General features: G+C 55.9%; 45 protein-coding genes, 1 tRNA gene and 1 pseudogene (1 of these 47 running past the window's edge). 20 read left to right on the forward strand and 27 right to left on the reverse strand.

The window, feature by feature from the left end:
- Positions 1-402: the 5' portion of an adenosylhomocysteinase gene (locus tag RTE01_RS06455; protein WP_134526963.1), read on the reverse strand. Its footprint begins 708 nt before the window's first position; 402 of the gene's 1,110 nt are visible here — the first part of the coding sequence; its start codon is at positions 400-402; its stop codon lies off the left edge, out of view.
- Positions 403-610: 208 nt separating this feature from the next.
- Between RTE01_RS06455 and RTE01_RS06460 the strand changes: the two genes are divergently transcribed.
- Positions 611-1,342 carry an HPP family protein gene (locus RTE01_RS06460; protein ID WP_041146347.1) on the forward strand — a complete coding sequence of 244 codons (732 nt, stop codon included), beginning with the start codon at positions 611-613 and terminating at the stop codon, positions 1,340-1,342.
- A gap of 32 nt (positions 1,343-1,374) precedes the next feature.
- On the opposite strand, the gene RTE01_RS06465 is transcribed toward RTE01_RS06460, so the two are convergent.
- Entirely contained in the window at positions 1,375-1,764 is a 390-nt protein-coding gene (locus tag RTE01_RS06465) for a tautomerase family protein (protein ID WP_041146346.1), read from the reverse strand.
- A gap of 118 nt (positions 1,765-1,882) precedes the next feature.
- On the opposite strand from RTE01_RS06465, the gene RTE01_RS06470 reads away from it, so the two are divergent.
- Positions 1,883-2,806 (forward strand): LysR family transcriptional regulator, encoded by a 924-nt coding sequence (locus RTE01_RS06470; RefSeq protein WP_134526960.1) that lies wholly within the window; start codon positions 1,883-1,885, stop codon positions 2,804-2,806.
- Here RTE01_RS06470 and RTE01_RS06475 read toward each other — a convergent pair.
- Both RTE01_RS06475 and shiA read right to left on the reverse strand, forming a co-directional pair.
- Positions 2,799-3,539 carry a lipoyl protein ligase domain-containing protein gene (locus RTE01_RS06475; RefSeq protein WP_134526956.1) on the reverse strand — a complete coding sequence of 247 codons (741 nt, stop codon included), beginning with the start codon at positions 3,537-3,539 and terminating at the stop codon, positions 2,799-2,801. The genes RTE01_RS06470 and RTE01_RS06475 overlap by 8 nt on opposite strands.
- Before the next feature lie 44 nt (positions 3,540-3,583).
- Positions 3,584-4,906 carry a shikimate transporter gene (gene shiA, locus RTE01_RS06480; RefSeq protein WP_123551655.1) on the reverse strand — a complete coding sequence of 441 codons (1,323 nt, stop codon included), beginning with the start codon at positions 4,904-4,906 and terminating at the stop codon, positions 3,584-3,586.
- A gap of 301 nt (positions 4,907-5,207) precedes the next feature.
- Between shiA and RTE01_RS06485 the strand changes: the two genes are divergently transcribed.
- The 5 genes from RTE01_RS06485 (at position 5,208) to RTE01_RS06505 (ending at position 9,784) form a co-directional block, all read left to right on the forward strand.
- Positions 5,208-5,705: a putative pterin-binding protein gene (locus RTE01_RS06485; RefSeq protein ID WP_041146342.1), complete on the forward strand. Its 498-nt coding sequence runs from the start codon at positions 5,208-5,210 to the stop codon at positions 5,703-5,705.
- A 156-nt stretch (positions 5,706-5,861) separates the two neighbouring features.
- Positions 5,862-7,787, forward strand: coding sequence for a putative bifunctional diguanylate cyclase/phosphodiesterase (locus tag RTE01_RS06490; RefSeq protein ID WP_115192294.1), 1,926 nt, complete (start codon positions 5,862-5,864; stop codon positions 7,785-7,787).
- Between the two features lie 206 nt (positions 7,788-7,993).
- Positions 7,994-8,326 carry a DUF1971 domain-containing protein gene (locus RTE01_RS06495; protein ID WP_041146340.1) on the forward strand — a complete coding sequence of 111 codons (333 nt, stop codon included), beginning with the start codon at positions 7,994-7,996 and terminating at the stop codon, positions 8,324-8,326.
- A 10-nt stretch (positions 8,327-8,336) separates the two neighbouring features.
- A complete protein-coding gene (locus RTE01_RS06500; protein ID WP_115192295.1) occupies positions 8,337-8,675 on the forward strand; it encodes a DUF1869 domain-containing protein in 339 nt (112 codons plus the stop codon).
- 275 nt (positions 8,676-8,950) lie between these two features.
- Entirely contained in the window at positions 8,951-9,784 is an 834-nt protein-coding gene (locus RTE01_RS06505) for a sugar phosphate isomerase/epimerase family protein (RefSeq protein WP_134526953.1), read from the forward strand.
- 48 nt (positions 9,785-9,832) lie between these two features.
- Here the strand turns inward: RTE01_RS06505 and RTE01_RS06510 are convergent, their stop codons facing one another.
- On the reverse strand, positions 9,833-10,996 hold the full coding sequence (locus RTE01_RS06510; RefSeq protein WP_134526950.1) for a dihydrodipicolinate synthase family protein: 1,164 nt from the start codon (positions 10,994-10,996) through the stop codon (positions 9,833-9,835).
- A gap of 278 nt (positions 10,997-11,274) precedes the next feature.
- On the opposite strand from RTE01_RS06510, the gene RTE01_RS06515 reads away from it, so the two are divergent.
- Positions 11,275-12,408, forward strand: a complete 1,134-nt coding sequence (locus RTE01_RS06515) for an acyl-CoA dehydrogenase family protein (protein WP_141334825.1) — start codon at positions 11,275-11,277, stop codon at positions 12,406-12,408.
- Positions 12,409-12,665: 257 nt separating this feature from the next.
- Here RTE01_RS06515 and RTE01_RS06520 read toward each other — a convergent pair whose 3' ends face one another.
- From RTE01_RS06520 to RTE01_RS06540, 5 genes are all read right to left on the reverse strand, one after another.
- A complete protein-coding gene (locus tag RTE01_RS06520; RefSeq protein WP_218029259.1) occupies positions 12,666-14,318 on the reverse strand; it encodes an electron transfer flavoprotein-ubiquinone oxidoreductase in 1,653 nt (550 codons plus the stop codon).
- Positions 14,319-14,351: 33 nt separating this feature from the next.
- Positions 14,352-15,281 carry an electron transfer flavoprotein subunit alpha/FixB family protein gene (locus RTE01_RS06525; RefSeq protein WP_141334827.1) on the reverse strand — a complete coding sequence of 310 codons (930 nt, stop codon included), beginning with the start codon at positions 15,279-15,281 and terminating at the stop codon, positions 14,352-14,354.
- Position 15,282: 1 nt separating this feature from the next.
- Positions 15,283-16,032, reverse strand: a complete 750-nt coding sequence (locus RTE01_RS06530) for an electron transfer flavoprotein subunit beta/FixA family protein (protein WP_134526947.1) — start codon at positions 16,030-16,032, stop codon at positions 15,283-15,285.
- A gap of 109 nt (positions 16,033-16,141) precedes the next feature.
- Positions 16,142-17,728: a GMC family oxidoreductase gene (locus tag RTE01_RS06535; RefSeq protein ID WP_141334829.1), complete on the reverse strand. Its 1,587-nt coding sequence runs from the start codon at positions 17,726-17,728 to the stop codon at positions 16,142-16,144.
- 20 nt (positions 17,729-17,748) lie between these two features.
- Entirely contained in the window at positions 17,749-19,266 is a 1,518-nt protein-coding gene (locus tag RTE01_RS06540; RefSeq protein ID WP_141334831.1) for an aldehyde dehydrogenase family protein, read from the reverse strand.
- Positions 19,267-19,595: 329 nt separating this feature from the next.
- Between RTE01_RS06540 and RTE01_RS06545 the strand changes: the two genes are divergently transcribed.
- Positions 19,596-20,240: a TetR/AcrR family transcriptional regulator gene (locus tag RTE01_RS06545; protein WP_076945629.1), complete on the forward strand. Its 645-nt coding sequence runs from the start codon at positions 19,596-19,598 to the stop codon at positions 20,238-20,240.
- Between the two features lie 20 nt (positions 20,241-20,260).
- Here RTE01_RS06545 and RTE01_RS06550 read toward each other — a convergent pair whose 3' ends face one another.
- Positions 20,261-21,769: an acyl CoA:acetate/3-ketoacid CoA transferase gene (locus RTE01_RS06550; RefSeq protein ID WP_141334833.1), complete on the reverse strand. Its 1,509-nt coding sequence runs from the start codon at positions 21,767-21,769 to the stop codon at positions 20,261-20,263.
- A 182-nt stretch (positions 21,770-21,951) separates the two neighbouring features.
- On the opposite strand from RTE01_RS06550, the gene RTE01_RS06555 reads away from it, so the two are divergent.
- Entirely contained in the window at positions 21,952-22,980 is a 1,029-nt protein-coding gene (locus RTE01_RS06555) for an aldo/keto reductase (RefSeq protein ID WP_141334835.1), read from the forward strand.
- Positions 22,981-23,059: 79 nt separating this feature from the next.
- Here RTE01_RS06555 and RTE01_RS06560 read toward each other — a convergent pair whose 3' ends face one another.
- The 5 genes from RTE01_RS06560 to RTE01_RS06580 all read right to left on the reverse strand — a co-directional run bounded on the left by RTE01_RS06560 (position 23,060) and on the right by RTE01_RS06580 (position 28,813).
- Positions 23,060-24,103 carry a zinc-dependent alcohol dehydrogenase gene (locus tag RTE01_RS06560; RefSeq protein WP_134526944.1) on the reverse strand — a complete coding sequence of 348 codons (1,044 nt, stop codon included), beginning with the start codon at positions 24,101-24,103 and terminating at the stop codon, positions 23,060-23,062.
- A 12-nt stretch (positions 24,104-24,115) separates the two neighbouring features.
- Positions 24,116-25,132 carry an ABC transporter permease gene (locus tag RTE01_RS06565; RefSeq protein WP_134526941.1) on the reverse strand — a complete coding sequence of 339 codons (1,017 nt, stop codon included), beginning with the start codon at positions 25,130-25,132 and terminating at the stop codon, positions 24,116-24,118.
- Positions 25,133-25,151: 19 nt separating this feature from the next.
- The gene (locus RTE01_RS06570) at positions 25,152-26,657 is read right to left on the reverse strand and encodes a sugar ABC transporter ATP-binding protein (RefSeq protein WP_141334837.1); all 1,506 of its coding nucleotides are present in this window, start codon (positions 26,655-26,657) and stop codon (positions 25,152-25,154) included.
- Positions 26,658-26,662: 5 nt separating this feature from the next.
- On the reverse strand, positions 26,663-27,628 hold the full coding sequence (locus RTE01_RS06575) for an ABC transporter permease (protein ID WP_134526938.1): 966 nt from the start codon (positions 27,626-27,628) through the stop codon (positions 26,663-26,665).
- A gap of 69 nt (positions 27,629-27,697) precedes the next feature.
- On the reverse strand, positions 27,698-28,813 hold the full coding sequence (locus tag RTE01_RS06580) for a sugar ABC transporter substrate-binding protein (RefSeq protein ID WP_132512121.1): 1,116 nt from the start codon (positions 28,811-28,813) through the stop codon (positions 27,698-27,700).
- A 483-nt stretch (positions 28,814-29,296) separates the two neighbouring features.
- Here RTE01_RS06580 and RTE01_RS06585 point away from each other — a divergent pair, with 483 nt between their 5' ends.
- Genes RTE01_RS06585 through RTE01_RS06595 form a run of 3 tightly spaced genes read left to right on the forward strand, consistent with a single transcriptional unit; the run spans position 29,297 to position 32,057 of the window.
- Complete coding sequence (locus RTE01_RS06585; RefSeq protein ID WP_134526935.1) at positions 29,297-30,076, forward strand: 3-ketoacyl-ACP reductase; 780 nt, start codon at positions 29,297-29,299, stop codon at positions 30,074-30,076.
- A 20-nt stretch (positions 30,077-30,096) separates the two neighbouring features.
- Positions 30,097-31,248: a glycerate kinase gene (locus RTE01_RS06590; RefSeq protein WP_134526932.1), complete on the forward strand. Its 1,152-nt coding sequence runs from the start codon at positions 30,097-30,099 to the stop codon at positions 31,246-31,248.
- Positions 31,249-31,271: 23 nt separating this feature from the next.
- Positions 31,272-32,057, forward strand: coding sequence for an aldo/keto reductase (locus RTE01_RS06595; RefSeq protein WP_134526929.1), 786 nt, complete (start codon positions 31,272-31,274; stop codon positions 32,055-32,057).
- Between the two features lie 133 nt (positions 32,058-32,190).
- Here RTE01_RS06595 and RTE01_RS06600 read toward each other — a convergent pair whose 3' ends face one another.
- Positions 32,191-32,805 (reverse strand): hypothetical protein, encoded by a 615-nt coding sequence (locus RTE01_RS06600; protein WP_134526926.1) that lies wholly within the window; start codon positions 32,803-32,805, stop codon positions 32,191-32,193.
- A 1,020-nt stretch (positions 32,806-33,825) separates the two neighbouring features.
- Between RTE01_RS06600 and RTE01_RS26355 the strand changes: the two are divergent.
- A pseudogene (locus RTE01_RS26355) lies at positions 33,826-34,041 on the forward strand (hypothetical protein); the annotation flags it as partial.
- A 7-nt stretch (positions 34,042-34,048) separates the two neighbouring features.
- Here RTE01_RS26355 and RTE01_RS06610 read toward each other — a convergent pair.
- The 9 genes from RTE01_RS06610 to RTE01_RS06650 all read right to left on the reverse strand — a co-directional run bounded on the left by RTE01_RS06610 (position 34,049) and on the right by RTE01_RS06650 (position 43,169).
- The gene (locus RTE01_RS06610; RefSeq protein WP_134526923.1) at positions 34,049-35,326 is read right to left on the reverse strand and encodes an OprD family porin; all 1,278 of its coding nucleotides are present in this window, start codon (positions 35,324-35,326) and stop codon (positions 34,049-34,051) included.
- A gap of 132 nt (positions 35,327-35,458) precedes the next feature.
- Positions 35,459-36,862 carry an FAD-binding oxidoreductase gene (locus RTE01_RS06615; protein ID WP_134526921.1) on the reverse strand — a complete coding sequence of 468 codons (1,404 nt, stop codon included), beginning with the start codon at positions 36,860-36,862 and terminating at the stop codon, positions 35,459-35,461.
- A gap of 27 nt (positions 36,863-36,889) precedes the next feature.
- A complete protein-coding gene (locus tag RTE01_RS06620) occupies positions 36,890-37,705 on the reverse strand; it encodes an ABC transporter permease (protein WP_041146335.1) in 816 nt (271 codons plus the stop codon).
- 4 nt (positions 37,706-37,709) lie between these two features.
- Entirely contained in the window at positions 37,710-38,537 is an 828-nt protein-coding gene (locus tag RTE01_RS06625) for an ABC transporter ATP-binding protein (protein WP_041146334.1), read from the reverse strand.
- A complete protein-coding gene (locus RTE01_RS06630; RefSeq protein WP_134526918.1) occupies positions 38,534-39,517 on the reverse strand; it encodes an ABC transporter substrate-binding protein in 984 nt (327 codons plus the stop codon). The genes RTE01_RS06625 and RTE01_RS06630 overlap by 4 nt, the downstream gene beginning before the upstream one ends.
- 13 nt (positions 39,518-39,530) lie before the next feature.
- Positions 39,531-40,412, reverse strand: coding sequence for a creatininase family protein (locus RTE01_RS06635; RefSeq protein ID WP_041146332.1), 882 nt, complete (start codon positions 40,410-40,412; stop codon positions 39,531-39,533).
- A gap of 21 nt (positions 40,413-40,433) precedes the next feature.
- Positions 40,434-40,904 carry a RidA family protein gene (locus tag RTE01_RS06640; RefSeq protein WP_115192300.1) on the reverse strand — a complete coding sequence of 157 codons (471 nt, stop codon included), beginning with the start codon at positions 40,902-40,904 and terminating at the stop codon, positions 40,434-40,436.
- Positions 40,905-40,908: 4 nt separating this feature from the next.
- Positions 40,909-42,174, reverse strand: a complete 1,266-nt coding sequence (locus RTE01_RS06645) for an amidohydrolase family protein (RefSeq protein WP_134526915.1) — start codon at positions 42,172-42,174, stop codon at positions 40,909-40,911.
- 20 nt (positions 42,175-42,194) lie between these two features.
- Complete coding sequence (locus RTE01_RS06650) at positions 42,195-43,169, reverse strand: PDR/VanB family oxidoreductase (protein ID WP_134526910.1); 975 nt, start codon at positions 43,167-43,169, stop codon at positions 42,195-42,197.
- A gap of 216 nt (positions 43,170-43,385) precedes the next feature.
- Between RTE01_RS06650 and RTE01_RS06655 the strand changes: the two genes are divergently transcribed.
- The 4 genes from RTE01_RS06655 (at position 43,386) to RTE01_RS06670 (ending at position 48,016) form a co-directional block, all read left to right on the forward strand.
- On the forward strand, positions 43,386-44,309 hold the full coding sequence (locus tag RTE01_RS06655) for a LysR family transcriptional regulator (protein WP_041146328.1): 924 nt from the start codon (positions 43,386-43,388) through the stop codon (positions 44,307-44,309).
- Between the two features lie 261 nt (positions 44,310-44,570).
- Positions 44,571-45,560: an ABC transporter substrate-binding protein gene (locus tag RTE01_RS06660; RefSeq protein ID WP_041146327.1), complete on the forward strand. Its 990-nt coding sequence runs from the start codon at positions 44,571-44,573 to the stop codon at positions 45,558-45,560.
- 11 nt (positions 45,561-45,571) lie between these two features.
- Positions 45,572-46,999, forward strand: a complete 1,428-nt coding sequence (locus RTE01_RS06665; RefSeq protein WP_041146326.1) for an amidohydrolase family protein — start codon at positions 45,572-45,574, stop codon at positions 46,997-46,999.
- A gap of 87 nt (positions 47,000-47,086) precedes the next feature.
- Complete coding sequence (locus tag RTE01_RS06670; protein ID WP_409372327.1) at positions 47,087-48,016, forward strand: isopenicillin N synthase family dioxygenase; 930 nt, start codon at positions 47,087-47,089, stop codon at positions 48,014-48,016.
- Positions 48,017-48,095: 79 nt separating this feature from the next.
- On the opposite strand, the gene RTE01_RS06675 is transcribed toward RTE01_RS06670, so the two are convergent.
- Positions 48,096-48,171: transfer RNA gene (locus RTE01_RS06675), tRNA-Asn, on the reverse strand.
- Between the two features lie 5 nt (positions 48,172-48,176).
- Between RTE01_RS06675 and RTE01_RS26580 the strand changes: the two genes are divergently transcribed.
- Both RTE01_RS26580 and RTE01_RS06680 read left to right on the forward strand, forming a co-directional pair.
- Positions 48,177-48,269, forward strand: coding sequence for a DUF5951 family protein (locus RTE01_RS26580; RefSeq protein WP_221180788.1), 93 nt, complete (start codon positions 48,177-48,179; stop codon positions 48,267-48,269).
- Between the two features lie 95 nt (positions 48,270-48,364).
- Positions 48,365-49,801 (forward strand): EmmdR/YeeO family multidrug/toxin efflux MATE transporter, encoded by a 1,437-nt coding sequence (locus RTE01_RS06680; RefSeq protein ID WP_134526904.1) that lies wholly within the window; start codon positions 48,365-48,367, stop codon positions 49,799-49,801.
- The last annotated feature ends 116 nt before the right edge of the window (positions 49,802-49,917 follow it).

Genomic DNA, 49,917 nt, shown 5'->3' on the forward strand with positions numbered 1-49,917 from the left:
CCCGGCCACGATATTGCCAAATTCGCCGCGCTGGTGGAGCAGGGTGGTGATATCGGCCCCCATTTCACACAGATGCGTCGGCCCCCAGGCGATGGCCTTTTCCCACGACTGCTGCCAGTCGGCATCGCTCATATCGCGCCAGGCGCTGGCTTCTGCGCCGCGCGCTACCAGCCAGCTAACGACGTCGTCCTGTACGGTGGTTGGGTTGCAGGTTGTTAAAAAGACCTGCGCGCCCTTTTCCAGGATGCCCTGCACCAGCGGGATCATTTTCATATCCAGATGCATACAGCAGGCCAGTCGTACCTGGCTCAGGTCGGGAAGCGCGGCTACCTGGCGCAGGGTGCGCGGCATGTTCTGGCTGGCCCATGCCACTTCTTTCTCTAAATTAATATTATTATTCAACGTATTATGCCTTCAATCCGTAGAGTGGGAGAAATTCCGAACGGGGATGATTCTAGCGCAGTAGGCTGAAATCACATAGCCGGGGTCAATGGCTGGCAGGCGGACAGGGCGAGGGGGGAATAGGCATGATAAATGCGTGGTTGTTAAAATATGGTTAAAAAAAGAAAATAAAATATAAGTAATTTATATGACGTGAGTGAGCAGTGAAATGTTAAGCGTTTTACCTTCCGCGCTGTTTTCGCGGATCCGCATTTTTATCGGTCGCCTGAAGCCGCACGCGCTGCCGGTTGCCAGAAAGCATATTCTCCTCGGCTCCCTCGGCGCAGGGACGGGGCTGGCGGTCACCAGTATGTTCAGCCACTGGCTGCTGGGTGAAGTCAACCTGTGGTTTATCGCCCCTATGGGCGCTTCGGCGGTGCTGCTGTTTGGCGTGCCCAGCAGTCCGCTGGCGCAGCCGTGGTCGATTGTCGGCGGTAACGTGCTGTCGGCGCTGATTGGCGTAACCGTGGGCGTGCTGGTGCCCAACCTTGCGCTGGCCTGCGGGCTGGCGGCCGGGCTGGCGATTGCGGGCATGTATTTCCTGCGCTGCCTGCATCCGCCGGGCGGCGCCGTGGCCCTGACGGCCATCCTCGGCGGCGCTGGCGTACACAGCGAAGGCTATCACTTCGTGCTGACGCCGGTACTGCTGAACTCCGCCATGCTGGCCCTGCTGGCGATCGTATTTAATAACCTCGTTGGGCGCCGCTATCCGCACCCGCTGGCGGCAGAAGAGGTGAAAAGCAAAGTCGTTCCGCTGGGGCTTGCGGTGACCCGCGAGGACATTCACGCCGCGCTGCTCGATGGCCAGTTCCTCGATATTGATGAAGATGACGTCCAGGAGCTGCTGGAAAATATCGAACAAAAGGCGCGCAGGCGCATGGCCGCTGCGCCGAGGGCGTAGCGCCGCCGTCGGCGAGGGCCGGCGGTGAGCGGCTAAAGCTCGCCGGTCAGATACTGCGCCACGCCGCGGCCAAAACTCCAGTCGCCTTTTTGGTTGCTTATCACCGAAACCATTAAATCATCGGGGCTTAGCCCGCAGTGTTCCTGCAGCTCGGCGAGCAGCGTCGCGTAGAACAGCTGTTTTTGTTCTTCGCTGCGTGGGCTGGTGAACACCCTCACTACCACCAGCCGGTGGCTTCGCGTCAGGCCTAAACCGGTATCCTCAATCACCATATGGTGAGGCTTGTTTTCATGAACAATCTGGTAGCGATCGCGTTCCGGTACCTTGAAGGCATGCAGTACGGCGCGGTGGGCGGCGTCGAGCAGCGTTTTTATTTCATCTTCACTGCGACCTTCGATCACGTCAAATGTCAGGAGCGGCATAGCAGGTCATCCTTATTGTCTTATGTACGATGAGTGGACAAAACCGATGCTATCCAATGTGACGACAGGCAAAAACCGCTATATTTGAATTCATTGTTTTTACAGGTGAACAATCAAGATGAGCGATCCGCGCCCCGACGTTTTCTGGACCCATTTGTACTGGCTCACGGTGCTGGAAGAGCAGAAGAGCTACACCCGCGCGGCGGAAAAGCTGGCGGTCAGTAAATCGGCAGTCAGCCAGAAAATCAGCGAGCTGGAGCGGGTAACCGGCAAGACGCTGGTCCACCGCACCACCCGCAGCGTGACGCTCAGTGAAGACGGAATCAGGCTGGTGGCTGAGCTGAACGCCCCCTTCGGCCAGCTGCGCGATATCTTTAACGGCACCCGTGATGAAGAGGGGCCGCTGCGCGGTACGCTGCGGGTGACGGCCCCGGTTGCCTTTTCGCGCCAGCAGCTGGTCCCGGCGATGACGCCGTTTCTGCATCAGCATCCGCAGCTTGAGCTGCAGCTGGAGGTCACCGACCGGCTGGTATCCCTTGCCAGCGAGGGATTTGACCTCGCGATCCGTCACTGCCGACGCGAGGCGTTGCCGGATACCCACGTCGCGTGGACGCTGTGCCAAACCACCACGCTGATTGTTGCCTCCCCGGCGTATATCCGCCGCTTTGGCGCTCCGGAATCCCCCGATGCGCTACGCCATCACCAGTGTCTGACCTATCCGCGCGGTTCGCAAAGCCCGCAGTGGACGTTTGAATCTGACGACGATCGCGCCGAGCGCGTGAGCGTGCCGGTGCGCGGCCCCTTCGCCACGAATAACAGCGAATCGCTTCGCGATGCGGTGCTGTCGGGGCTTGGGATTGCGCTATTGCCCGATTTTAGCGCCCGGGAGGCGATAGCGCGCGCAGAGGTGCAGATGCTGCTGCCCGGCTGGCGGCCGGTGGACGTGTTTGCCGGGAGTCTGTACGTCATCCGCCCCTACGCGCCGCGCGTATCGCGGGCGGTAGAGACTTTCAGCCGCTATCTGAAAAGTACCTTCAGCTAAGATTTTGCAGCTCGATCGCCAGCGCCTGGCGGAAGCGGGAAAGCAGATCTTTTTCACCGGCCAGATGCTGGGCGAGGGTGATGGTTTTATCCGCGTGGTAAATCCGACCGCTGCCCAGCTGTGACTCAAAATCATTGGCCGCCTGATGCGCGGCGATCGGATCGGCATCGATCAGGATCACCGCATGCGCGAGCACCACATGACCGCGGCCCTCCGCCATCGGCCGCCAGTACTGCGCGGTTCCGGCAATTTTACGCGCCTGATCCCCCTGACCGCAGGCGAGGTTATAGCGTCCGTCGCAAAACGAGCCGGTTACCGCCTGGAAGTGGGCATCGACGCCAAAGGTCGCCAGCGCGCGCTGCAGCAGACCGCAGAGCATCAGATAGATAGGTTCAGCGGCCTCGCCCAGCGGCTGATAGACCGGCCAGGCAAGGCTGAGATTGACGATCCCCGGCCCCTGCGGCACGAGGCCGCCGCCGGAGCGGCGCAGCCAAACCGGCCAGCCGCGCGCGGCAAAACGTTCGCTAACGGCGGAGAGCTGGCTAAATTTCCGGTAGCTGCCGGGAACCACGAATCCCTGCGGGGCCTGCCACAGCTGGGCCAGCGCCTCGCCGCCGCGGGCCCGCTCGAACAGCGGCAGCTCGGCAAGCGTCGGGTCAGCGTGGAACTGCAGCGGCAGCTGTTGATGAATGAAGCGCTGCGGCCAGCAGGCCGCTCTGTTGTGCTGGTTCATGGGGTCTCCTAAGGGACGACGCTCTTCCGCCGTCCCTGGCGCCGTCAGGCGTGCTGAGGCTTTTTCATCAGCATGGCGGTGATGGCCGAGAGCAGGCAGCCGGCGGTCAGATAGATGGCGACGCTGTGCCAGGAGCCACCGGAGAAGGTGACCAGCGCGGCGGCGATGAAGGGGGTAAAGCCGCCTCCAACGACGCTGGCGACCTGGTAACCCACCCCGGCGCCGCTGTAGCGGTAGCTGGCGCCGAACATTTCGGTGAACATCGGCTGCTGCACGCAAACCACCATATCATGGGCGATATTGGCCAGCATCAGCGCGAAGAACAGGATCCAAAAATAGGAGTGGCTTTCAAGGGCCATAAAGAACGGGAAGCCGCTCAGGGTGCCGATCAGCGCGCCGGTAATATAGATGCGCCGACGGCCAAAGCGATCCGCCAGCCAGGCGAAGCACGGAATGGTCAGGCAGCTGATCCCGCCGACAAGCAGGCCGATGTTGAGGAACAGCTCCCGCGGCAGGCCGAGGTTTTGCGTGGAGTAATTGAGGGCGAAGGCGGTAACGATATACATCGTCAGCAGTTCGCACAGGCGCAGCGCGATAATCAGCAAAAAGGCGCCGGGATGGCGGAATAACGCTTCGACGACCGGCAGGCGCTTTTTCGCCGCGGCGGGCATCTTTTTCTGCTGCTGATGCTCAAACTCAGCCGATTCACTCATGCCGTTGCGGATCCACAGCGCTGCCAGCACCAGCACTACACTGAAGAGGAAAGGGAGGCGCCAGCCCCAGCTCAAAAACTGTTCGTCGCTGGTATTGGCGCTGATGAGCGACACCAGGCCGGTTGCGAGCAGCAGGCCGACGCCATAGCCAATCTGAACCCCGCTGCTGTAGAAGGCCTTTTTATTCTTCGGCGCGCTCTCGACGGCGAGCAGCGCCGCGCCGCCCCATTCGCCGCCCACGGCAAAGCCCTGGATCGCGCGCAGAAGCACCAGCAGCACCGGCGCCCACCAGCCGATTTGATTGAACGAGGGCAGCAGGCCAATGCAGGCGGTGGCGATCCCCATCATCCAGACGGTCATCATCAGCATCCGCTTGCGCCCGAGGCGGTCGCCAAAATGGCCGAAGATAATGCCGCCCAGCGGGCGGAATAGAAAACCGACGCCAAAAGTGGCAAAGGCCGCCAGCGTGCCCATGGCCGGGCCTATCTGCGGGAAAAACTCCTTGTTAAACACCAGGGCGGCGGTGATGCCGTAAAGCAAAAAGTCGTACCAGTCGACCACGGCGCCGGCGAAGCTGCCCCACGCCGCTCTTCGCGCGCGATGAAGTGAGCGGGCTTCCCCAGCGGGGCGGGGGGATGTAAGCGTTGAGTCCATACCTGTCCTGTCAATCTGTGCTGTTGCTACGTTATCGTTATTGGAATGAGACGCACTCTTAACGGCGTCATCAAAGAGACTACCGCGCCGCCGGGCGAGAGAAAAGATTTTTACCCGTCGTCATGCATTAACGGCAAAAAATGTGCATTCTACGGCCTGTCATCAGCGGGCGATCGGAAGGTTCTGAAATTATGGATTCTTTTTTAATTGAACAGCTCACAACCTTCCGATGACATCTTTTAAGAATTGCTGTAAATGGTTTACAATTAACAGATCTCCAATCCTGGAAATGGTGAGTTAAATGCGTTTACTTTTCGCAGTTTTATTTTGTTTCATAGTTTTACCAAATGCATTTGCAGAAAAACTGCCCGCGCCTCAGGGCAAGCCCGTTTTAACCATTTCCGGCCTTATTGGAAATACAAATGTAGGCGATACCGCGGTGTTTGATCGCGCGGCATTAGAGAAGCTGGGCATGCAGACCGTCGAAACCACCACCCCGTGGTTCTCCGGGAAAATCCGTTTTGACGGAATTTCCCTTAGCAAGCTCATGGACTTAGTCGCAGCAAAGGGTAAGTCGGCGCGGGTTATCGCCCTCAATGACTATACGACGATCGTGCCGATTGATGATTTCCATAAATTCCCCGTTATTTTGGCTTTAAAAATGAACGGTGAATATATGCGCGTTCGCGATAAGGGCCCGCTGTTTATTGTTTATCCTTACGACAGCAGTCCTGATTTACAAAATCAAATCTATTATTCCCGATCGGCGTGGCAGGTTGCGAAAATTATTATCGAGTAATAGCCTGTCCCGCCAGGCGTAATTGTGCATAGGGTTTGGACACCGGCAGGGCTCAGGAATCAAGGCGTATACGGCGTACGCAGAAATTTTGAGCTCTGCCCAGGAGCAAACTGATAAATAAAACAGCCTAATGGGATAGGCTCTAAGGGTTTGATCTTGAATCGAATACTCACTGCCATTATTTTGTCGCTTTTCGTTATCACCGGATACATTACCTATCTGGTGCATGAGCGACAGAGCGAGCTGCAAAAGTTGACCCGCTATACCGATTCGTGGTCAATCGCGCAGATAGTCTCTGAGTATATGCGGCTGGAAGCGCATCTGGGCTCCTATGCCCTGGGCGTTGAAGGGGTCGATCGGGATGATGTCCGGCTGCGTCTGGAGATCATGATGGGCCAGATCAAACCGCTAGAGCAGGGGGAGCCGAGCGAGTTTATTCGTAAGGATGCGGGGCGCCGGGCGACGATTGAGAACCTGATCGCGATTCTGTATCAGCTTGATAAGCAGCTGGATACCATCACCCCGCAGCAGGTAAAGCCGATTTTGCAGCGCATGGGCGCGCTCGATGGCCCTATGACCGGGCTGGCGTCAATGTCGCTGGCGCAGGATATTAATATTGTTAACCGGACCCACGATAAAATACAGAATCTCTATTTTATCTATTCGATTATTTCTATTCTGCTGATCACCATGTGTATTTCTTTAGGCCTGTTAATGCTGCGGCAAAATAACAACCTGCGCCGCGCGCACGTCCGCATGAAGCTGCTGGCGAACGATCTGCAGGCGTCTAAAGAGAAGCTCCAGGTGCAAAACCGGCGTTTGCAATACGACGCGTATCATGACTCCTTGACCGGGATGCCGAACCGCCTCTCCTTCTGGCAAAAGCTGCAGGAGATCGTCAATCAGGTTCGGCCATATAACGGCTCGGCGGTGGTGATGCTGTTCGATCTGGACAATTTTAAGGACGTTAACGATACGCTGGGCCACGATTCCGGGGATAAGCTGCTGCAGGATCTTGCCAGCCGGCTCTCCTTTTTCCGCAGAACCTCCGAAACCCTGTACCGGCTCGGGGGAGATGAGTTTGCGCTGGTCTCCTGTGATTTAAGCGAAGAGCAGGCTCTGGCGCGGGCGACGGTGATCCGCGAAAAGATTAGCCAGCCGTATCAGGTTTATGATTCGCTGATCAATATTGATGCCTGCATCGGGATTGTTATCTCTGACCGGGAAACTCGTACCGATTATTTATATAAATGCGCCGATCTTGCGCTTTATGAGGCGAAAAAAGAGGGCTCGGGCACCGTCCAGATCTTCCGCCCGGGGATGCTCCAGCGCCTGCAGGAGAATAAATCCTTTGAGGACGACCTGCTGCAGGCGCTCGATAACGGGGAATTCCGCGTTTACTACCAGCCGATTGCCGATACGATGAGCGGCGAGATTTATGGCTATGAGGCGCTGGTACGCTGGTTCCATCCGGTGCGCGGCATGGTGCCGCCGACAATATTTATTCCCGTCGCCGAAAAGATTGGCATGATTAACCCGCTCGGGGAGTGGGTGCTTAAAACCGCCTGTGAGGAAGCGGCGAGCTGGTCATCGCCGCTCAAAGTGTCGGTCAACGTATCGCCCGTTCAGCTGATCAACAGCTCGTTGACCGATACCGTTATCTCGGTGCTAAAGCACACGGGGCTGGATCCGCACCGCCTTGACCTGGAAATTACGGAATCAGATGTGTTTAATGAAAACACGCGCTCTTTGGAAATCCTCAGCCAGCTGCGCGAGCTGGGGATCCAGATTTCTATTGATGATTTCGGTACCGGATACTCCTCATTATCACGACTCAGCTATTTCCCGTTTGATAAGATTAAAATCGATCGCTCATTTGTGATTAATATTCCCGCGCAGAAAGATGACCTCGATATTGTCCGGCTGATTATCAGCATGGGTAAAAGCTTGCATATGCGGATCGTAGCGGAAGGCGTTGAAACGGATGAGCAGTTAAAATCTCTTCAGCAATTAGGCTGCGACCTGGTGCAGGGCTACCTGATTGGCAAGCCGGGGCCGCTGAATACCGCAAGTAATAAATAGCTGAGGGTTAATTCTTTACTGCGGATCGGCTAATGCCGAGCCGTCTTACCTTATATTTAATAAAGATAATCCTTGTTGGGTATAAATAGGGGTAGAGTGAAATTTCTTAAAAAATAATACCCTCAGTGATTAAAAGGGGTATATCATATGCAATATATTTCCCCGTTCCCGACCGTGCTCAATGGTGCGGAAAGAGAGGCCGAATCATGCAGCGTATCGTTATTCCTACCCACTACGTGCATACCCGCACAACCCCGCTATGGACCAAAGAAACGGCACCAGCGTCAATCTGGCAGCGACATCTTGATGCCGGCACGCGGCAGGGCGTCTACCCTCGTCTGGCGGTCATGCAGGGCGCTATACGCTATTATGGCTATACGGATGAAACCGCCCCTGAACCTGTCGAAACGATGACGATAGAGGCCGGCCAGTTCGGCGTCTTTCCGGCGGAAAAATGGCACCGTATTGAAGCGTTGACGGAAGATACCGTTTTTAACGTGGATTTCTATGTCGATCCTAAAATTCTGATAGAGGGATAAAGCTGAACTTATGAACAGTGAAAATAAAGGCTATTCATTAGCGGTTGTTAACGGCAACAACGATGAAAAACAAGCAAAAGTCTATCTGAAACCGATGGCACTTTATGTTCCCGATATTGCGGTGCAGGCGGTAGCAGAACTTATTGGTTCACTGTCGGTGGATAATGAGCAGGGCAAAGGCTTTGTTCTGTCGGTGACCAATAATAATAACGGCATATCGGTAGATAAAGAATTTGCTACCCTCGTCGAATTACAGGATCCGCTCATTGCCGCCGATGCGGTGAAGGATCTGGTTAATATCGTCCGCGGCTATGAATCGGACGAAGAGACCAACGTCTGCGGCTGGTAGCCCAGCCCCGATAAGTCAGGCAGACCTCCCCGGCGTCTGCCTTTTCTCCCCGGACAGTATCCCACCTTGGGTCATCATCTCCAGAAGTTCTCTCATCCGCCAGGCTCCCTTTCTTTGTCTTCCTGTCTTGATGTTTATAACTAACTAGTTGGTTATGTGATGGCGATCGTATTTACCCAACACGTTCATTTCTATAATCCTTTGTTGAGAAAATTGATGCTCAATTTAGGTGGGTTTTACGTTTTTCAGGCTAAGCAAACAACGAGGTCGCCGAGATGAATCAACCCGACAGTCGTAAACTGTCTCTTAATACCGCCACGGTGCGGCAGAAATGGCAGCTTAATCAGATCATCGAAGGCTGCGCCCGGCATGAGATCCGCGGCATTGCGCCGTGGCGCGACCAGGTCCAGGCGCTGGGGCTAAAAGAGTCAGCGCGTCTTATCCGGCATTACGAGCTGGCGCTAAGCGGCTATTGCCGCGGGGGGATGTTTCCCGGCAGCACCGCGCAGGAGCGCCGCGACAAGGCGCTGGACAACCGACGGGCAGTTGACGAAGCGCTGGAACTCGGCGCTCCGTGCCTGGTGCTGGTGGTTGGGGGGCTGCCCGCGGGGTCGAAGGATTTGTCCGCCGCCAGGCAGCAGGTGTGCGATGGCTTAAGCGAACTGCTGGAATACGCGCGCCCGCTCGGCATGCCGCTGGCCATTGAACCCCTGCATCCGATGTATGCCGCCGAGCGCGCCTGTGTAAACACCCTCGCGCAGGCAAACGATCTGTGCGACCAGTTAGGTGATGAGGGGCTGGGTATCGCAGTCGATTTATACCACACCTGGTGGGATCCGCAGTTTCAGCAGCAGATTGAGCGCGCGGGCGCGGGCCGGCTGCTGGCTTTCCATATTTGCGACTGGCTGGTACCGACTGCGGATATGCTGCTGGATCGGGGCATGATGGGAGACGGGGTGATTGATATCCGCAGCCGTCGTCAGGCGCTGGAGGCGTTAGGCTATACGGGTTTTCACGAAGTGGAGATCTTTTCGCAGCATAACTGGTGGCAGCGGGAGCCGGATGAGGTGCTGGCGATGTGTAAACAACGCCACCGCGAATTTGGCTAGAGGCGTGATTTACCCAGAGCCGTCGGCTCTGGGTCGTCGCCTCTGTGCTCAGAGACCGTAAACCGTGAGCAGATTCTGCATTCGCCGGGTGGCCAGCGGCGGATTTTGCAGCAGGCCGGCCCGGTCGGCGAGGCGGAAAATTTCAGCATAATGGCCGATCTCCCGCGCCGACTGCATTCCACCGGCCATCGCGAAGTGGTTCTGATGGCCGTTGAGCCAGGCAAGGAACACAATGCCTGCTTTGTAATATTGCGTCGGTGCCTTGAAGATTTCCCGTGACAGGGCAACGGTAGGATTCATCAGGCGGTAGTATTCGTTGCTATTGCCCAGCGCCAGTTCGTTAAGCGCGGCGGCGGCAACCGGAGCGATGGCATCAAAAATGCCCAACAGCGCATGTGAATAATAGCCATCTTCCCCTTCAATCAGCTCGGGATAGTTGAAATCATCACCGGTATACATTTTAACCTGGGGCGGCAGGCGCTTGCGGAAGGCGACCTCTTTTTCCTTACTCAGGAGTGAAATCTTAATGCCCTCCACTTTATCAATGTTGTTACCGATGACCTCAAGCACGGTATCAGCGGCGGCGTTGAAATCTGCCGATCCCCAGTATCCGCCCAGCGCAGGGTCAAACATCTCACCCAGCCAGTGAAGAATAATTTTGCCTTTGCTTTGTTCGAGCAGGCGGTTATATACGGCAAGGTAGTCCTGCGGTGATTTTGCCACTGCGGCCAGGGCCCGACTGGCCATCAGGATAATTTTACCGTCATGCTTCTCGACCAGCTCCATCTGCTCTTCATAGGCGGCGATGACCTGCGCCAGGGTGGTCGTGGCAGCAGCCTCCAACTGATCGGTACCGACCCCGGCGGCAAGATCGGCTCCCGGTACGGTTTTCGCCTCCTTCAGAGAGCGCACAATCAGCTCTTGCGCGATATTCCAGCTGACCCCCATGCCGCGCTGAGCGGTGTCCATCGCCTCGGCAATATTAAATCCCAGTCGCCACAGATGGTGGCGGTAGGCCAGCGTCGAGTCCCAGTCAATGCGCGGATTGTTCAGCCAGTCCGCGCATTGATGCCGGGGATCGATAACCACGTGCGCTGCGGCATAGGCAATCCGATTAAACGCGGGGACGATGGTGCAGGCTCGTTCGTCCGTCGTCACAAGGCGGTAATCAGCGATGGTGCCTTGCGGCGTTGGCAGGTCGATTTTCAGCATATTTATCCCTTCTTTAAGTATCTAATTGGTTACTTGTAAGGTGTACTTTTTGCTCAGGTAAAAGTCAAGGCATTCGCGGCGAAAGTGATAACCTGACCGGCCTCCTGTGAGCGGGAAGCGGTCTTTACCGGCAATATTTGTCGCTGAGTTAACAACAATTATTTAACCGTATTGACAACAATATTTATTCAATGTAGTAACTATCTGGTTATTTAATTAATGCGTTCGGATGTCGCAAAAAACAGGCGGCATGAATAATAGCCGGCAGGAGAATGACCATGTATTTGACCGAAACCCATCAACAGATCCGCGAAATGACCCGTAAGTTTGCCGACGAAGTGATTCGGCCTCAGGCAGAAGAGCTGGACAGAGAGGAGCGCTTTGCGGCCGAGATCTATCAACAGATGGGTGAGCTGGGCTTGTTTGGTATCACCGTTCCGGAAGAGTATGGCGGCGTTGGGCTGGACGCCGTTGCCTACGCCGTGGTGATGGAGGAGCTGTCGCGTGGCTACGCTTCGATTGCCGATCAGTGCGGCCTGGTGGAGCTGCTGGGTACGCTGTTGTCCAAATACGGTAACGATCCTCAGCGCGCCCAATGGCTGCCTGGGCTACTGAACGCGTCGCTGAAAGGGGCCTATTGCATCACTGAGGCCGGCGCCGGCTCTGACGTTTCGGGAATAAAAACCACCGCCACGCGCAGCGAAGAGGGCTGGGTGCTGAACGGCAGCAAGCTGTGGATCCATAATGCACCGGTCGCCGATGTGGCCTTCGTTCTGGCGCGCACCGATAAAGAAGCCGGCCACCGCGGGATGAGCATTTTTATTGTCGATTGCTCCCGCGACGGCGTCACGCGCGGCGCTAAAGAGCACAAGATGGGCCAGCGCTCGTCGCAGGTCGGCGAACTGCACTTCAGCCAGGTCAAGCTGCCGGCGGACGCGCTGCTGGGGCCGGAAAACCGCGGCTTCCATATTATGATGAGCGTGCTGAATAAAGGTCGGGTGGGGATTGGCGCGCTGGCGGTAGGCATCGCGCGCGCCGGTCTCGAGGCGGCGATTGAATATGCGAAGCAGCGCGAACAGTTTGGCAAGCCGATTGCTGATTTCCAGGGCGTGCAGTTTATGCTGGCAGATATTGCCAAAGACACCGAAGCCGCTCGTCTGCTGGTGCACAGCGCGGCGTATAAAATTGATACAGACGCTCCGGACACCTCGATTGCCTGTTCAATGGCGAAGTGCTTTGCTGGCGACGCGGCGGTACAGCACAGCGGCAACGCGGTGCAGATTTTTGGCGGCGGGGGCTATATTCGCGGCGTGGAGGTGGAACGTTTGTACCGCGATGCCAAGATAACCCAAATCTATGAAGGAACTAACCAGATTCAGCGCATGATTATCGGGCGTAATTTGCTGGCATAGCGCCCGTTGCCTGATACCGCAATCGGGACAAGGCTGGTCGCCTCAGGCGATCGGCCTTTTTTATGGTTTGTAATGGTGGTTTGGGAAAACGCGAACGTTCTTCGCTCGCGCTGTGAAAGAGCGGGGTGAAATATTGTGCTGGAACGGTTCGTTCACGGTGATTCCGGTTTTCTCACGCCCGCTGCGGGTGAACGGCATGGGGCGACTGAGCTGAGGCAAAGAAAACCCCGGCGCTGCCGGGGCGGGAACGGGTGAGATCACATATTCGGGTAGTTGGGGCCGCTGCCTCCTTCGGGGACCGTCCAGACGATATTCTGCAACGGATCTTTGATATCGCAGGTTTTACAGTGCACGCAGTTCTGCGCGTTAATCTGTAATCTGGGCTTGCCTTCCGGCGCGATAATTTCATACACCCCTGCCGGGCAATAACGCTGCGCTGGCTCAGCAAAACGAGGCAGCGTTTCCCGCAGCGAAAGTTCGGCGTCTTTCAGCCGAAGGTGACAGGGCTGATCTTCATCGTGAGACGTATTCGCCAGGTAAACGGAAGAGGGTTTATCAAAACTCAGCTGGTTATCCGGCTTCGGATAGCTGATGGGCGCGCTGCGTTCGGCCGTATCCAGCTGGAGATGATCCGCCCTGCGGTCGTGCAGCGTAAACGGCAGCCTGCCTTTAAACCAGTTCTGATCGATATAGTTGAGTGCGCCGCCTGCCACCGTTCCAAAACGATGCAGCAGCGGACCAAAGTTACGCGACTGCCACAGCTCTTCCCCCAGCCATGACTCGCTAAACGCCCGGGCAAAATCATCGAGGTTCCTTTTTTTATCAGGGGTTTGTACCAGCGCCCGATAGACCGATTCGGCGGCCAGCATGCCGCTTTTCATCGCCGTGTGGCTGCCCTTAATCTTGGCGAAGTTGAGCGTTCCCGCATCGCAGCCAATCAGCAGCCCGCCGGGAAAGTGCATTTTTGGCAGCGCATTGATCCCCCCTTTGGTGATAGCGCGCGCACCGTAGGAGAGGCGCTTCCCGCCGCTGAGGGTTTCGCTAAAGGCCGGATGATGCTTCATGCGCTGAAACTCATCGAACGGGCTTAGCCAGGGGTTGCGGTAGTTAAGATCGACAATCAGCCCAACGACAGCCTGATTATTCCCCGTATGGTAGAGAAAACTCCCTCCCGACGCCCCGTCGCTCAGCGGCCAGCCGGAGGCGTGTACCACCTTTCCGGGACGGCTTTTTTGCGGAGCGATATCCCACAGCTCTTTTATCCCCAACGCGTAGTGCTGCGCATCGCGGCCGGCATCCAGCTGATAGCGGGTGATTAGCTGTTTACCGAGGTGGCCGCGGCAGCCTTCGGCAAAAAGGGTATATTTCGCCAGTAGATTCATGCCTGGCGTAAAGCCGGGTTTTTCTTGCCCTGCGGCATTAACGCCCATATCGCCGGTGGTGACGCCGGCGACGGTGCCCGCATCGTCGTACAGGATGCCGGCAGCGGCAAAGCCGGGGAAAATATCGACTCCCAGTGACTCCGCCTGGCGGGCCAGCCAGCGGCAAAAATCCCCCAGGCTAATGACGAAATTACCGGCGTTATGCATCGGGGCAGGGGTAAGGGCCGTTGGGACCTTCCACGCTTTTTCGCCATCGCGCAGCAGCAGCAGCTCATCTTGCGTAACCGGCGTCGCGAGCGGTGCGCCGAGCGACTGCCAGTCGGGGAAAAGCTCATTGAGCGCCCGGGGTTCGAAAAGCGCGCCGGAAAGAATATGCGCCCCAATCTCGGCGCCTTTTTCAATGACGCAAACGCTCAGCGGGCGCTGATCCTGCTGCGCCATCTGCATCAGCCGGCAGGCTGCCGACAGCCCGGCTGGGCCGCCACCGACGATGAGGACGTCAAATTCCATCGTTTCACGTTCCACCATAACCTCCACCTTTCGTTGCCTGCCCTTTGCGGATCAGAGTTTCGCCACCAGCTGCGGCACAATTTCGAACAGATCGCCCACCAGGCTGTAGTCGGCGATTTTGAAAATAGGCGCCTCTTCATCGCTGTTGATGGCCACGATGACTCTGGCATTACTCATCCCCGCCAGGTGCTGAATCGCGCCGGAAATCCCCACCGCAATATAGAGCTCCGGCGCGACGATTTTTCCGGTCTGACCGACCTGCAGATCGTTGGCGACCATACCCGCATCCACCGCCGCGCGGGATGCGCCCACGGCGCCGTGCAGCTTGTCGGCAAGCTGTGCGATAAGTGCAAAGTTTTCGCGGCTGCCCAGCGCACGGCCGCCGGAGACCACCACGCGGGCGGTAGAAAGCTGAGGACGATCCGATGGCACCAGCTCTTCGTGAATGAAGCGGGAAAGCGGCGGATTATCGATGCGGCTAATGTGCTCAATCGGTGCGGAGAATTCGCTTTTTTGCGCCGCCGGGAAGCTGGAGACGCGTAGGGTCAGTACCACCAGCGGGTCGAGACTCTCGACGGTCGCGATGGCGCTACCCGCATAGATGGGGCGCCTGAACACGCTGGCGCTGACCACCGCAGTCACGTCGGAGATTTGTGCGACGTCGGCGAGGGCCGCCACGCGTGGCAGGATGTTTTTGCCGTTTGAAGTGGCGGCGGCAAGGATATGGCTGTAGCCCTCGCGCAGGGAGAAGATCAGCGCGGCGACGTTTTCGGCCAGCTGGTTTTGAAAAACGCTATCGTCGGCGAGCAGCACCTTCGTTACGCCCGCGATGCGTGCCGCCTGCTCTGCGACCGTACGGCAATTTTTGCCCGACACCAGCAGCGTAATCTCGCCGCCCAGCTCGCGGGCGGCGCTCACCGCGTTAAAGGTCACCGCGTTGAGCTGGTTATTATCATGTTCAACAAGGAGTAAAGTCGCCATATCAAATCACCTTCGCTTCGTTTTTGAGCTTGTTCAGCAGTTCATCGACGCTGTCGACACGCACGCCGGCCTCGCGCGCCGGCGGGGCTTCGACCCGTAGCAGCGCCGTATGCGGGCGTAATTCAAGGCCAAACTCCTCTACAGGGAGGATGCTGAGCGGTTTCTTCTTGGCCTTCATCATGTTGGGCAGGGAGGTATAGCGTGGCTGGTTAAGGCGCAGGTCGGTGGTGATAATGGCCGGCAGCGTCAGCGAAAGAATCTGCAGGCCGCCGTCAATTTCACGGGTGACGATAGCCTGACCATTTTCAACGCGTAGCTCAGCGGCAAAGGTTCCCTGCGGGTAACCGCACAGGGCTGCGAGCATCTGCCCGGTCTGGTTGTTGTCGCCATCGATGGATTGTTTCCCCATCAGGATCAGCGACGGCTGTTCCTGGGCGACGACTTTCGCCAGCACTTTTGCCAGATTGAGCGGCTCGAGGGGCTGGGCGGTGGTGATGAGCAGCCCGCGATCGGCTCCCATTGCCAGCGCGCTGCGCAGCTGTTCCTGGGCCGCGTCATCACCGATGGTCACCACCACAATCTCGCTGGCGATACCGAGCTCCTTCAGGCGAATGGCTTCTTCAACCGCAATCTCGCAGAACGGGTTGAGCGCCATTTTGGCGTTGGTGAGATCAACCTGGCTACCATCGCTTTTGACGCGGATTTTAACGTTGTGGTCGACAACGCGCTTAATGGGGATGAGAACTTTCATCGTTACCTCTCGGAATGTTTTATGTTTCTCTCGATTTAAGTAAATAACTATTTAGTTATTTATTCAACCGATTTTTGCCCATGGTGCGAGCATGGGCGGCAATTTGCGATCAGTGTGACGCGATAATCAGATCGCTGGCTTTCTCGGCAATCATGATGGTAGGGGCGTTGGTGTTGGAGCTGACCAGGCTTGGCATTACCGACGAGTCCACCACGCGTAGCCCCTCAATGCCGCGAACGCGCAGCTGGGTATCGACGACCGACAGCGCATCGACGCCCATTTTGCAGGTGCCAACCGGGTGATAGCAGGTGCGCGCAAAGCGGCGAATGTAGTCTTCAAGCTCTTTATCACTTTGCGCTTCGTGTCCCGGCATATGCTCGCGGCGGATATACGGCGAGAAGGCGCTTTGCTGCATGATATCGCGCATCAGCTTGCAGCCTTCAATGGTCATTTTCATGTCGTAAGGATCGCTGAGATAGTTCGGGTCGATGAGCGGGGCGTCGCTGGCGTTAGCCGTGCGCAAAGTGACCCGGCCACGGCTGCGCGGACGCAGGAAATAGCTGTTAATCGTCACGCCGGAGCCGGAAGGCACCGGTTCGATACCGGCTTCCACGCCGGCTCCGGCCAGGAAGTGAATTTGGGTATCCGGGTTCACCGACTGCTTATCGGCGTACCAGAAGGCGCCGCCTTCGACGATATTCGAACAGACCGGCCCTTTACGGAACAGCAGATACTCCAGCCCGGCCCACATCATCCAGTGCGTCTTTTTGTATTTGTCATAGCTCAGGGCGTTGCCGAGCTCAAATATCAGATCGATGCCCACGTGGTCCTGCAGATTCTCACCTACGCCCGGAAGATCGGCCGCGACCGTAATCCCTTTTTTAGCGAGCTCATCCGCCGCGCCAATCCCTGAAAGCTGCAGCAGTTTAGGGGAGCCGATCGCCCCGGCGCTGACGATAACTTCACAGCTGGCATGCAGCCGCTGCTGCTTGCCATCCTGGTAAATCTCCACGCCGACGGCGCGCTGGTTATCGATAATCAGCCGGGAAATATGGCAGCCGGTTTTAATGGTGAGATTACTGCGCCGGCTCGCGTCCTTCAGATATCCCACCGCCGTGGAGCAGCGGCGGGCATGGCGGGTGGTGGTCTGATAGAGACCGCAGCCGGCCTGGGTAGCGCCGTTGAAATCAGGATTGTAGGGCAACCCCGCCTGCTGGCAGGCTTTGCTGAAGGTTTTACTCATCAGGTTCGCGCCGACCGGGCTGGAGACGCCGAGCGGACCGCCGACGCCGTGCCAGGCGTTTGAAAAGGTATCGTTATCCTCGGACTTAATAAAATAGCGCTGGATATCGGCAAAAGACCAGCCGTCGCAGCCCTCATCTGCCGCCCAGCGGTCGTAGTCCGCCGGGGTGCCGCGGGTGAACACCTCCGCGTTGATAGAGCTACCGCCGCCCAATACCCGCCCCTGGGCAAACAGCAGTTCGCGATTGCCCAGCTGGGGCTGGGGCACCGTTTTATAGCCCCAGGTCAGCGGCCCGGAGGTGAGTTTGCTAAAACCGACCGGTAAATGGATGTAGGGGTTGCTGTCCTTTGGACCCGCCTCAACCAGCAGCACTTTACAGTGGCTATTTTCACTTAGGCGCGAGGCAAGGACGCTACCCGCCGAACCGCCGCCAATAATAATGTAGTCGTACATGTCGGATCCTCTACCAAAAATCATTCAGCGAGCCATTTGGCGCGCTTGCCCAACTGAATATGCACGGATTTAATTTCGGTATATTCATCCAGTCCATAGCTGCCGCTTTCGCGTCCGATGCCGGATTGTTTAAATCCGCCTGAAGGCAGTTCAGGACCGCCGGCGATAGTGGTGTTCACCCACAGCCTGCCCGCTTTAAGATCGCGGAATCCCTGTACCGCATGATCCAGGTTTGAGGTCCAGATGCTGGCAGCCAGTCCGTAGCAGGTATCATTGGCAATTCTGATTGCTTCTTCATAACTGTCGAACGGGGTGACGCAGAGTACCGGGCCGAAGATCTCTTCGCGGAAAATCGCCATCTCCGGCGTCACATCATCGAAAATAGTGGGTTCGATAAACAGCCCGCGGTCAGCGTTAACCGCGCCTCCGCCGGTGAGCAGCGTTGCGCCCTCATTTTTGCCCTGTTCAATATAGCTGAGCACGGTCTGGAAATGCTTCTCGGTGATAATCGCGCCAATCTGGGTGCTTTCATCCAGCGGATCGCCGCTGCGTACCTTTTGCGCGCGCTCAACCAGCTTCTGACAGAAATCCTTATGGATTGAACGCTCAACCAGCAGGCGGCTGCCGCTGACGCAGCACTGCCCGGTATTGAACAGGAAACCAAACAGCGTACCGTCCAGCGCGGCGTCGAGATCGGCATCGGCAAACACCACCTGCGGGTTCTTGCCGCCCAACTCCAGCCCAAGACGCTTAATGTTTTTTGCCGAAGCGTGCAGCGCCATCTGGCCGACGGCGGTAGAGCCGGTGAAGGAAACCATATCAACGTCGGCATGCTCGGTAATATGCTGACCGACAACCGAACCGCTGCCGGTGACGACGTTAAACACGCCGTCCGGCAGGCCCGCTTCTTTAAGGATGCCGGCCAGCAGCAGGGTCGTGCCGGAGGTGATCTCAGCGGCCTTGGCCACCAGCGTACAGCCCGCCGCCAGAATATAGGGGTAGCGTTCTGCGCCAATAAAGAAGGGGAAGTTCCACGGGGTGATGACGCCGACGACGCCAATAGGTTCGCGGGTCACCAGGCCCAGCATGCTGTCGCCGAGGTTATTAAAGCTGTCACCCTTGACGCTGCGCGCCAGACCCGCGGCATACTCCCAAATATCCGCAGCACCCTGAATTTCACCGCGGGACTGGGCGATCGGTTTGCCGGTCTCAAGCGTTTCCAGCAGCGCCAGCTCGGCCAGCTTTTCGCGGATCAGCTGCGCGGTTTTCAGCAGTACCGCCGCCCGCGCCGCGCCGCTAATCCGCGACCACTTCCCGGAGTCAAAGGCTTCCCTGGCCGCTTTTACCGCGTCATCAACGTCTTCAGCGGTGCCGGCAGGGTAGCTGCTGACGACAATATCGTGGGCCGGGCTTTTACGCACAAAGTTTTCGCTGCCGTGGCCGGCGGTCCATTTGCCGTTGATGAACATCTGAAACTCGCGTGCTTTTTCGGGCAGCAAAGCGTGGTTAACGTCTACAGGGCGAAATGTATTGCTCATAATCCTCTTCCCATCGTTCATAGCATGTCTTACCGAACGGTAAGAGCCGGTGTGTGATCGTTGTCATCCTGCCCTAAAGGTGATAAGTGCTGACAGGGTGTACGGGTTTGTTGTGTTTAACTTGATGTTTTAAAAGATTAATGTATTATATATATAACCATATGGTTACATATGTTAGCACGCTGTTTTTCGCATGGATAAGAAAACGCCAGCCCTTGTAATGAAATTGTTAAGCGGCTAGCAGAAAGAATAACAGTCAAAAATTTTTCTTGATTTCCTCCAATGAGTAAGGATTAATCATCAGCCAGATCCGCAACCAAAACGATGTAATGACTAAATCAGCTTCTGAAAAAACAGTGCAGGTCCGTGACCCTATTGCGACACAAAATCGGATCCTCAAAGCCGCGAAACGAGAGTTTGCGCAAAAGGGACTCGGCGGGGCGCGCATTGACGTTGTCGCTGAAAAAGCAAAGTCAAATAAGCGCATGATTTATCACTATTTCGGTAGCAAGGAGCAGCTTTTTCAGAAAGTCGTTGAAGACTCCTATCTCGATATTCGTGCGGCGGAAAAAAAATTAAATCTTGAAAAGCTGGAGCCGCAAGAGGCGGTTGAAGCGCTGGTTCGCTTTACCTGGAACTACTACCTGAAAAATCCGGAATTCCTGACCCTGGTCAACAGCGAAAACCTGCATCGTGCCGTGCATCTGAAAAAATCAGTGGCGATCAAGTCAGCGCAAAAATCGATGGTCGCCCTCATGGAAAATATCCTTCAGCGCGGGGTGGAGCAGGGCGTGTTCAGAGCTGGCGTCGATCCTGAGCAGCTGGTGATTACCATTGCGGCAGTAAACTACTATTACTTTAATAATAAATATACTGGCGCCATTTTGTTCGATCGTAATTTCATGGATGCTGATTCCCTTCAGCAGCGCCTTGATTTCAACGTCGAAACAATAATGCGGATATTACAGCCCTGATACCCGCATTACCCCACGATTCAAAGAGAAACGATGGCGGGGCGATCGACTTTCGGACAGAACTGCATGCGCTGCAAAATATCCTGTTCGAGATCAACCCCGCTCACCACCGCGACCAGCTCCACGCCGTCTTCCGTTAGCTTGAAAATCGCGCGCTCCGTGACGTACAGCACCTCCTGCCCGCGCTTTATGGCTTCCGGTCCGCTGAAGGTGATATGACGAACCTTTTGCACCAGCTTAGGAATTTGCCCGTGGGATTCAATCTGTAACTGCTCCCCCTGCTGGCAAACCTGTAAACCTTTCGCTTCGAAGGTGCCGCAGAAAACCACCTTTTTGGCGCCGCAGGTAATATCAATGAAGCCGCCCGGCCCGACGATCGTGTCGCCAAGCTGCGAAACGTTAACGTTGCCTTCCGCGTCCATTTCTCCCATGCCGAGGAAGGTGATATCCAGCCCGCCGCCGCAAAACAGATCGAACTGATCGAGCGAGCTGACAATGGCCTGCGGATACTTTGCCGCCCCGAACAGCGCGCCGTCGAGAAGCTGGCCGTTGTGAATACCCTGTTCCACCATCTGCCAACAGGAATCTACCAGCGATTTTTCCGCCATGGCCGAGATCCCGCCGGGGATGCCGAACCCGTAATTGACCCGCATATTTGGCTTCAGCTCCCGTACCGCCAGCCCCGAAATCAGGCGGCGAATCCCCTCAGCCGGCGCGTCGAGCGGGTGCTCAACCGGCGGAGCGACCTGACCGGAGATGGCCGGATCGTATTCGGCAAGATAGCTCTGTCGCTGCGCCGGACACTCGACGATATGGTCGATCATTACGCCGGGAACGGTCACTTTTCGGGCCGGGACAAAGTGCGCAGGCGTGGTGGATTTCACCTGGGCGATGACCATCCCGCCGTTGTTATGTGCGGCTAACGCGACGGCATAGGTATCCAGATCCGCCGGCTCTTCGCTGGTGGAAATATTCGCCACCGCATCCGCCTGTGAACCGTGAATCACCGCGACATCAACTTTAAAAGGTTTGTAGTGCAGCCAGGTTTTGCCGTCGAGCTCAATGCGCGAAACGATATTTTCGCAGGTGATGTCGTTGCATTTTCCACCGCTAATCAGCGGGTCAACAAAGGTCCCCAGCCCGACGCTGGAAATGACCCCCGGGCGCCCGGCGCCGCTTTCGCGATACAGCGTCATAATGATACCTGTGGGTAAGCAGTAGGCTTCAATCTCATTATTACGAGCCATTTTTTGCAGCTCGGATGACCACGACCAGTGCCCGCCGATGATCCGCTTGATGAGGCCCGGAATGGCCAGCCGTCCGAGACCGGATCCTTTGCCGTCGCCGATACCTAAGGCATGGATCAGGGTCAGATTCCGCGGATGCCCGGTCTCGCGATAGCGCGTCGCGATGGCCGCCATGATGTAGTCTGACTCCAGCAGCCCGCCGCCGGAGCCGGTGAAGGCAACGGTGGCGTTGTCTTTAATCAAAGCCACTGCGTCATCGACGCTTTTTAGTTTGCCGTGCATTCTCGTTATCCTCGTTGCATTTGATCTTAAGTAAACTAACTAGTTAGTTACAATTACAGAAAAAAAAGGAAGGATCAACGTTGTTGATGGTGCTTTGTTATCCAGGTAACATTTTCGCAATACTTGCTCTGATATAACTATCTTGTTAGTTAATTAAATTATCAATCCGCAGGAGGGCTGGCATGGTTCCATCACAGAAGAATACATTTGGTCGTACAGATATTCAGGTCACGGCAATGGGCTACGGCGCGGCGCCGATTGGCAACATCTTTCGCCCGATCGGCGAGCAAGAGTCAGAAAAGATGATCCATCAGGCATGGGACAGCGGTCTGCGCTATTTTGATACGGCACCGCTGTACGGACATGGCCTGAGCGAAGCGAGGATTGGGCACGGTCTGCGCTGGTATCCGCGCGATGAATACGTGCTCTCCAGCAAAGTCGGCCGTCTGCTGAAGCCGAAAAAACGCGGTGAATTTGATTCCGGGGCGTGGGTCAATCCGCTGCCGTTTGAGGCGATTTTTGATTATTCCTACTCTGCGACCATGCGTTCGATTGAAGACAGCCTGCAGCGCATGGGGCTGGAGCATATCGATATCGCCTTCATTCACGACTGTGATGTTTATACCCACGGCGATAAGCAGCCTCACTATTTTCGTCAGGCGATGGACGGCGCGTGGCGTGCGCTGGCGCAGCTTCGGGATGAAGGGGTAATTAAAGCCGTCGGTATGGGCGTCAACGAGTGGGAGGTTTGTCATGCGGCGCTGCAGGAGGCCGACTTCGACTGCTTCCTGCTGGCCGGGCGCTATACGCTGCTGGAGCAGGAGGCGTTAAAAGCGTTTCTGCCGCTGTGCGAGGAACGTAACGCGGCGGTGGTGATCGGCGGAGGATTCAACAGCGGGATTCTGGCGACCGGGGCGGTTGAGAACGCGAAGTACAACTACGGCCCGGCGAGCCAGGCGATTCTGGCAAAGGTGAGAGAAATTGAAAATGTCTGCCGCGATTACCAGGTCAGCCTACCGGCGGCCGCGCTTCAGTTTGTGCTGGCTCATCCGGCGGTACCCACTATTATTCCCGGCACACGTACGGTGGCGCAGCTGGAAAACTGCCTGGAGTGGATTGCCGCGCCGATCCCGGATGATTTCTGGCGTACGCTGCAGCAGCAGGGGCTGCTGGATGAGGGCGCGCCCACGCCGGCAGACCGTCAGCCCTGAATAAAGAAACGGCATAAAAAAGGTGCTCTTGTTGAGCACCTTTTTTGATCCTGTCTGGCTTATTCGCGTCGCTAAAGCTTCACTCCTGCGCGATGCGCAGCTGGATTTTCAAATACTGCGGCTGCGCGAGCAGGGAGGTGAAAACCTGCTGAATATCCTCCAGCGGGTGGACGGACTGGCAAAAAGGAGCGGTAATAAATCGTTGATGCTGCAGCAGATGCAGCGCCTGGTGCATATCTTCTCCCATCCCGGCTACGCTGCCCTGAATCCTTTGCTCTTTTAAAATAATCTCCAGCGGCCTGATGGCGATGTCGGTTTCGCCGTCGGTTAAGCCAAAGGCCAGCAGCCGTCCGCCGGGACGCATAAACGTCAGCGCCTGTTTGTAGAGCTCGGGATGGCCGACGCTTTCTATGACCACATCGGCGCCGCGGCCCTGGGTGAGCTGCTTTATTTGCTCCAGCGCGCGTTCCGGGTCGGTGATGACGCAGTCTGCACCGCACTGCCCGGCGAGCTCGGCGCGCTGCGGATTCAGCTCGACGGCAATAATCGGAGCGGCTCCCAGCAGGCGCGCCATCTGAATATGCATATTGCCCACCGGGCCTGCGCCGATGACCACTACCGACTCTGCCACGCTGAGGCCGATTTTTTTACCGGCGCGCACCACGCAGGAGAACGGCTCGGTCAAACAGGCAACGCTATCCGTAATCTCGTCGCCGACGGGAATCACCAGGCGGGCCGGAACGGCCACGTACTGTGCAAAAGCGCCGTGGGTGTGGATGCCGAGCTGGCGGATCTCCGGGCAGTTTAGCAACTCGTTGCGCCGGCAATAATAGCAGTGGCCGCAGCTGATATTGATATCGGCAACCACCCGCTGGCCCGGCGCCAGGGTCGCAACGCGACGGCCCACGGCAACAATTTCCCCGCTAAACTCATGGCCGGGAATTAACGGTAGCTTATCCTGGGCATAGTGGCCGTTATAGATATGGATATCCGTTCCACAGATCGAACACTGGCTGACGCGAATGAGGACCTCGTCATCGCCGTATTCGGGGACCGGAACCTGGCGTATTTCGAAATTTTTGGCTGCGGTAAGCACCGCTGCTTTCATTAATTTGGGGATCATGGCCGGCTCCGGTTATTTAACGGTAGAAATTTTAGATCGATCGATGGTCATCGCAATGGCCGCAATCATCAGCGCCCCGAAGAAGATCTGCTGCGCCTGCGCTTCAACGTTAAGGTAGGTCATACTGGTGCGAATGACGGCGACGATCAGAGTGCCGATAAGCGTGCTCAGTACGCCCCCCACGCCGCCGGTCAGCGGCGTGCCGCCTAGCAGCACCGCGACAATCGCCGGGAGCAGGAACTGATCGGCCATCGTCGGCGATGCGCCGGAAAGACGGGTCGCCAGCAGCACTCCGGCGGCGGCGGCGAACGCGCCGGCGATGGCAAAGGTGAGGATCTTCACCTTGACCACCTTCACGCCGCTGGCGAGCGCGGCGGATTCCCCGGCGCCAAGCGCCTTCATATGGCGTCCCAGCGCGGTACGTCTCTCCATCAGCAGCGCCAGCAGCAGCAGTACGGCGGCGATAACGATCTCCGTCGGTAGCGTAAAGACGGTGGTGGTCATCCAGCCCACCGTCTGGCTGCGAATATCCCCTGGAATATAAAACGCGCGCTGTCCGGAAATCACCTGTCCAGTAGCGTAGGCAATTCCTCCGACGGCGAGGGTGGTAATGAAGGACGATATTTTAAAACGCGTGTGCACCCAGCCGGATACGGCGCCGAACAGCGCGCCGATAGCCAGCGTAAGCGGAATAGCCAGCACGCCAATTTGCGATAGCAGAATGACCAGCACGACCGTTGACATGCTGGCAATCGACTGGGCGGATAAATCTATCCCGCCGATATAAATCACAAAGGTCATGCCAATCGCCATAATAAACAGCGTAGATGCATCCTGCAGCAGCTGGAATATATTGTCGGGCTTAAGAAAATCCGGGTTATAGAGGCTGACGAGGGCCACTAATACTGCCAGGGTCAGTATCGGTAAATAACGGGTGATTTTTTCACGCCCGGTCAGCGGCGGCCGCGTCGGGCTACCGATATTATTGTTTGTCGGCACTGCTAATGAATCAGAACGGATTATTTTCATGGAGATGGGCCTTAATAACCTAGACGAAATGCTGCAATAATTCATATTGCTCCGGGCGCTTCTCTTCGCAGCCGGTAAACTGATGCATCAGTCGGCCGTCCTTAAAAATAGCGATGGTGTGGGCGAGGCCAATAGCCTCCTCCAGAGAGTCGGCTATCAAAATCACGCCGCACTGCTCATCGGTGAAGTCGCGTACTAAGTCATAGACGTCCTCTTTGGCACCGATATCGAGGCCGCGGGTAGGGTGGTCAAGCAGGATGATTTTCGCCTCAGCGGTCCGCCATTTCGACAGCACCACCTTTTGCTGATTGCCGCCGGAAAGCTTGCTGCACTGCGTATCAATACTGGCGGTTTTAATCGATAGCTTTTTAACCCACTGATTTGCCAGCCTGCGCTCGTGATGGACCTGCAGCAGTCCGCCGCGGGAATAGTCCTGCAGATTGGCGAGAGTAATATTTTCCACCACCGACATGCCTTCGACGATACCCTCGATTTTGCGCTCACGAGGGATATATCCCACCCCCTCAGCGATGCTGTGGCTGGGGCTAAATTTGCGTACCGGTCTACCGTTAAGGATCACCTCTCCCCGTTCCGGCTGCATCAATCCGAAGATAGAGCGGATGATTTCCTCGGTACCGGCGCCATCGGTTCCGACCAGCGCCAGCACTTCGCCGGCGTGTAGCGACAGCGAGACGTCTTTATAATGGCCCGGCAGCGAAATATTCTTTAACTCGACTAAGGTCGTCTCTTTGTTAATTCGGTGCTTACGATGTTCGCGATAGTAGCGTTCGTCGATATCGCGACCGACCATCTGGCGCTGAATATTCACCACATCGAACCGGTCGCGGGTGAGCATATCCATAACCTGCCCATCCTTCATGACGTAGATGCGATCGGACAGCGCCATCACTTCATCAAGGCGATGCGAAACGAAAATAAAGGAGGCCCGGCTTTTGAGCTCTCTGACCAGTTCAAACAGCAGTTCTATTTCCTGGGTCGGCAGGACCGAAGTCGGTTCGTCGAGCAGGATAATTAAATGGCCGCTGCTTCTCTCCTCAAGGGTCAGGACCTTCGCCAGCTCTACCAGCTGACGTTGGGTAAAGGAGAGCTCGGAAGTCATTGTCTGCGGATCGATATCCAGTTTGACTTTCGCCAGCTGCTTTCTGGCCGCCGTCGCCATCTTTTTCCAGTTAATCACACCCAGCTTTTTAAACGGCTGTTCAAAACCGAGAAAAATATTCTCCATTACGCTCAGATTGGAGATAAGCGACTGCTCCTGAAATACCATCCCGATACCCTGCATCATGGCATCGCGCGGGGTGCGAAAGACGACCGGCTGACCGTTGATCAGCAATTCGCCTTTATCATGCTGATAGGCGCCGTAAATTATCTTCATCAGCGTCGATTTTCCGGCGCCATTTTCACCGACCAATCCGACAATTTCACCGGGATTAATTTGCAGATTGATATTCTGCAAGGCCAGTACGCCCGGGAACGATTTACCCACATTTTTGAATTCAAGCATAATCGTCACTTCACTATTTGCAGACGTTTACGATTAGTGACTAATGCCACCGAGATGATAACCAGAGCGCCCAGAACGCCTTGCTGGATATAGGTCGGGAAGCCGACCAGCACCATGCCGTTGTTAATGACGTTGATAATCAGTACCCCAACCAGGCTTTGCCACACGCCGCCGTTGCCGCCCATTAAGGAGGTGCCACCGACGACGACGGAGGTGATGGCGATAAAGGTATAGCCATCGCCAAGGTTGCTGGCGACCGAGCCCAGGCGGGCGACGGCAAAGACGGCACCCAGGCCGTAAAACACGCCGGCCAGCGCAAAACCAAGCACGCGAATACGTTTTACCGACAGACCAGACGCATAGGCCTGGTGTTCGCCGCCACCGATGGCATAAAAATTACGCCCCAGCGCGGTATAGCGCTGAATAAACCAGGCAAATAGCAGGGCTGCCCCGGCGAGATAGACCATCAGCGGGAAATCAAAAATACGCTCGGTCAGCAGTAATCTGAATACCGGGTCGGGGAGAGGAATACGTTCGCCGCCGGTCGTCACCATCGTGACGCCAATTAAGCTAAAACCGATACCCAGGCTAACCAGGAATGAGGGGATTTTGAGCTTCACGTGAATAAGGCCGTTGATCAGCCCGCAGGCTGCAGAAATAAGGATCGCGGCGGGGATCGCCAAATAACCGAGTTCGTTAAAACCGCCCAGCTTCACCATGATGATTGCCAGCATGGAGCCGCAGAAAGCCATAATGCCTTCAATTGACAGGTCGATCGAACCCATAATAATGATAAACGTCACGCCAATGGCAATCATTAACGGCGCGGCGCTGGCGGTCAGTAAACGTGAGAAGTTACGCACCGATAAAAAACCCGGGTAAACAACGCTGATGATGGTGCAAAGCAGCAGCAGCACCATCAGCGGCGCCCATTTGCGCAAAAAATCTTTGTAGCCTGAATGTGATGACATGGTCGACCTTCACTCATTGAATTTATAACGTCTTCATCGACAATAAATATCTGCAGAAGAGTGGGGGAACTACAATTTGCGATATTGAATTGGCCCCTTCGACGCCTGCCAGAAATTATTCCAGTCGTTCACCGGCGTATTGACGATATTGTCCTGATACCATTTCTGCGCATCGTCTTTGGTTATCATGATCGTCGGACCATAAAATTCGCGATGCTCATGCGGCTCAGCGGAGGGTTTGAAGCTGCCGATAGCCGCATGGTGAGCCAGTGAAAGCGCAATGCCTCCTGCCCAGTACGGGTCGGTGCTTACGGTGCAGAGGATTTCACCGCTGATGCACAGCTTGACGGCGTCCGGGGTGCCGTCGTAGGAGACAATCGGGATCTGTCCCGCCAGCCCTTCGGCACGCAGAGCCTCAATAATGCCGAGGGTCATACTGTCGTTGGAGGAGAAGATACCTTTGATATCATCCCCGAAGCGGGTGAGCATCGTCGACATCATGTCGTTGGCTTTCGAGGTGCTCCAGTCCGCATCCTGCCAGTCCAGCAGCTTGATATCCGGGTTCTCCTTCAGTTTGTGCATCAGCCCCGCTTTACGCTCAATCGCCGGGACGTTGGAGGCGATCCCTCCCAGCCCGACAATCCCGCCTTTTTTCCCCATTGCGTCAAAGAGCAGCTGCGCACACTGCTGCGCCGGTTCGAAATCCGACCAGCTGATGTGGGCCACGTAGTTGTCACCAAAATCCCAGGGATGCAGATCGTCGGTTTTGTTCCAGATGGTGGTAATAAACGCGCCGCGCTGCTGGCAGGCGGTCACGACAGCCCGCGCGTTAGGGGCATCGTTAGGATCGCAGCCGATCGCCAGCTTCCCTTCAGTTTTGGAAAGCAGGGCTTTGATATCCGAAAGAACTTTCTCGTTATTGCCACCGTTAATCAGGCTTACCATGGTCGCGTTTTGCGTTTTCGCATAAGACTTCCCGCCGGCGGCAATCGCGTTCCAGTAGGAGTTGTCAGGATCTCGATAGCCCCAGGCCAGCGTGAGGTTTCCTCCTTCAGCCGCCATGGCTTTTGAGAGCGGGCTGATAAGCGGAAGCGCTGCCATGCCGCCGATGCCCAGGGCACTTTTCAGCAGGAATTCACGTCGGCTAATCACGCTTTGTTCAACGAATTTTTTAATAAATGACATAGCGATATTTCCTGTCTTTTCGATTTACATGAAGGCGTTAACCCGATTGAAAATACGTTACATGTAAATAACTAATTACTTACAAGTTGATGATATATCACCCGAGAAAGTAATTGGCAATGAAGCGCTTTGCGATTGGTTTACATGGCATTTTCATCCGACCAAAAAACGCCTAGCGCCCTGTTTTTTCTTATTATTTTTAAATGTTCCCTTTGCGAATGAGTAAATGCTTTTTCACGGCTGTTTTCGCGGGGGTTAGCACTTATCAATATGATTTATATTATTTTTTATCAATTTTACCCTCCCGGGCTGTTTTGCTTGCGTTTGCGATATCAGTCACAAAGATTTTGCTGGCAATCTTCACCCGTCAGGCGTGGATTGTGCAGATCTCATATTTGCATATTGTAAGTAACTATTTATTTACAAGTGGTGAGGGTGATCGCTATGATTTCGACGTATTCTCACTCCACAATGGGACAAGACATGACCGTTAAAACACGACAGGTAGCGTTTATCACCGGCGGAGCGCGCGGCATCGGTTTTGAGATTGCCGCAAAGCTGGCGCAGGCGGGCTTTGATATTGCGCTGAATGATTATCAGGATTCTGCGGCGCTGCAGGCATCGGTAGCGCGGCTAAAAGGCTGGGGCGTTAACGCCGTTGCCGTGCCCGGCGACGTGGCGGATATCAGCCTGCACGACAGGATGCTGGCGCGGGCGGAGCATGAGCTGGGGCCGCTGACGACCTTTGTCAACAACGCCGGCGTATCGGTGACCAGCCGCGGCGATCTCCTCGACGTGACGCCGGAAAGCTACGATCGCTGCCAGGCCGTTAACGCTCGCGCCACATTCTTCCTCTGCCAGGCTTTTGCCCGGCGCCTGCTGGCCGGTGGCTGCTCTCCCGAACTGCACTACAGCCTTATCGTCGTCTCTTCCTCGAACGCCTCTGCGGCCTCCATCAACCGAGGTGAGTACTGTGTATCAAAGGCCGGGGCGGCGATGGTGGCAAAACTATTCGCCTCGCGCCTCGCCAGGGTTGGGGTGCAGGTGTTTGATATTCAGCCGGGGCTGATTGCTACCGAAATGACGCAGCCTTCGCTGGCAATCTATCAACAGCGCGTCGATGAAGGCTTAACTCTGCTGCCGGAGCTGGGCACCCCGGCTCAGATAGGCACGATAGTCACCACTCTGGCCAGCGGCGGGATGCCCTATTTAACCGGCCAGGTGATTAGCGCCGACGGCGGAATGCTGGTTTCCCGTTTCTGATTGATAGCAGGTAAATCGCGATGAAAATAATTATTGCCCCGGACTCCTTTAAAGAGAGCCTCTCCGCCAGCGCCGTTGCTGATGCCATCGAGCGGGGGCTTCGTCGAGCCCTGCCTGACGCGGAGTGCGTAAAGCTGCCGATAGCTGACGGCGGTGAAGGCACGGTTGATGCGCTGATAAACGCGACCTCGGGCCAGCGGATTTCGGTTGCGGTAACCGGGCCGATGGGGACGCCGGTGAACGGCTTTTTCGGCCTGCTTGGCGAGGGGAAAACGGCGGTCATTGAGGTTGCTGCCGCCTGCGGCCTGCAGTGGGTTGCTCCGGAGGACCGGGATCCGCTGTTCGCGACCAGCTACGGAGTTGGGGAGCTGATTAAAGCGGCACTGGATCGCGACGTCGATAAAATAATTATTGGCCTCGGAGGCAGTGCTACCAATGAAGGAGGAATTGGTATGCTGCAGGCATTGGGCTGCCGCTGCACCACCGCCGCCGGGGAGGACGTCCCCTGGGGAGCCGGAGGGCTTGATGAGCTGGCTGACATCGATCTCAGCGGCCTGGATCCGCGATTAGCCCGGGTGGAGCTGCTGTTGGCCTGCGACGTCAACAATACGTTGCTCGGCGAGCGGGGCGCGACCGCGGTCTTCGGTCCGCAAAAAGGGGTAACCGCGCAAACGGCGGTGAGGATTGAAAGTAACCTGGCGCGGATTGCCACGATCCTCAAAACCAGCTTCGGAGACGATATCGCCACCCTCAAGGGCGGCGGTGCCGCTGGTGGGATCGGCGCCACGCTGCAGGGCGTGCTGAACGCAGAGATGGCCAGCGGGATCGATATTGTGCTCAACACGCTGCATTTCGATGCGCAGGTGCGCGATGCCGATTTGGTCATTACCGGCGAGGGGCGGCTTGATGCACAGACCGGCGGCGGTAAGGGCCCTGCCGGCGTCATCAGCCGCGCTCATGCCCACGGCTGCCCCAGCATCGCGCTGGTCGGTTCGCTCGGCAGCGGATATGAAGCACTGTATGAACTCGGTTTAATCTCGGCGTTTTCGCTGGTCCCCGGCATTATTTCTTACGAGCGCGCCCTACGAGAGGCCGCCACTCTGCTGGAGTCGACGGCGTTTAATATCGCCTCGCTCTGGCAGCAGGCGGCGAATCAGCCGCTTCGCCGCTAAAACCGTCCTTTGAGGAAAAAGATATGAATATTCTTTATCAGCCTGAATTTATCCGCGGTTTTGGCACCTATAAGCTACGCGGAGAGCGGTTAATTACCGCCTTGGGGCACGCGCTGAGCATTGGCTATCGGGCGATCGATACCGCGCAGATGTATGAAAATGAAAAGGAGATCGGGCAGGTATTAAGCCGGCATTCCGTCGCGCGCGACGAGCTTTGCATTACGACAAAGGTCCTGCCGGCGAACTATCGACAGGCGCTGTTTATGGCTTCGGTTGCGCAAAGCCTGGCGGCGCTTAACGTTGAACAGGTGGATGTGCTGTTGCTGCATAGTCCGCCAAAGCAGGACTTCGGCGCCACGCTGCGTTTGCTGGAGCAGGCGCAGCGGCAGGGGCTGACGAAATATATTGGCTTGAGTAATTTCTCCGCTGAGCAGATGGCTGCTGCCCGGGATGAGATCGCCACCCCGCTCGTCGTCAACCAGGTAGAGTTCCATCCGCTGCTCGACCAGGGCAGCCTGCTGCAGGCCGCTGCAGAGACAGCGATCCCGCTCTCCTCTTACTGTTCGATAGCCCGGGGTGAAGCGCTTAACTATCCGCTTATTCAGCGACTGGCGGACGCTTATGCCAGGACGCCGGCACAAATTATCCTGCGCTGGATTTTACAGTCGGGCATCCAGTCAAACACCATGTCATCCAACCCTGTAAGAATAGCCGAGAACTTTGCGATCCTTGATTTCACCTTGTCCCATATCGATATGCAGCAGATAGCGGAATTAAAAATCGCTAACTATCGCGTTGTGGCGGTGTAGCTATGTTAACTCGCGGCCCGCGTCCGGTGGGGAAGGGGAGTCCTTCTTCTCCGCTTAGCTTATTGCGACAGGGTGAGCGCGCCGCAGGCTAAAGCAGACATCTGACGGTGTCTGCCTTTCCCTCATACCACCTCTAGCCCTCGCCGTTTTCCAGCGCCAGCTGACGCTGCACCGCAAGCAGGGTTCGCCGACGGATCCAGCCGCTTGCCGGGCGGATAACTCCCCAGTAGCAGGCGAAGCGCCGTTTTACCCGTGGGGTAGGGCAGTGCACGAAGGTCTCGGTGACCAGCCGGTGCTCGCCGTCGACCGTGACGACCCGAAAACACAGAATAAGCTTCGCGGCATCAGCCTCGTTAAAGCGGGCGAATGCTTCGGCGTCGGGGAGGCGATGAACCGCCATCGTGGGCCGCCAGAACTGGCCGGTAAGTCCGAGAACCAGCTCCCGGCTGGTTTGATGCAGCGGGGTGAATGTGGCAAAGCCAAAATCATTGACGTCAACGGTGTGGGGGAAGGGATGCTGCGTAAAACGCTGATAGCATCTGCCGGGTAATTTACGCAATTTTAGCAGCGCGTTAATAATCGGGTCCGCCGTCATGTCCAGGTTCTGTACCGCCTGAATGATCGTGCCGGGATCAGCCGCAATAGGCGCGGATTGATGATGCTCATAAAAGCTAAAATTGGCTAACCAGCGCGGAGGATCCGGCCAGCGCAGGTATGTCCGAGAAGTGACGTAGCCTAAAAAAATCATGATAACCTCCGTTTAGTGCATGAGTGGCAACGACAGCCAGCAGACTACATCGTCAGCGACATGGTTTAGCATAATACGCCGGCGCGTGCGACTGCCAGCAATGGGGAGGAGCTTAAGGACAGGCGTTGTGACGGGCTGGAATCAGCTCCGCTCGTGCCCGTACAGGGCTGAATCATCTTAGGGAACGGGAACGAGGTGGTCACTCATGAGTCGCTTGATAGAGGAGAGCAACGGAGTAGATACAAAAAGCAGATACAAAAAAGCCCTGACCGTTGCAGCCAGGGCTTTTAAGGAACTACTGATTTAAGATTTAACATTCATGGACTTAATATGGGTACTACTTATGGTACTGCTTTAAATGTACACGTTTATCACAGATAATATTGGGTGCTGATACTAACTAAAACCTCCCTCTATTTTCTCGTTACTTTACCCCACCATTTTCATCACCTTCAAAAATGGCACTTTAAACAAGTACATCCCCTCGCGACATATACTCTTTGATGCGTGGCTTGACTTCCATTGCGATCGCTTAACTGAACTAACGTACCCAACTCAATCGCAAGCAATAACTTTAAAAACATAGCCTTACATCGTCGCGCTACTTCCCCAGATTTGCGATTAACTACTCTAACTACGTGGCCTTAAAACATTACCGATGTAAAAAAACGCTTCTTAGCATCCGTAATCCCATACAACAAAATACGTGGCCTTTATCGCAAATTACTTTTGTTACCTTACTAACACTTTCAACTTATAACAGCGAACTACCACTTCACCGCTGTTGAATCCTAATTTACCCATTTTGAAAGTGGTGTCAATACTGTTTTTAAAAACATGCTTTTATTTACAGCAAATATAGCGCAGGGGGCTAGGTTGTGTCTGATAAGTCTCTTATTTTTTGCTTAGATGAGCATGATGCTGAGGTATTTCCTGGAGGCTTCATGAACCACATAAGGCCTAACCGGCGGTGAAGCGCAACAATCACAAAACAGGTTAGCAGGTGGGCTTGAGCGGGAGGTTGGCGCTTTATCCGCCACGCCGGGAATGGGAGCAACGCGGCTGCCACACACGCGTGCCAGTTTGCGGGTTGGCCTGAGCGTCGGGCAACTGCGTCTGCTTGTGCAGGTAGTGCGGGATAGGGGGGAAAGTGCGGCCGCAGCGCGGGCTGAAAAGGCATTGCACAAGGTGCAGCCAGACGCGCAGAAAACCGCTGCGACATTACCGCCGCACTAAGGGATATTTAAAAATCATATTCCAGGGCAAGACGGTTCTGCCAGAAATTTTTGTCCGACGTTGAGGTGGTTTGCACACCGGCAAAATCCGTGATGCTCAACCCTTTGAGTACGCCATCAAAACTGTAGGTACCGTACACCAGATATTCAGACTGATTGCTGCTGGATGCGCCGGCGCTGGCGGTCAAATCCATAAAGGAATAGCGGCTGCCCAAAGAGATATTGTCGGTAGCGGTCCAGTTCAGATCGGTTGAGTAAGCATTGCCGCTGCCGAGATCCTGAGTGCTGGTGAAGAACGGTTGCGCAAAATATGGGCCGGAGGAGGTGTTGTGTGCGTAAGGCGTCACCAGCGCGCCGTTACCGTAGGCATCACCGTTGGCCGCGATGTGGTCGTAGTTCAGGGACCATTTCAATACCGGGGTGAAATTCATCACGAACTGTGCACCGTAGCTGGTGCTGTTAACTTCGCCAGCCAGCGCTTTGCCTTCGCTCAGGCCACGAATAAACTGAACACCGATTTTTGGCTGGGACGGTGAATCAGACCAGGACAGGAAGCTGTCGGCGTACACTATTCTGCTGTAGTTATCGTAATTCTCGTACCAAAGCTGACCGTTAAGCTTTTTATTATCCAGCTTAACGGCACGCCCGCCGCCAACACCCCACATGCCGTTGGTGGTACCGTCGGCATCAGTATAAGCAGTGGTATTGAGGAACTGGTCGTCGCCCCACGGTTTGTAGCGGGTGATTTTGGTGGCGTGCAGGAAGTTGTCGCTGTCGCCGTAATGAGTGTCAACACCGCGGAATAGAATCGGTGTGATACGCCAGTCATAGTCGCCGATAAAGGGAATATTGATGCGCTGGTCACCGGCTGTAATGCGGAAGTCCTGATAGTGGTAGCTCAGATAAGCTTCGCCCACGCCGGTCTGGTTAGGGCCGAGTTCGGCGATCAGATGGTCGTCGTTATGCGAAATACCGCGCTGGAGAATACCGCTGACGCCAAGGCTCAGGCCGTAGTATTCCGCTGTTGCATACTTCACGCTGCCGCCGTAACTGACGGTGTCCTGAGAGTAGCCTGGTGAAAAATAGGCATTGTGGGTGGAGTAATACAGGGTACGCAGGCTGCCGGTGACCGAGCCGCAGGTGAACATTTCGGTCAGGGAATCAGCCACGCCTGCCGTGCAGCCGGATGCGGCAGGCGTGGCCGCCAGCGTATGGCCCATAAACAACGCCTGAGAAACGACGATTGCGCCCAACTTTAGCGGAAAGTTGAATTTATTACTTTTCATTAATATCTTCCTGGTAAAAAAATATAATGTCTTCAGCCGGCAGAGAAGACGGCCAATAATTTTTTTATCGGGTAGTGCACAAACGGTTACTATCCCGATTTTTTATAAAGGGGAAGGAGGTAATAGTTATTTTTATCTGTCAGGCAATAAAAGAGGATCGTTATCTAAAATCAATGTGTTGCGGGCTTCCCAGCCTCTGAGCTTGCCAGGGTTAAGTAACCCATTGGGATCAAGGCATTTTTTAACAGAAACAACCTCGGGTTTAATGTCTCCTTGTTTACCGTCTTCAATTTGATAAACATGGGGGTTGTTTATTTTTACGTCATTGTCACGGAAGGTGGATATTATTTCGTTCAGCCGTTCTTCGCTGGAGTAACGTACTAATTGCAATCCGCTGGCGGTTATATTTCCATCGGTGTCACGGAGGAATTCGATATGCGAAATAACCTCGTCGGCGAATAAAGCCGCCATATCGATAATCTGCTGATGATAATTCGTGTAATTAAACGCCGTCTGCAAATAAGTGAGAGAGCTATCAATTTTAAGGGCGTGCAGCGTTGTGTGGTTCCAGCAATATTCCATCAGTGATGCATTGGCTTCACGCGCCTCGTCGGCGGTCTGACGCACAGCGCTGTGCCCGCGGTATTTTTCCAACAGACCGGCACAGAATCCCTCACTTTCCTGCGCAATAACGCTGATGACGGCATGCTGATTTGCCTGATAGTGCCCGTTCAGATGACTGAAATAACTCGGGATCGGCGCGGCGAGCAGCGCCAACTGGCGTTTTACCAGCCCCGGAGAGCGGGCAAAGGCGTTGGCATAATCCAGCGCGTCGGTGAAATCATCAAACACGTCCAGCCGCTCTATCCACCGGTGAAGCGGTGCCAGTGCCAGCTCAACCTCAAGAATGATTCCATTGCTTCCGTAGGCATGGTGCAGCAGTAGCGCCTGCGGGGCAGGAATCTGCAGAATGCGCGGCTCGGCCTCCATCGTCATCACTTTTACGCTAAGCACATTACCTGGCGCGCCCAGCGGGCCGTAGTTGATTGAGCCAATGCCGCCAAAGCCGCCGCCGTAAAGGCCGCCGAGGCTGGCAAGCCGATAAGTTGACGGCATGCAGCGTAGCTCCCAGCCCGCAGGGCGCGTGACTGCCTCGATCTCGGCCAGCCGGATACCCGCCTGAGCACGAACCACGCCGTCACCCAGTTCGCATATCTGATTGAGTCCGGTCATATCGACCAGGATCCCGCCCTCCAGGGGCACCATCTGACCATAGTTGCCGGTCGCGCCGCCCCGCAAAATCAGCGGCAGCTGGTGTTGAACGCAGGCTTTAACCAGTAAAATCAGCTCTTCTTCGTTACGTGGCCTGACCACGGCATCGGCCTGTTTGTCTTCGAGCCGTTGTTTCAGCACCGGGCTGAACCAGTGAAAATCGCGTGAAAGGCGTTTGACCTTTGCCGCCTGCAAAGTCCAGTCTAGATCGGGCAGCGCCTGCTGTATCAGGGCAAGCGCGTGTTTACGTTGTTCACTGTCCATCTTCTTCCTGCCTAATCGTGAGTGAGGTTAATGAGATTGCACGGCTTCGCTTTCATGCCAGGCGCTGAGAACGCGCCTCGAAATCCATGACATCACGCCAAACAGCGCGATGCCGGTGAGGGAAATTAACAGCAGGGCTGCAAACATCAGCGGGATGTCCAGCTGGTATCCTGCCTGCAAAATCTGATAGGCCAGGCCGGTGTTATTGCCGCCAGCGCCTGCAACAAATTCGGCAACGACGGCACCGATCAGCGACAGGCCGCTGGAAATCCGCAGCGCACCAAAAAAATAAGGCAGGGCGGAAGGAATGCGTAAACGGATCAGTATCTGCAAACGGCTGGCGTGGTTGAGCTGGAAATAGCTCAGCAGGCCCGGCGATACGCTGCGCAGCCCCTGCGTGGTATTGGAAATAATCGGAAATACCGCCATCAGCGTCGAACACACCACCAGCGACAGCGTGGTGTCTTTGACCCAAATAATAATCAGCGGTGCGATGGCCACAATCGGTGTCACCTGCAGGAACACGATGTAGGGAAACAGTGCGGTTTCAACAAACCGATTTTGCACCAGCACAAATGCCACCGCTGCGCCGATGATGATCGAGAGTAAAAATGAGATCAGGGTGATTTTCAGCGTAAACAGCAGCGACATCGTCAGCGAACCCAGATTGGTCCACAGGCTTTGCAGCATCACCCCCGGTGAAGGCACCAGAAACTGAGGGATTTTGAAATAGCTCACCCAGCCCTGCCACAGCAAAACCATGATGACCGCTACGACTGCCGGGTAAAGCACTTTGCGAAACGTGGGGTTGTTGATCCACGGAGAGGATTTTTGTGTGTGCATATTTTTACTCCATACCCGATTGGCTGGCTTGCAGCAGGCTGTCCTGCAATTGCTTCGCATACCGTGAAAAAGCCGGACTGACGCGAAAATCTTCGCTGCGCGGGAACGGTTCGGAGATGGCGATATCTTCCACCACCCGGCCTGGCCGCGCGGCCATCATGATCACCCGCTGCGACAAAAACACGGCCTCGTGGATAGAGTGGGTGACGAACACCACCGTCAGCCCCTGTTCACGCCACAGACGCAGCAGGTCGCTGTCGAGCTTATTACGGGTTATTTCATCGAGTGCGCCAAAGGGTTCATCCATCAGCAGCAGTTTCGGGCGCGTCACCAGCCCGCGGGCAATCGACACGCGCATCTGCATGCCGCCCGAGAGTTCGCGCGGCAATACGTTGGCAAATTTTCCCAGTCCCACCAGCTCCAGCGCTTCACTGACGCGGGTGTTGGCTTCGGCACGAGGCACGCCCGCCAGATCCAGCGGTAAACGTACGTTGTTCTGCACGTTGCTCCACGGCATCAGCGTGGCCTCCTGAAACACAAAAGAAAGCGGCACCTGCACTTTTTCACGGCTGTCGCGCCGCCACAGCACCAGCTTGCCGTCACTGGGTTCAACCAGGCCGGCGACCATCTTTAATAGCGTACTTTTGCCACAGCCCGACGGGCCGAGCAGCGTCACAAATTCCCCCTGATTAATCGTGAGATTGACTGGCAAAAGCGCACGCGTGCCGTTGCTGTAAATTTTCTCCGCCGACAGCACCTCAATAGCCGGTATCGGCGAGGGGAGAGGTGAGCGAACATCGCTCATCATGGTCAGTTTAGGGGCTGAATTCATGGCATAACCTTCGCGTTTTTGATCATCTCGAGGGTATAGGTCTGCTCAAACGGCACTTTATCCGCGTCAATCAGCTTGTTTTTCACCAGCATCTCCCAGGTCTTTTTCAGCCGGGGTTCCGTGATGATGCCGATACCGCCGGTTTGCGCATCGCCGCCGGTGACAAGCTCATACTTCTTCATCTGCGCGATACCAAAGGCAATCTGGTCGGCACCCATGCGCGGGTTAGCCTTGGCGATCAGCACGTTGCCTGCGGTCGGGTCCTGCAAATATTCTTTCCAGCCCTGCATAGAGGCTTTTACGAAGGCGGCGACTGCGGCCGGGCGTTTTTTAACCGTATCGGCCATACAGATAATTGAGTTGCCGTAAGGCGGATAGCCCCAGTCGCTGAGCATGTAGACGTAGAAAGGTTTGCCACCTTTTTCGACCGAGAACGGTTCGGAAGTGACATAACCCTGCTGCACCAGATTATTGTCTGCCAGGAAGGGCTGCACGCTGAAGGTGTAAGGGCGAATCTTCGCGGCGGACAGCCCCAGCTCGCTCTTCGCCCACGGCCAGAAGGAGGTGTAAGCCTCCGTGGCCAGCAGGAAAGTTTTATCTTTCAGCTCCTGCGCTTTATCCACCTTGTCATGGCTGATGAAGACGGTAGGTGAATGCTGGAACACGGTCGCCACCGTGACCGCGTGAACGCCTGCCTGCCAGGTTTCCAGCGCCTGGCCGTTGTCGCCAAGCGTACAGTCAGCCTGCCCGGCGGCCATCAGCTGCATGACGTTCACCTGCGGGCCACCCATCTTGATGTTGACATCCAGCCCCGCCGCTTTATACAAACCTTTGGCCTGCGCGTCGTAAAAACCCCCGTGTTCCGCCTGAGCGTACCAGTTAGTGATGAATGTGAATTTCTCTTCCGCCATGCTGGCGGTGGAAACCCCGGCCAGCAGCAGGGCAAGGAGGGTATAAGAAGGTGTACGCCGTATTTTCATCGCAAGGGTTCCTTTATTTAGAAACAAAAGAAGACGGAGGAGGAGTAAAAGTGGTTTGCACAAAACCGTTCCAGTGGTGTTTCCCCCAGGTTGGCTCGCTGCGTACTTTCCATTCCATATGATGGATTTCGGTAATCGCCTGTGCCCAGCTTGCCGCCAGCGAATCGAGGATCGCGTGCCCCTGTTCGGCGGTAGCGCCGGTCGGGTCGCCAATGACGCCACTCGGGCCAAAATCATAGGAAGCCCACGCCGCCGCCGGGCGACCTGACGACAGCGTGGGGCAAGGGAACTCCGGGGGATAATTAGCGACCGCGCGTTCGATGTGGACGCATTCAGGGGCCAGCGCCAGCATCACCGCCGTTTCGCTGTGACCTGCGTGCATCGCCATCTTCTGTTCCTGCGCGCTCAGAAACTCATTTTCAACGTTGGGCACGCGAAACACGTCGTGAGGGATCATAATCATGTCGCCGTGGCGCAGGCGCATTTCCCGTGATGCCATTTGCAGCACCTGCGGCTGCCCGCCATGACCGTTGATCATCAGCAATTTACGGAATCCGGCACGGTACAGAGATTCGGCAATTTCTAAAATCGTTTGCAGCAGCGTGTCACCGGTTAAGGTCAGCGTGCCGGGGAAATTCAGATGCTCATCCGATTTGCCGTAGGTTACCGGCGGGATGGCGTAGGCCGGGATAGCCTTCGGCAGCCGTGCCAGCGCATAACCCGCCACCCCCGAGGAAATCACGCTATCAACCGAACACGGCAGATGCGGCCCGTGCTGTTCGATTGCGCCGGTTGGCAATACGATCACGGTATTGGCTTTGTCTGGCAGGGCTGCAATCGCCGTCCAGCTCAGGAAGGGGAGAAACCGCTCTGCGGGAATGTAGCCGTTAATCATGCTGTGCCTCGTGGTCGGACATTATTGGGTTAGGCGGGATTGCGGTAACCAGGCCGTAGCTTCAACTTCAATCAGCACCTCGGCGCTGGGCAGCATTTCACTGACCTGCACGACGGTAGAAACCGGTGGCAGATCGGGGTAAAAAAGTTTTCTGACCCGGCTGTAGTAAGGAAAGTGATCGAGATTGCGGAAGTACTGCACCAGCTTGATCACATCGCTCATTTGCCCTCCGGCTTCTTCAATCGTGAGGCGGATACTTTCGAGCACATACCAGCTTTGTGCCAGAACCGGCCCCTGTTTGGCATCGGTTGAGAATTCGCCGGTTTCGCCCAGTAACCGGCGTGCAGGGTCGGGGATATCCTGAAAACCCCGCACGATCGTCGCGCTCTGCGGATTGACGGGAATCATGCCGGAGAGAAAGACAAAATCACCGGCGCGACGCCAGGCGGCATAATTGGCGAGCGGTTTGCCCGCTCCTGCTTCAAGACTCATGGGGTCACTCCTGATTCCACGTGCGCTGGTGGGTCAGCCTGCCGTGGTGGATAACCAGACGGGCCGCGCTGTTTAAAGGCCAGGTCAGACTGTCGCTGCCTGGAAAGAGGATCAAACTGGCCTCGGTGCCAACAGCCAGCGGACGATTTGCGGCGACGTCACCGGTCAGTGCCGCCACATCACAGATAAGACGCGATTGCTGGTCAAAGACGTTTTCCAGCTGAAGTGAGAACAGGGCGCAGATCAGCGTATCCAGCGGGTCGTAGCTGCCTGCCGGGCAAAAAGCATCCTGCACGTTGTCGCAGCCCAGCAGCACCGGAATGCCCGCCGCCTGCGCTTCTTTCAACAGCGTGATGCCACGCTGGCGCGGCGTACGGTTTGTCACGGCATCTTGCAACAGCAGGTTGGTCATCGGCATCGCAATCAGCGTGACGCGCTGTGCCGCCAGTAAACTCAGCACCTCGTGCGCCTGTTGCTCACTGCCGGAGGATAGCGCGCAGCCGTGGCTGCAGCTGATGTGGCCGCTAAATTCATTCTCCGACAAATAACGCGCCAGCCAGGTCAGGCCGTGCGCCACGTCAGAAAGCTCTTCGTCAATGTGCAGGTCCAGATTCAGCTGCCAGCGGGCGGCGCTGCGCAGCAGATGGGTCATGGCCGCCGGGTCCCAATTTGAGGAGTGGATAAAGCCCCCCAGCAGGCAGTCTTTGCCGCTTTGCGCCACCGCGCGCGCGATGCGGTCAGCGGCCTCTGCGTCGGCAAAAAAACTCAGCGGGACCAGAGCAACGCGTTCCAGGGTGACGCCCGGCTGCCTGATATTTGCCAGCTCGCACCAGGCCATGGGCGGGAGGATGTCGAACCAGTCAATGTGGGTGCGCAAATGCGTTACGCCGTGAGCGGCGGCCCACATCAGCCCTTGTTTTGCGCGCTGATGAAGGTCTGCCGCCGTCCAGTGCTGGCGGTCCTGATGCATTGTTTCAATGGCGGCCAGCAGACCCGGTTTGGACGGTCGGCTGCGGCCAATAGTGAAGGTTTTATCGAGATGTGCGTGAGGTTCAATCAGCCCCGGGAGCGCCAGTGCGCCGTGGGCATTCCACAAGTGATCCTGCTGCGGCTGGCTGGGCATCAGTGACGTAATTTTCCCTGCGTCAAAGCGCAAATCGGCCGTCACCGGTTCCCCCGCCTGCACGGGCCAGTCGCCGGGAAGCAGCCACGCGGGGAGGCGCAGGTTAGCAATGCCATTAAGCGGTGATGTGGGGATTGAGATACTCATCTTGAGACTCCGCGTTGGCATTACAGGTCAAGGACCAGTACGGGGCTTTTGGATCGCGAACAGCACAGCGTAATTTGTGTGTTCGCGGCTTTCTCTTCGTCAGTCAGCACGCAATCCCGGTGGTCAGGGATCCCGTCGATCACGTCGGTGATACAGGAGCCGCAAATACCCTGTTCGCACGACAGCATAATATCGACCCGGGCGCTTAATAAAACTTCGGCAATGGTTTGGCGCGGGCTGACTAAATAACGTTTGCCGGTAGAGTTAAGCTGAATATGGAATTCCTGCCCGTCGGTGTCATTATTCATATTGGCGTTGCTAAAACGCTCAAAAGATAAATTTTCGGCTGGCCAGTGGTGTTCCTGCATAATGTCCTGCAAACGCTGAATAAATCCGTCCGGGCCGCAGGCCATCACGCGGGTATTCCGATCGGCCTGACGCAGGCTTGGGGGCGTTTTGTCGCGCAGGGAATCGTTTGCCGCGCTGCAATGCAAAAAAACATGACCGGCCAGTGCGGGCGTGTTCAGGCGTGATATAAACGCCGTTTGTGCCGTGTCTGAAATGTAGTAATGCATTTCAAATTCAATCTGTTGCTCAGCTATGTATTCCGCCATGGTCAGCAACGGAGTGATGCCGATACCCCCGGCAAACAGCAGATATCGTCCCGCATCGGGCAACGGGAAATGGTTGCGCGGTGCCGAGATGGTCAGGTTATCGCCAGGGCGGAAATGATGGTGAATGAAGTGCGAACCGCCGGCGGAGTTTTCCGCCAGTTTTACGCAAATTTCATAATATTCCCGGCTGCTGTTTTCGGTACAAAGAGAATATTGCCGGGCCCCGATCTCAGGAATGAAAACATCAATATGGGCACCGGGGGAATAAGCCGGTAATAACATCTCGTGCTGCGCAACAAGCTGCAATGAAATATTCCCTTCGCCATTTATATCGACCGTTTTTATTGTGACAGGAATTACTCCGGCATCTTTCATTGTCATTTACCGTATTTAATTTGATAAGCCATTCATTAAAGGGACAGTTCAACCCGTTCGCCGCACAATCCGCCGCCATAGTAAGAAGGAGGCGGAAAATTTTGCTTTTAAAGCGATGAAACGATTGTTCCCGTTGCAATGAAAGCTACGTTATTGTTATAAAACTGTTGCGTCCAGCGCTTTGATTCGCACGTCCCGTTGCATAAAAGAGAGCACTACACAATGTTCGCATTCTCCCGGTTTTTGCTGTACTTCACTGAGGTTGCCCGCCAGGGCTCGTTTCGCAAGGCCTCCGAAACCCTGCATGTCGCCGCTTCGTCAATTGACCGGCAGATACTGCGGGTTGAAAACGAGCTGGCGATGCCCCTGTTTGAACGACATCCCACCGGGCTGCGGCTGACGGCTGCTGGTGAGCTTTTGTTACATGCCGCCAACAACTGGAAAAAAGATTTTTCCCGCGTTTGCGAACAGCTTGACGACCTGCGGGGGCTGCGCAGAGGGCATGTGAGGATCGCCACCATCGACGCTATCAACCGGCATTTTTTCTCGGCGATGCTCAGAAAGGTGCATCTCGACTACCCGAACATTTCATTCACCCTGACAACGATGAACAACGTCGATATTCAGCAGGCGCTGATGTCGGGCGATGCTGACTTCGGGCTTATGCTGAACCCGCAAAGCTCCAAAGAGCTGCAGGTGCGGGCCTTTGCCGAAATTGAACTCGGCGTCGTGGTGCCGAAAGGGCATCCGCTTGGGGACAAAAGCGGTGTCCGTTTTAATCAGTGCATGGAATATCCGTTCATCCTGCCTTCTGCGCCGCTGATGCTTGCCGAGCCAGTTCAGGCGCTGATGAATATCAACGGGGACATGATTAATGAGGTCGCCGTTTCAAATAACATTCATATGATCCGCTCCCTGATTAAAGAGAAAATTGGCATCGGTATTCTGTGCTGGCTCGATATCATGGATGAGGTACAAAACGACGAATTGCAGTTTATTCCGCTGACCGATCCGCAATTAAAAACCTTCACGCTGTCGCTGTGCGTGGCTCCGGCAAGACAGCTTTCCCTCGCGGCTTCGATGATGCTTAAACAACTGGAAATGCTCTTTAGCCAGATTCAAACGCCCGGCCAGGACCCACGTTAATGCGCACTTATTTGGTGCGGCACGCTCCGAGATGAATCAAAAGTTGCAGGCCGATGAAATCCGCTCCCCTGAGAAGGCGCACAGAGAGTGCACCCGCGGAGTTGGCATCCTTTTTGTATAGTTAAAAATGAGTAGAAGCGGTCAGTGCAGATAACTGCGCGGGACATTGCTCAGCAACTATTTCGCGGTTCATTTTGAGCCGGTCAGGGGGCTGAGCTGCGTCTGCTCGTTCTCCCTCCGGCGATGATTAGGAGAGGAGTAATGAAGTTAATATCCCGCATTCCCCTATCTTGCTGCGTGCTGAGCGCGCTGGTTCCTGGCCTGTTTTCACTGCCGGCTCACGCTGATGAGAAACTCGTATTGCTGACGTCCTGGTATGCTCAGGCGGAGCAGGGCGGGTATTATCAGGCGCTGGCGACAGGCATTTACAAACGCTACGGGCTGGATGTCAGCATTCAGTCCGGTGGCCCGCAGATCAACGGCATGCAGCTGCTGTTGTCAAAACGCGCCGATGTGATCATCGGCTACGACCTCCAGTTGCTCGAATCAGTACAGCGGGGTTTTCAGGCCAAAGCCATCGCGGCTCCGTTCCAGTTCGACCCGCAGGGTCTGCTGACGCACGCTTCCGTCACTTCCCTCGACGGTTTGAAGGACAAAACCATTCTGGTGTCCAGCTCAGGGCAATCGACCTGGTGGCCGTGGCTTAAGGCGCGCTACCAGCTCAGCGACTCACAGGTTCGCCCCTATACCTTTAACATTCAGCCCTTTGTTGCCGACGATAATGTTGCGCAGCAAGCCTATGTCAGCTCGGAGGTTTTTCAGGCGCAGAAGGCCGGGGTGAAATCTAATTTCTTCCTCTTCTCGGAACACGGATATCCCCCTTATGGCGGGATTTTGATCACGCGTCCGGATCTTGTCAGCAGCCGTAAAGAAGCGATGGCGAAATTCGTACGTGCGTCAATGGAAGGTTGGGTCAGCTATCTGCAGGATCCGTCGTCAGGTAACGCACTAATTAAAAAGGATAATCCGAAAATGACCGATGATCTGCTGGCCTGGGGCGTTCAGCAAATCAAAGAGCATCATCTGATTGACGGTGGCGATGCGGCAACGCAAGGCTGGGGCACCATGACGCAAAACCGCTGGCAGAAAACCCGTGATTTCATGGTCAACGCCAAATTGTTAAAGGCAGATACCGACTGGAAACAGGCTTATACCACGGAGTTTGTTGAGCACATGCAGGTTAAACCTTGAGGAGCGTTGCAATGTCATCTCAATCATTGCTGATTAAAAACGCGCACGCGATCCTGACCGGATTAGCGGGGAGTGCGGCGCGCCACGCCGGGACAGATATTCGCGTCCGCGATGGCGTGATCGAGGCCATTGGCTCCCTGACGGCACTGGCGGATGAGCGGTTGCTCGACGCACGTGACTGTGTGGTCTATCCGGCCTGGGTCAATACTCACCATCACCTGTTTCAGTCGTTGCTTAAAGGAGAACCTCAGGGGCTGAATAAAAGCCTGACTGCGTGGTTAAGTGCCACGCCTTATCGTTTTCGTGCCACCTTCGACGAGCCGACTTTTCGTTTGGCGGTGCGAATCGGGTTAACAGAGTTGTTGCGTTCGGGCTGCGCCACGGTGGCCGATCACAACTATCTCTACTGGCCGGATATGCCGTTTGACACCTCGGAGATCCTGTTCGATGAGGGCAAGGCGCTGGGGATGCGCATAGTGCTGTGCCGCGGTGGCGCTACGCAGGGGCGGACGATTGAGCAGGATTTGCCGCAGGCGCTGCGCCCGGAGAGTTTTGATCATTACATGGCGGATATGGAGCGCCTTGTCAGCCGCTATCACTGCCCGGAGCCGACGTCGTTGCGCCGCGTGGTGATGGCCCCGACCACGCTGCTGCATTCGGCACCTGGCCCGCAGCTGCGCGAAATGGCGAAACTGGCACGAAATTTAGGTATCCGGCTGCACAGCCACCTGTCTGAAACGGTGGATTATCTCGATGCAGCGCGCGCCAAATTTAATATGACTCCGGTGCAGTTTTGCGCCGAGCACGACTGGCTGGGGGATGACGTGTGGTTTGCACATCTGGTGAAACTGCTGCCGCAGGAGATAGCGATGCTGGGGCAGACGCGTACCGGCATTGCGCACTGTCCTCAAAGTAATGGACGGCTGGGCAGCGGCATTGCGGATTTGCTGGCACTGGAACAGGCGGGTGTCCCCATCTCTCTGGGCGTTGACGGCGCAGCCTCGAACGAGGCCGCCGACATGCAAAGTGAGGCGCACGCCGCCTGGCTTTTGCAGCGCGCCAGAAAAGGCATGCAGGCGAAGCCGCGATATGACGGCGGAAGCTTTGAGGGCGGCGGCGATGCGGCAACGATTGAAGACGTTGTGCGATGGGGCAGCGCTGGTGGCGCACAGATCCTTGGCCTGCAAAAAAGTGGCACCGTGCAGGTGGGCATGCTGGCAGATATCGCGATTTACCGGCTGGACGACCCTCGCTATTTCGGCCTGCACGACATGGCGATTGGCCCGGTGGCTTGCGGTGGGCGGGCTTCGCTCAGGGCGCTGATGATCAATGGTCGCGTTATCGTCGAAAACGATGCGATCCCCGGCCTCGATCTGGACGCAATGCGCCATCAGGCAATATCGGCGGTGCGCACTCTGCAACAGCGCGCAGTAGGCTAACTCTTTTGATTAAGAAGGATAAAAACAGTGGCGCAATCAACTCAAACGCAAAGCTATGCATTACAGGAACTGGAAAAAGAGGCGACGATGGGCGCAATGGGCGAAGAGACTTTTGCCCGTGAGGTTCGCTGTATTGATCTGTCGGATTTCGCCAACCGTAAAGACGAGATTGCCGACGAACTGTGGCGGGCAGCAGTGGAAATCGGCTTCTTTCAGGTGAGTCATCACGGTATCGCGCTGGAGGACATCCGGCAGGCATTCAGCATGACGGAAGCCTTCTTCGCGCTGCCGGGGGAGATCAAAGCCCGCTACCCGCTGTCGCGCAACGCCGGGTGGGAAAATAAATCCCAGGTGCGCCCGTCGACCCAAACGCCGGATCAGAAAGAATCCTATCAGATTACCCGTCCGCTGATGGACCCGCTATGGCCCGCTGAACATGAGCTACCGGCGTTTAAACGCACGATGCTAAATTTCGAATCGCAATGCTGGCAGCTGGGCATGAAGTTGCTTTCATGTTTTGCCCTTCGGTTAGGGTTTCCTGAGCACTTTTTCGAAAAGGCGCACGATCCGCAACAGAAAAGCTATCAGAGTACGCTGCGCATGCTGCACTACTATGCCACCGTGCAGTCGGAGCAGGGGATGTGGCGTGCCGGGGCGCATACGGATTTTGACTGTCTGACGCTGCTTTTCCAGCTTCCCGGTCAGGGAGGATTACAGGTTTGCCCCGGCAAAGATCGCGAAAGCCAGCAGTGGACCAGCATCGAACCGCGTGAGGACGTGATCACCTGTAATATTGGCGACATGCTGATGCGCTGGAGTGACGACCAGCTGCCGTCAAATTTCCATCGGGTGAGAAATCCGTTGCCAGACGAGTATCAGGGAGCACGCTACAGCCTGGCGTTTTTCTGTCAGGCAAACAAGGACATTGAAATATTGGGGCCGCAGGCGAAATACCCGGCCATCAGCGCTGAAGATTACCTGCAACAGCGTATTCAGGCGAATTTTGCCAAAGGATAACCTGCGCTACGCCAGCGTTCATGATTAATGTAAAAAACAAAAAGCCCGCTTAAGTTTCCTTAAGCGGGCTTCTTTAATATGGCTCCTCTGACTGGACTCGAACCAGTGACATACGGATTAACAGTCCGCCGTTCTACCGACTGAACTACAGAGGAATCGTGTGGGGTCGTATCTTAGCGGCGAAAAAATTTTTGTCAAACATCTATTCTGCCCCTGTCGATCAACCGCCGCTTCTATCAACAATTTGTTGTAATTACCGACAATTTAGAAGGAAAAATGCTTTGCAGGATTAGCATTTCTCTATCATCATTTGAAATGTAGTTTCAACTTTTCTCACTAAGGTCTCCCTTGAACGTCACATCCGCAGCACGCAGGGTTGTAGAACGAACATCCTGGTTCAAAAAACGTAAGAGTTATCGCGTACTCTACTGGCGTGAAATCAGCCCGCTGGCGGTCCCCATCTTGCTGGAAAATAGCTGCGTTTTGCTGATGGGAGTAGTCAGTACGTTCCTGGTGAGCTGGTTGGGTAAAGAGGCGATGGCCGGGGTAGGGCTGGCCGACAGCTTTAATATGGTGATCATGTCGTTCTTTGCCGCCATCGATCTCGGTACGACGGTGGTGGTTGCCTTTAGCCTCGGCAAGCGCGATCCGCGACGCGCGCGCGCGGCGGCGCGGCAGTCGCTGGCAATTATGACGCTGTTCTCCATTCTGCTGGCGGTGGTGATACACGCCTTTGGCAAAGAGATTATTAATATTGTTGCCGGCGACGCCTCGCCCCAGGTTAAGGATATGGCCTTAATCTATCTGGAGCTGACAGTGCTGAGCTACCCGGCGGCGGCGATTGCGCTGATCGGCAGCGGCGCGCTGCGCGGGGCAGGCAATACCAAAATTCCGCTATTGATTAACGGCGGGATGAACATCATCAACATTATTATCAGCAGCACCCTGATTTACGGCATTTTTTCGTGGCCAGGACTCGGCTTTGTCGGCGCAGGTTTGGGGCTGACCATCGCGCGTTACATCGGAGCGGTGGCGATCGTATGGGTATTAGCCGTCGGCTTTAACCCGGCGCTGCGCATCTCGCTGAAGAGCTATTTCAAACCGCTTAACTTTGCCATTATCTGGGAAGTGATGGGCATTGGCATCCCGGCGAGTATCGAATCGGTGCTGTTCAACGGCGGCAAGCTGCTGACGCAGATGTTCGTCGCCGGCATGGGGACCAACGTCATTGCCGGCAACTTTATCGCTTTCTCCTTCGCCGCGCTGATTAACCTGCCGGGAAATGCGCTGGGCTCCGCGTCGACCATCATTACCGGCACCCGGCTGGGAAAAGGCCAGATTGGGCAGGCGGAGCGCCAGGCGTGGCACGTATTCTGGCTATCGACCATCATCCTGACGGTAATTGCGTGGGGAACCGCGCCGTTCGCCAACCTGATCGCCTCGTTCTATACCAGCGAAGAGGACGTCAAAGTGGTGGTTAAAGAGCTGCTGTGGCTGAACGCCTTCTTTATGCCGATTTGGGCGATGTCCTGGACCCTGCCGTGCGCGTTTAAAGGCGCTCGCGACGTACGCTACACCATGTGGGTGTCGATGCTGGGGATGTGGGGCTGCCGCGTCGTGGCGGGCTATACGCTGGGCATCGTGCTCGGCATGGGCGTGATTGGTGTGTGGCTGGGGATGGTGCTCGACTGGGCGGTACGCGGCGCGCTGTTTTACTGCCGGATGGTCAGCGGGCGCTGGCTGTGGAAATATCCGCGAAGCAAAAGCCAGGTGCGCGAAACCTAACCATTTTCTGGGCGGAACGACAAATTTCGCCCAAAGTGGAGAATAAATCGGCAAACGGTTTGAAATGTGCGAAACAGCCTTTGACAAGGCCGGGCGTCGCCGTTAATATTCGCCCC

The organism is Klebsiella terrigena, from assembly GCF_006539725.1.
GTDB classification, from domain to species: domain Bacteria; phylum Pseudomonadota; class Gammaproteobacteria; order Enterobacterales; family Enterobacteriaceae; genus Klebsiella; species Klebsiella terrigena.

Excerpts from the sequence above, each read along its gene's own strand:
- RTE01_RS06500 (WP_115192295.1), top strand. The coding sequence starts at position 8,337 with ATGAACAGTGAAAATAAAGGCTATTCATTAGCGGTTGTTAACGGCAAC.
- RTE01_RS06620 (WP_041146335.1), bottom strand. The coding sequence starts at position 37,705 with ATGCACACACAAAAATCCTCTCCGTGGATCAACAACCCCACGTTTCGC.
- RTE01_RS06660 (WP_041146327.1), top strand. The coding sequence starts at position 44,571 with ATGAAGTTAATATCCCGCATTCCCCTATCTTGCTGCGTGCTGAGCGCG.
- RTE01_RS06595 (WP_134526929.1), top strand. The coding sequence starts at position 31,272 with ATGAATATTCTTTATCAGCCTGAATTTATCCGCGGTTTTGGCACCTAT.
- RTE01_RS06485 (WP_041146342.1), top strand. The coding sequence starts at position 5,208 with ATGCGTTTACTTTTCGCAGTTTTATTTTGTTTCATAGTTTTACCAAAT.
- RTE01_RS06520 (WP_218029259.1), bottom strand. The coding sequence starts at position 14,318 with ATGGTGGAACGTGAAACGATGGAATTTGACGTCCTCATCGTCGGTGGC.
- RTE01_RS06465 (WP_041146346.1), bottom strand. The coding sequence starts at position 1,764 with ATGCCGCTCCTGACATTTGACGTGATCGAAGGTCGCAGTGAAGATGAA.
- RTE01_RS06655 (WP_041146328.1), top strand. The coding sequence starts at position 43,386 with ATGTTCGCATTCTCCCGGTTTTTGCTGTACTTCACTGAGGTTGCCCGC.
- shiA (WP_123551655.1), bottom strand. The coding sequence starts at position 4,906 with ATGGACTCAACGCTTACATCCCCCCGCCCCGCTGGGGAAGCCCGCTCA.
- RTE01_RS06515 (WP_141334825.1), top strand. The coding sequence starts at position 11,275 with ATGTATTTGACCGAAACCCATCAACAGATCCGCGAAATGACCCGTAAG.
- RTE01_RS06600 (WP_134526926.1), bottom strand. The coding sequence starts at position 32,805 with ATGATTTTTTTAGGCTACGTCACTTCTCGGACATACCTGCGCTGGCCG.
- RTE01_RS06625 (WP_041146334.1), bottom strand. The coding sequence starts at position 38,537 with ATGAATTCAGCCCCTAAACTGACCATGATGAGCGATGTTCGCTCACCT.
- RTE01_RS06555 (WP_141334835.1), top strand. The coding sequence starts at position 21,952 with ATGGTTCCATCACAGAAGAATACATTTGGTCGTACAGATATTCAGGTC.
- RTE01_RS06645 (WP_134526915.1), bottom strand. The coding sequence starts at position 42,174 with ATGAGTATCTCAATCCCCACATCACCGCTTAATGGCATTGCTAACCTG.
- RTE01_RS06535 (WP_141334829.1), bottom strand. The coding sequence starts at position 17,728 with ATGTACGACTACATTATTATTGGCGGCGGTTCGGCGGGTAGCGTCCTT.
- RTE01_RS06475 (WP_134526956.1), bottom strand. The coding sequence starts at position 3,539 with ATGAACCAGCACAACAGAGCGGCCTGCTGGCCGCAGCGCTTCATTCAT.
- RTE01_RS06635 (WP_041146332.1), bottom strand. The coding sequence starts at position 40,412 with ATGATTAACGGCTACATTCCCGCAGAGCGGTTTCTCCCCTTCCTGAGC.
- RTE01_RS06540 (WP_141334831.1), bottom strand. The coding sequence starts at position 19,266 with ATGAGCAATACATTTCGCCCTGTAGACGTTAACCACGCTTTGCTGCCC.
- RTE01_RS06640 (WP_115192300.1), bottom strand. The coding sequence starts at position 40,904 with ATGAGTCTTGAAGCAGGAGCGGGCAAACCGCTCGCCAATTATGCCGCC.
- RTE01_RS06665 (WP_041146326.1), top strand. The coding sequence starts at position 45,572 with ATGTCATCTCAATCATTGCTGATTAAAAACGCGCACGCGATCCTGACC.
- RTE01_RS06460 (WP_041146347.1), top strand. The coding sequence starts at position 611 with ATGTTAAGCGTTTTACCTTCCGCGCTGTTTTCGCGGATCCGCATTTTT.
- RTE01_RS06525 (WP_141334827.1), bottom strand. The coding sequence starts at position 15,281 with ATGGCGACTTTACTCCTTGTTGAACATGATAATAACCAGCTCAACGCG.
- RTE01_RS06630 (WP_134526918.1), bottom strand. The coding sequence starts at position 39,517 with ATGAAAATACGGCGTACACCTTCTTATACCCTCCTTGCCCTGCTGCTG.
- RTE01_RS06505 (WP_134526953.1), top strand. The coding sequence starts at position 8,951 with ATGAATCAACCCGACAGTCGTAAACTGTCTCTTAATACCGCCACGGTG.
- RTE01_RS06580 (WP_132512121.1), bottom strand. The coding sequence starts at position 28,813 with ATGTCATTTATTAAAAAATTCGTTGAACAAAGCGTGATTAGCCGACGT.
- RTE01_RS06670 (WP_409372327.1), top strand. The coding sequence starts at position 47,087 with ATGGGCGCAATGGGCGAAGAGACTTTTGCCCGTGAGGTTCGCTGTATT.
- RTE01_RS06470 (WP_134526960.1), top strand. The coding sequence starts at position 1,883 with ATGAGCGATCCGCGCCCCGACGTTTTCTGGACCCATTTGTACTGGCTC.
- RTE01_RS06495 (WP_041146340.1), top strand. The coding sequence starts at position 7,994 with ATGCAGCGTATCGTTATTCCTACCCACTACGTGCATACCCGCACAACC.
- RTE01_RS06550 (WP_141334833.1), bottom strand. The coding sequence starts at position 21,769 with ATGCACGGCAAACTAAAAAGCGTCGATGACGCAGTGGCTTTGATTAAA.
- RTE01_RS06510 (WP_134526950.1), bottom strand. The coding sequence starts at position 10,996 with ATGCTGAAAATCGACCTGCCAACGCCGCAAGGCACCATCGCTGATTAC.
- RTE01_RS06545 (WP_076945629.1), top strand. The coding sequence starts at position 19,596 with ATGACTAAATCAGCTTCTGAAAAAACAGTGCAGGTCCGTGACCCTATT.
- RTE01_RS06565 (WP_134526941.1), bottom strand. The coding sequence starts at position 25,132 with ATGAAAATAATCCGTTCTGATTCATTAGCAGTGCCGACAAACAATAAT.
- RTE01_RS06610 (WP_134526923.1), bottom strand. The coding sequence starts at position 35,326 with ATGAAAAGTAATAAATTCAACTTTCCGCTAAAGTTGGGCGCAATCGTC.
- RTE01_RS06530 (WP_134526947.1), bottom strand. The coding sequence starts at position 16,032 with ATGAAAGTTCTCATCCCCATTAAGCGCGTTGTCGACCACAACGTTAAA.
- RTE01_RS06650 (WP_134526910.1), bottom strand. The coding sequence starts at position 43,169 with ATGACAATGAAAGATGCCGGAGTAATTCCTGTCACAATAAAAACGGTC.
- RTE01_RS06570 (WP_141334837.1), bottom strand. The coding sequence starts at position 26,657 with ATGCTTGAATTCAAAAATGTGGGTAAATCGTTCCCGGGCGTACTGGCC.
- RTE01_RS06615 (WP_134526921.1), bottom strand. The coding sequence starts at position 36,862 with ATGGACAGTGAACAACGTAAACACGCGCTTGCCCTGATACAGCAGGCG.
- RTE01_RS06585 (WP_134526935.1), top strand. The coding sequence starts at position 29,297 with ATGACCGTTAAAACACGACAGGTAGCGTTTATCACCGGCGGAGCGCGC.
- RTE01_RS06590 (WP_134526932.1), top strand. The coding sequence starts at position 30,097 with ATGAAAATAATTATTGCCCCGGACTCCTTTAAAGAGAGCCTCTCCGCC.
- RTE01_RS06560 (WP_134526944.1), bottom strand. The coding sequence starts at position 24,103 with ATGATCCCCAAATTAATGAAAGCAGCGGTGCTTACCGCAGCCAAAAAT.
- RTE01_RS06575 (WP_134526938.1), bottom strand. The coding sequence starts at position 27,628 with ATGTCATCACATTCAGGCTACAAAGATTTTTTGCGCAAATGGGCGCCG.